The following is a 57,671-nucleotide window of genomic DNA, read 5'->3' as shown; positions in this document are numbered from 1 at the left end:
GCGGTGCGGCGCCGGCGCCCTTCTGCACCAGCGCAGAGCTGGCGATCCGATCCAGCCAGTCAGGCAGCGACAGACCGCCGAGCAACTCGCTGGGGCGGTCCGGCAGGGTTTCACCAAACGCCCCCTCCGGCGGCAGCGACAACGCCGCATCCGGGTCGGCCAGGGTGGCTTCCAGGTCCAGGCAGATATGCCCGCGCCCGAGCTGGTGGCTGGTCATCGCCACCGCCAGCAACAGCTCGGGCGCAGCAGCAGGATCCAGTTGCGCCAGCATCCGCACCAGCGCCAGGTCCAGCGCCCGTATCCAGCCCTGGCGCTGCCACTGCTCCAGTACCTGCCAGAGCCGATCTCCATGCAGGGTTTGCAGCTCAGGCGTGGCAAACAGATCCGGTTGTTCAGCCATGGGCGACCTCCTCACGCTGACCGGTGAACAGGCGGTCAAGCTCGACAATCAGCTCAACCGGCGGACGGTCGACGAAGGCACCGCGCCGTTCGGGCTCGTCTATGCCGCGCAGGAACAGGTAGAGCGCGCCACCGACGTACTGCTTGTATCCCTGCGCCGGATCTTCGGCGTATCCGGGCACGCGTGCCTTGAGCAAGCGATGCAGCGCCAGGGTATAGAGCACGTACTGCATGTCGTAACGTTTGTGCAGGATCGCCTCGCGCATCGCCTCCTGTGTATAACTCTGACTGTTCGGCCCCAGCCAGTTGGATTTGTAGTCCGCCACCCAGTAGCGTCCCTGATGCTCGAAGGTCAGGTCGATAAATCCTTTCAGCATGCCATTCAGCTGTCCGTCCTCCAGCTCCGGCCGCGCGTGGCCCGGCAGGATATGCTGACGCACCAGTGCATCGAGCTGCGCAATACGCAGCGGTGCACTGCTGAACCAGAACTCCATCTCTGCCTTGGCGCCGGACAAGTCGCGCAGGCGCAGGGCACCCCCGGAAACGGGTTGAGCCTCCAGCGGCAGTGGCGTTTGCAGCAGCCTGAGCAGCCAGTCATCGAGCAGTGACCGCCAGGGTTGCCAGTCGCGACGCTGACAGCGTGGCTCGAGAAACTCGGCACGCAACTCAGGGCTGTCGGCGACCGCGGCGAAGCCCTCCGCCGCCGCCCACTCCAGCATACCGTGCAGGAAGGTACCCGCGGCCGGCCCCTTCCAGAACCTGTGGATATCGGCATTGCCCTGAATCTGAGCGGCTGGGGTCGCCGGCTCATCCCGGCTTTCCAGCAGGGTGCTGTCGCGCGCAGTGTCAGCCTCCGCTACGGATTCCAGGGAGTTATCGCTCTGTTGGCCTTTGAGCCGACACAGCGCCGAATAACTGGCGATCCACCAGGGCTTGCTGTCGAACACCCGGCTAAAGCGGGCCGCCGGCCGCAACACCTGTAGCGTCGACGGTGCGGGCAGCAGTTCGTTGCTCGCCGCCGGCAGTGGTTCGAGACCGAGCTGGCCGTCACGGCATAGCGCGGCGAAGGCCGGGTGCAGCGCCTCGGCACCCGCATCGGCCACACCGAGCAGCTGGCCAAGGGCACTCTTGCCCACCTCCTTGAGCGGGGCCAGACCCAGCCAGCAGGCGTGTACCGGGCGGGTCAGTGCCACGTAAAGCAGACGCAGGTCCTCCTGCAACCGCTCACGATCGGCACGGGCACAAGCGTCCTTGTCGCCGGCATCCAGCTCGATCAGTGTTTCACCGTTGTCGCCGTGGTAGAGATAGCTGCCGGCGCGGGCGCTGACCTTGCGACAGTCGCTAATGAAGGGCAGAAATACCAGCGGATACTCCAGGCCCTTGGATTTGTGGATGGTGATCACCTGCACCCGGTCGGCGTCGCTCTCCAGGCGCAATACGCGCTCATCCGCATCGCTGCCGCTACCGGCCAACTGCTCGGCCAGGTAACGGATCAGCGCCAACTCGCCATCGAGCTGCACGCTGGCCGCCTGCAGCATCTCCGCCAGATGCAGAATGTTGGTCAGTACTCGCTCACCGCCACTCTGCTGCAGCAGGCGGGCGGGAAGCTCAAAAGCATCGAGCAGACGGCGCACCAGCGCCAGCACACCCTGGCGTCGCCAGGCATCGCGCAGGCCGCGAAACAGCTCCACCTGAGCCTCCCAGGCGCTCTCATCCCGATTGAGCAGGTCCAGTTCGGTCAAACCCAGCGCCAGCGTGGCGGTGGCCAGCGCGGCGTGCACCAGGCGCGGTTGCTCCGGCTCGGCACAGGCACGCAGCCAACGCCACAGGTCCTGCGCCTCCAGGGTATCGAACACCGACTCCCGGTCCGACAGGTAGACACTGCGGACCGCCCGTCGATCCAGTGCCTGCCGCACCCAGTGCGCCTCGGTGCCGGTACGCACCAGAATCGCGATATCACCCGGTTGCAGCGGTTTCAGGCTGCCATCGGCCTGGCGAAACCCGGCCCGTTGCTGCTGTCCCAGCGCCAGCAGGCGGCAGATCTCGCTGGCGGTGGACTCGGCGATCCCGGCACGGAATACCTCCTTGGTCTGCACCAGTTCCGGGTCCAGCCACCAGCCGGTCAGTGCACTCTGCGCTTTCCCGTCCAGCTCCAGGATTTCGCCTCGTCCTTTGGCCGCCACCGGATGAAAGGGCAGCGGATTATCGCCATCCTGGGCGAATTGGAAGGCGCCACCGGCCTCGCTCTGCTCCGCGCGCTGGAACAGGTGATTGACCGCGCCAACCATCGCGGCGCTGGAGCGGTAGTTGGTGCCCATGGAGTAGAGCGCACCGGCACTGTCCCGGCGCGCCCGCAGGTAGGTGTGGATATCGGCACCGCGGAAGGCGTAGATCGCCTGCTTCGGATCGCCGATCATCAACAGGGCGCTGCTCTGCGCTCTCTCGCCGCCATAGATGCGGCTGAAACTGCGGTACTGCACCGGGTCGGTATCCTGGAACTCGTCGATCAGCGCTACCGGGTATTGCAGCGCGATCTGCTGCGCCAGGCGCTCGCCGGCCTCACCGTGCAACGCTTCGTCGAGGCGGCTGAGCAGATCGTCGAAACCGAGGCGCGCCGCCCGGCGCTTGCCCTGTTCGAATCGCTGGCCGACCCACTCGGCGGCATGGCGACGCACCGGGTTCAGGTCCGGCGCGCTCGCCAGATAGTCGGTCAGCCGCTCCAGCGCCTCGAACGCCGGATGATCCGGGGTGCCGTCGAACTGGAACTTCTTGTTGGTGCGCGCACGCAGGTTGGCCCGGCTAAAGCGCAGCAACAGCTTGTCGTCGGCTGCGTCCCCTTCGGCCCAGTCCCGCATCTCGCTGAGCCATTGCGGCAGGTTGTCCGGCTTGAAACTGGCCTTGCTCAGCACGCCCTCGCTCACCGCCTGCTGCAGCAGTTGCTCCACCTCGTCCAACCCGTCGAGCCACAGCCTGCGGGCACTCAGCTCCAATGCATCGCGCTGCTGCTGCCACTGCATCAGTTCGCTGGCAAAGGTGGTCGGCGACAGCGCGTCTGGCACCGGCTCGCCGCGGATACAGAGCGCCGCCCCGTTGGCACCCAGCATCGGCCTGAGCACCACTTCCAGCTGCTGCGGATCCTTGGCCATTGCGCCAAGCGCTCTCGCGGCGGGCCTGGGCAGCGGATAGCAGAAGGTGCGCCAGTAATCCTGTACCGCCTCGCTGAGCAGTTCCGCATCCTCATTGTCGAGCTGCTGGTCGAACAGACTGCCGCTGTCGAAGGCGTGCTGGCTCAGCATGCGCTGGCTCCAGCCGTGAATGGTGTAGATCGCCGCCTCATCCATCCACTGGGCGGCGCGCTCAAGCTGGTAGGCGGCCGCAGCGCGGGCACTCTCGTCTGCATAGGCCGGCTCGGCCAGCAGCGCCTGCAGGAACTGATCAGCCGCGGCTTTCTGGCCCCGGAACACCTGGGCGGCCTCGGCCAGGCGATCGCGGATACGCTCACGCAGCTCGCGGGTGGCGGCATTGGTGAAGGTCACCACCAGGATCTCCGGCGGCAGCAACGCGCGGCCATGGGCATTGTCGCCACCGTGACCGAGCACCAGGCGCAGGTAGAGCGCGGCGATGGTGTAGGTCTTACCGGTACCGGCACTGGCCTCGATCAGGCGCCGGCCATGCAGCGGGAAGCGCAGGCTGTCGAGCGGTTGCACCTGTGCACTCATGACCCCACCTCCAGAGACTCGCCCCGCAGCAGATGCGCATGGTCCAGCAGCGGCCGGTACAACGCCTCGGCCCAGCCCTGCAGACCTGCATCATACAGGCTGTCGAACTCGGGCCAGGCCCGGGCCAGCGCCGGATCGGACTGGACTTCGCCGGTGAAGTTCATATTGCCGACAAAGGTCTCATGGGCCTTGCCTCTGGCGCGCTCGGGATCCTCCGTCAGCAGGGTCAAACCGGTGCGGCAAGCCAGCGGCGGCGGCGCCTGGAAGCCTTGGAGCCAATAGGTCGCCATGTCGCTCAGTATCTCGGTGGCGCGCTGTTTGGACAGCGGTTCCAGTTGCACGCTGGTATCGGGCCCCACCAGTGAGCTGGTCAACGCGTAACCCTGGGCGCAGCCGGCCAGATGTTCGACCCAGAGGCGCAGCAGCCGGTGCCAGCGCGGCCCCTTTTTGTCGGCCACGGCCTGGGGCGAGGTGCGGATCAGTCGATACGCATCCTCGTATACCCACACCCCGGCCAGCCAATCCTCCAGCGGCAGCGATTCGCTGTCGACCGGCAGCGCTAGCGCGATCTCCAACGCGCCCTGCAGCGGCTGGTAATCGGCCAGGGGTTGCAGGTGACGCAGGGTCGAGTAAACGCCGCTGAGCACGGGCTCAAGCGCCAACTGGCCATACTCGGCCAGTGGCAGGCGCCCGGCCCGCTGCCAACGCTGCAGGTTGTCGGTTATCCCCTGTTGCTGCGACGGTGCTTTCAACGCGGTATCGATCAGCTCCTGGCCCAGCTGGAACTGCTCCAGCCGGTCAAAGCCGAAGGGTTCATGCTCCTGCTGCCTCGCTTGCGGCAGATCGAGATGGACATTGAGCCGCTCGGCGAAGAAGCTGCTGACCGGGGCGCGGAGAAAGCGCGCCAAGCGGTTAAGGGTCAGCGCGCCCTCGGGCCGCGCCGGACTCAGGCTGTTGCCGCGTTCGGCCGGCAGCTGCGTATGCACCTGGCGCCACTCCTCGGCATAGGTAAACAACCTTGGGTCTGCCCCGGCGGCGGGGTCGAAGTAACGGGTACTGAACGGCTGCAGCGGGTGCTCCAGGGTCAGGTTCGGCAGCGGTGAACTCCGCGCCTCGGTTTCCCAACCCTGTTCGATCAGGTCACGCAACTGGGCCACCAACACCGACGGCGGCTGGGGCTGGTTATCGCGAATACTGCGCCCGACCCAGCTGATATAGAGTGCTTCGCGCGCCGACAGCAACGCCTCCAGAAACAGGTAACGGTCATCTTCACGGCGGGAGCGGTCGCCCGGCCGGTACTCCCGTGCCATCAGGTCGAAATCCTGCGCCGGCTTCTGCCGCGGGTAGTCGCCATCGTTCATGCCGAGCAGGAACACCTGGCGGAAGGGGATGGCGCGCATCGGCATCAGCGTAGAGAAGGTCAGTCGACCGGCCAGGAAGCGCGCCGACAACCCGCTCTGATCGACGTTGCCCAACCAGGCTTCACGGGCCACCGTCAACGGCAGCGGCGCCTCCAGCCCGGCGTCAATACAGCCCTGAGTCCACTGCTGCAGCTCATCGTTCAATCGCTCGAGCAGCACCAGGTCGGCATCGCTGGCCGGGGCGAGAAAGGTATCCAGTAGCCAGGTCAGGGTCTCACGCCAGGCGACGGCGGGTTGAGCGTCGCGGATACGCTGCAGCAGCGCACGCAGGTCGTCGAGCAGCAGTGCCAGGGTACCGGCCAGCGCCGCCTCCAGCCCTGCCACCTCGTCGTAGGGCTCGATATCGGCATAGGCCTCGCCATCACCGACCGCGTAGCCGAGCAGCATCCGGCGCAGGCCGAACAACCAGGCGTTCTGCTCCAAACCGGTGGGCAGCTCCAGGCCGGCCCGGTGCTCGCCATCCAGGCCCCAGCGAATGCCGGCACCTTCGATCCAGCGCTGCAGGGTGGGAATATCCTCCGCGCCGAGCTGATAACGCTCGAGTACCGCAGGTACCTCCAGCAGGTCCAGCAGTTCACTGACGCCCAGGCGGGACTCCGGTAGCCTCAGCAACTGCTCCAGCGCCACCAGCAGTGGCGCCTGACCACGGGCGGTCTGATCGGCCAGGCTGAACGGAATGTAGCGCGGATCGTCCGAGCCGAGCCGACCGAACACCGCCTCGATATGTGGCTGATAGATGGCGATATCCGGCACCATGACGATCATATCGCGCGGCTCAAGCGTCGGATCCTGCTGCAGCCGATGCAGCAGTTGGTCCTGCAGTATCTCCACCTCTCGCTGGGCGCTGTGGGCAATATGGAAAGCCAGCGAGTGGTCGTCGGCAGGCAGTTGACGCTTGGTCTCGGGCAGCGGGTTAAGCTCAAGGATATCCTGCTGCAGCTGCTGCAGCAGCGGCAACGACTCGAGGCTTTGCGTAGGCTCATCGAACAGGTCGATACGGCTGTCCTGGAACCAGTGGCGATAACGCTCGCTGTCGTCGAACTGATCGAGCAGGCGGATATAATCCCGTCCCTGCTTACCCCAGGCCGCCAGCAATGGCGGCGCATGCAGATGCAGTTGCGCGTCGCCGATCTGCTCCGGCATGCCTTGGCGGCGCTGCTGGCGGCGGCGCTGCGCCCGCAGCAGCTCCCGCCCCTCGACAATATCGGCCCAGTAGTAGCGGCAGGGGTTGAGCACCGCGATCATCACCTGCATCTGCCCGGACAGGGCCGACAGCGCCTCGATCATCTGTTGCGGCAGGGCGGAGATACCGAACACCATCACCCTGGGCGGCAATCCGGACGGTCGCTGTCGCAGCCGCTCACAGGCGGCGATAAAGCGCTGGTGCAGATCCGCCCGTGAGCTGTCCTGCTGCTCGGTCAGATCGTCACGGATTGCGCGCCAAAGGATCGCCTGCCAGCACTGGTCGGCACTCAGCGGTTTCGGTTCACCATCTGCGGCACGCAGCTGATCCAAACCTGCGGCCCAATCCTCGAGCCAATCGGCCCGGTAGACCTGGTACTGGTCGAGCAGGTCAGCCAAGTGTTCGGCCAGCTGAAACGCCTTGCGTTCGCCGGGATCGGCGCTCAGATACTGTGCCAAAGACGCGAACTCCGGCCGCTGCAACAAACCGGGCAGCAAGCGCATCAGGCGCCAGCGCAGCAGAGGTTTGTCGTAAGGGGAGTGCCGCGGCACCTGGTCGGCGCCCAGCACGGCGCGGTAGGCGCGCCAGAGAAAGGCCGAGGGCAGCTCCAGGCGCATACCGGCTGCGATGCCGCAGCCACCTTGGTCCGTTGGCGCAGCCAGCGCCAGGCGCAACCACTGCGCAATGCCGTTGCTCTGCACCAGCACCTGCTCCTCTTCAAGCGGCGCCAGGGGGTGTTCGCGCATCCAGTGCACCAGCAGATCACGCAGGGTTTCAAGGCGGTTGGCATGGATGATCGCCAGGCCGGTGTGCTGCTCTGACATACTCCCTCACGAAAAGCGGCTGGATAGCGGGTATCGGTTATCCGATTGGGAAGTCTGCATCAGCCCCTGCATCAGGGGCAAGTGGGATTCTCATATCTGACTTATTGGAGCAAGAGAAGAGATGTTATTGGTACAGCCCATCCCACCGGAATATCCTGGCGGGATGGGTGTTTACTGCTGTCCTGTTCAGTCGGGCGTACTTAAGCAGCTTGCCAACTGGCGGCAATGACCGACTGCACACTCTCCCTTCTGTCCCCGTATGCGTTGGTATCGATGGAACCGGCTTCTGGATCAAATCCTGCCATTGCATCGATGAGTTGCTGCACGTTGCCGGCAACCAGCCGCTCCCCCGATGCCAGTTCGATCATACCTACCCTATCGCCCTGAGCGGCGAACCAGTCCTCCAGTGATACGTGATCATCGGAGCCAATAATATCGATCTCCAGGTCCTGTCCGCTTCGCTCGAACCAGAGGTCTTCCTTGCCTATACCCTCTCCAAAACCGAGAGTATCTGCATCCTGCGGAGCGGTCTTCCTGCCTTTTGGCATCGCATCGTACCCTTCCGCGACTCCGATTCGGTCATGACCATCCCCTCGGTTAAAAATGAAGGTGTCCTGTCCGGCACCGCCATAGAGGCGATCGGATCCTGCACCGCCATGCAGTACATCGTTACCATCTCCCCCGTAGAGCCTGTCATCACCGCCGCCGCCAAGCAGCACGTCGTCGCCCGCTTCACCGTACAAGCGGTCCCTATCGGCACCACCGTCGAGCCGATCATCGCCCTCTCCGCCATAGAGACGATCATGACCCTGGCCACCAATCAGGCTGTCGTTACCCTTTCGCCCGTACAACCTGTCATCGCCGAGGTATCCATCCAGGACGTTGCTACCGTTGTCGCCGTAGATGAAATCGACTTTGGTCGTTCCCTTTATGTTTTCGATACTGATCAAGATATCCTTCCGAGCATCAGGACCTGCCAGAGAGCCGTTGGCAAGATCGACTTTGAAGCCTCCACGGGTGCTCCAGCTGTAATCGGCGGTATCCTGTCCTTCACCGCCATCGAGCACATCGGCGCCCGTACGGCCGATCAACCAATCATCGCCTGCACCGCCTTGGAGCAGGTCATCACCGACCCCGCCATCAAGGTAGTCATCGCCGTCATTGCCCAGCAAGACATCGTTACCACCGCGGCCCTCTATATGGTCATTGCCAAGATAGCCGTCGATCAGGTTGGCGCCATCGTCGCCAAACAGACGATCGTCATGCTCGGAGCCATGCATATTCTCTATCGAGATATAGGTATCGCCGGCAGCATCACCAGCTGAACCGACACCGGCGGACAGGTCGGCCTCCACTCCAGCGGTACTGCCTTCAAAGTCCGCGGTATCGATACCGGCACCACCATCGATGACATCGGCCCCTATTCCACCATTCAACCAATCATCTCCGGCCAATCCTTCGAGATGGTCAACTCCGTCATCACCAACCAGACGATTGGCCAGGTCGTCTCCGATCAGATGGTCGTCCCACTGTGAACCAACCAGATTCTCGATATTCGCCAACTGATCGCCTTCGGCATGACCACCAATTCCCAAGCCTGTCGTCAAATTTACCGTTACGGCCGAATCACTGCCGTAGTACGATGCGGTATCGATACCTTCACCGCCTTCGAGGCGATCCGCTCCACTGTCGCCACTCAGCCAGTCATCGCCGCCGTGCCCGTTCAGATCGTCGGTGCCTTCGCCACCCAAAAGGAAGTCTTCTCCATCACCTCCATGGATACGATCATTACCGGCGCCACCGTCTACCAGAATTGCGTCTGCCGTGCTGGTGCTGAAATAATCATCGCCAACGTTGCCAACGGCAATCTCGACATCCGCCGCTCCGAGGTCGAAGGTTACGCCGCGCTCGCCGGTAACGACGGCCATGTCTATACCCTCACCACCGTCGAGGTTGGATTGCAAATCATCGGCGTCGATACCCAGAATATCGTTGCCTGCACCACCAAGCAGGGTATCGGAGCCTGCACCACCAATCAGCAGGTCAGAACCGTCGTTACCGGCCAGCAGATCGTCGCCCAAGCTACCTAACAGGAGATCCTCTCCACTGCCGCCACTAATGCTGTCATTACCGGCACCACCATCGACCAGGATGGAGTCTGCAGTGCTGGTACTGAACTGGTCGTCGCCGGTGTTACCGATGGCGATCTCCACGTTGGCAGCGCCCAGGTCGAAGGTCACGCCGCGCTCGTCGGTCACCACGGCCATATCGACACCGGCACCACCGTCAAGGTTGGCCTGCTGATCGTCGGCGTCGATGCCCAGCAGGTCATCGCCGGCACCGCCCAGCAGAGTATCGGATCCCACATCACCAATCAGCAGATCGGCGCCATCGTTGCCAAACAGCAGATCGTTCCCGGCGTTACCGATTAGGATATCGTCACCGCTGCCGCCACTGATGCTGTCGTTACCGGCGCCGCCATCGATTAGCACCGTTTCGGCACTAATGGTACTGAATTGGTCGTCTCCCGTATTACCGATGGCGATCTCCACGTTGGCAGCGCCCAGGTCAAAGGTCACACCACGCTCGTCGGTCACCACTGCCATATCAACCCCCGCGCCACCGTCGAGGTTAGCTTGCTGATCATCGGCATCGATGCCCAGCAGGTCATCGCCGGCACCGCCCAGCAGGGTATCGGAGCCCTCACCACCGATCAGCAGATCGGCGCCATCATTGCCGGCCAACAGATCGTTCCCGGTATTACCGAAGAGGATGTCATCACCACTGCCACCACTGATGCTGTCGCTGCCGGCACCTCCATCAATGAGTACCGCGTCGGCACCACTGGTACTGAACTGGTCGTCGCCGGTATTACCGATGGCGATCTCCACATTGGCAGCGCCCAAATCGAAGGTCACGCTGCGCTCGTCGGTAACAACGGCCATATCGACCCCCGCTCCACCGTCGAGGTTGGCCTGAAGGTCGTCGGCATCAATCCCCAAAACATCATGCCCGGTACCACCAAGCAGAGTATCTGAACCGGCACCACCGATCAGAAGATCGTCACCAGCACCACCTGCCAGAGTATCTGCACCCGCTCCGCCAAACAGAGCGTCGTCACCGGCGTTACCGGTCAGGTTGTCGTCACCACTGCCGCCGTAAAGGCGATCCGAGAATTCGGATCCCGATATAGTGTCATTGCCATCGGCGCCGGCAATCGTGACAGACGATGAGCCGGTTGCCGTAAAGGTATCGTTGCCGGCACCACCAATCGCAAGTTCAATATTGCCGGTACCAAGATCAAGAGAGACACCCTGACTGTCTGCAACCAACACTTGATCGAAACCTGCACCACCATCAACGAGGGTATCGCTGCTGTCGATATACAGCACATCGTGCCCGTTACCACTGTTCAGGCGATCGGCTCCTGCCCCACCAATCAGCACGTCATCGCCATCTCCGCCCGACAGGGTATCCGCCCCGCTGCCACCCAGTATCAGATCATCCCCACGACCACCTGAAAGCGTATCCTGACCATCCATGCCATTCAGCGTAACGGCGGTCGTGGAGCTGGTGGAGAACGTGTCATTACCGCTACCGCCTACGGCCACTTCGATATTCGAGCTTCCGAGATCAAGAGAAACACCGTCATCGTCCAATACATAGGCCGCGTCGATACCGCTGCCGCCATCTACACCGGTGTCAGTACTGTCTATACCGAGTATGTCGTTACCGGCACCCGCACTGAGGCTGTCAGCCCCATTACCGCCAATCAGAACATCATGGCCGGCGCCACCGGTGAGCGTGTCATCACCATCGCCCCCGTGCATAAAGACTGATGTACTGCCGTCAGCACTAAGAGAATCGTTTGAATTAGTCCCCAGTATCCCGTCGGTTTCGACATCGATATCCAAAGCATGGTTGGTAGACGCGATGGATCCGGAACGGGGATCGGTAGTACCCGTCGGCAGGTCAGTTGATTGGGCATCGATATAGTTCAGTGAAACATCGCCCAAAAGTCCTACCGAGCCATCGTCTCCGATATAGCTGCCGGTACCGTTAACGACATTGCCAACCTGCTCATATGCGACATTGTCGGATTCGAGGGAGATCGAACTGATCCCCGCCTCATCCAGGCCGGTAAACTCTCCGTCGTCAACCTCGCCGTCCTGGTCCTTGTCCTGCCAAACGCCGAACTGGCTCCAGCTATTGTCCGCTGCGCTAAGCTGACCGTCACCATTCGAATCAAATGCGGTAAGTCCCTCCAGGTCCGTCGTCGCACCCTCTTTATAACCGGTAAATACGATCTCATCGGTCTGGTTGATCGTTCCATCGCTATACTTGTCGAAGGCTAATATCCCATCGTCCGGCCCGACCCAGCCGGTCGATTCTCGGTAGCCATCTCCATCGACATCGTAACTTGCCGAGGACTCGTCCGGTGACACTAGCTCAACTCCATCACCGTCCAGGTCGAGCGCTACAGGAGCATAACCACTAGCGTCAAACCCTCCCGTGCCAAAGTCACCTTCGAAACCATCCCAACCACTTCCGGAGGTGCCGCCATCATAGTTCCCACCATCCGAGCTACTTTCGTAGGAAGAGGCGGCTTCTTCTTCATCTATGGCATCTTCAGCCAGATCGGATGCTTCCTCAATTGATATGGCCGAATCAAAACCGAATAGGTTATCTAAGTTATAATTTAAATCTAAATTTAATTCGTCAGGAACACCATCGGCATCTGTATCAAGTTCATGCGATAAAGTGCCGCCAAACCCTTCATATCCTATGCCTAGAGTATTAGGATAGCCCTGACGGCTTATGCTGCTATATTCTGAATACGATTCCGCCGCCAACTCTCCAATACTTATACCTGGGTTAGCCTCCTTTACTCTTTCTATAGTTTCCGCATATATTTGCCTCTCTATATCTCCCATATGAACCCGAGATGCACTAGATGTTTCACCTTCATATATACGTGCAACCATTCCCAACGCCGGTATTGACACCTTATCGACCAGAGACTCGTCAATACCATATCGTTCAGCAGCAATCGTGCCATATACGACTATAGCATCATCCACAAACCCGAACTCATTTGAAAAAGAAAGCCCATTTTCTTCTGCAAAATCTTGAGCTTTCGTCAGGCTCTTAGTTGACACACTATATGCATCGTCTACCTTATCATTAAGGTCCTTAAGCGTAGACAAAAGTTGTTTTCCAAGTATTTTTCTCCCACCAAACTCAGCCATTTCAACCTCCGACATATTCCTTTATTACTTCGTCCTTACAGCTATTAAAACCTTTTGAATCCCTCCACTTATTTCTACCCCCTCCAGTAACAGAATTATCAATATCACTCCAAAATGATAATGCACAATTGTTATTAGAAGTTGGTGACAACATATGGCAAATCTTAAATTTTCTGTTCGACAAAGAATATCGATCACTACAGATATCGTTATCAAAATACTTATTCCAAATAACTGGATCCAACCTTTCCTTCCAATACTCATGCATCCGATCGATCTGACTATCCGATAATTTGACAATCTCCTTTGGATCAGAATCAATCGGTAGCGCTAATGAGAACAAGTCCACATCTTCTTGATTGAATCCACATTTCATTTCATTAATATAAAAGAACTTGTCAAAAATAAAAAATCGTGGAGACGCAGTATGAAAACCATCACAAATCATTTCATATCTTTTATAGTAAAACAGTATAAATCCCGAGTATATGTGACTAAACAAATAGTAAACAAGATTATCCCCTTCATGTGACAGAAAGTTCCTAGGAATAGCATTAGTAACCCTAACAAGGTCATCACCACCACCTACTTTAGAAAATTCACGAAGGTATTTTAACTTTTCAGCAAATTGGTTGTCTTTTGCGATATGATTTAAATCTTCAACCTCTTCTTTATTCAAATTAGGAAGATTAGTGAAATAGTAATTCAACTTGTACGAAGTAGATTTCTTATATACCTCATTACTCTTATAAAAATTCAATCTTGATGTATTAAATTTAAATTCACTAACAAGATATAAAGCCAAAAACACCTCATCACCACTTGGATTATCCAAATTGTCTATGGTATAAACCGCTTCTTGCATACCCTCAGAATACAAAGCATCTCGGACCTCTTCAGAAATCCCTCCGTTATCATCAGCTTGCTGTGAGAAAGCTGAAGGATTCCATATCAATAAACAAAGAATTATTAATGTACGCATATAGTCTCCACTAAAATAGTGCTATCCATCTGCACTTCATCGAAACTTTCACCCCTAATTTTAGCGTCACCACTATTTTCAACACATGATTTATATGCTTGCAAATAATGCATCATAAAAATCATCTTCAACACACCAAAGAACTCCTAAACTGAAATAGTAAATACCTATAATAACGGCCATCATAAAAGCCATAAAAAATATTTTTTAAGAACACAATCATCAAATACATCTCTAAATATTGAAACAAATTATATTTATCTTTCCCTTAAAGATTCACTCGTATACCGTAAAAACGGTGCCAAGAAAAATTCAATCAACTTCCTTCGCCCAGTTTTAATTTCCGCACTAACTGCCATCCCTGATTTAAGTGCAACATCATAGTCATCAACATGCATGCTCGATTTATCAATCGAAACCCGAACCGGATATATCAAGCCCTGCTTGTCAGCGACCTTCGCATCTGACGACAGTTTCAAGACCTCGCCATCGATCACCCCATATTTGGTAAAGGGAAAGCTATCCACCTTGACCTCGACCTTCTGTCCTTGGTGAACAAATCCGACATCCTTATTGAGTAGCATCGCCTCCACCTCAAGAGGCGCATCGTCGGGTACGATCTTCATGAGTTCATCGGCGGGTCTGACGACGCCACCGACGGTATGAACAGCCAACGCCTCGACTACGCCATCAACCGGAGACAGCAGCCTGTTTCTGCGCTCTCGCGTTTCCGCCGACTTCAGTTCCAGCTCTGCTTGAGCGATCTGTTCCAGCGCATTCAAACGCTCCCCGACGACGCTCTTGCGGAAGCTCTCCTGAAGCTGTCTGCTCCTGTCCTGAATCGCTTGAGACATGGCATTCAGTTCCTGCAACTGATGTTGCTGTACAGCCAGATCCTGCTGCTGCTCGATCAGGTCGCGCCTGGCGTCGAGCCAGCGAAGCCGAGCCCCTACCTTTTGCTCCATCAGGGTACGGAATGCCTGCTCCTGCTCCTCGACGATGGGCAACAGCGCTTGCAGCCTGGCTACCTCGGCCTGTCCGGCCCTGTATTGTGCTTCAACCTGACGTCGCTCGCTTTCCAGCGCCGCCAATCTGGCGCGATACTCGTTCAGGTCGGCTTGCAGCTTGTGCTGCTGCTCCCGGAAGCGTATCGGGTCGGTATCCGGCAACATAAGCAGTTCGGCCGGCTCGCCCTCCAAACGCCGTAATGTCACCTCAAGACGGCGTGCTTCGATACGGGCATCGTTCAATGCCTGGATGATCCTGTCCTTGCTCACTTCGCTTTCCGTTGGGTCCAGCTCGACCAGTAGTTGACCAGCGTTGACATGCTGCCCGTCGGTAACATGAATCGCCCGCACCACACCAAGCTCTATCGGTTGCACAACCTTCACCTGGCCGCCCGGCACCAGTTTCCCCCGCGCGACCGCGACGGTATCGATCTCTCCCCAGTAGGCCCAGACCAGCAGGAGTATCATCAGCAGCCCGATCATTAGCGCCACCGAACGGCCAAGGGGCGAAGCCGGTGTTTCAAGCACCTCCAATGCGGCCGGCAGAAACTCCAGTTCATCCCTACTACGCGCAAATCGCCCACTGCCGATATGCTCGTTTCTCAACAATGTTCTCAGATAGGACAATCGAGCAATCATCGCCTATGCCGCCTGTTGTCGATGCAAGTGTGCATACACACCTTGCTGCTGAATAAGTTCCTGATGATCACCGGCTTCGATCAATATTCCCTTGTCCATGACCAGGATGCAGTCGGCCTGACGGACCGCGGACAGCCGGTGCGCCACGACGATAACCGTGCGCCCCCGGCATATCTGCTTCATGTTTTCTTGAATGATGCGTTCGGATTCGTAATCCAGAGCGCTTGTCGCTTCATCAAATATCAGGATACGCGGGTCCGTCACCAGAGCACGGGCGATGGCTATACGCTGCCGCTGGCCGCCGGAAAGGTTGCTGCCGCGCTCTTCGAGTACCGTGTCGTACCCTTGGGGCAGTCCGAGGATAAAATCGTGGGCGCCGGCCATATGGGCCGCATGAACGATGCGCTCCATCGACAGGGACGGATCGGCGAGCGCGATGTTTTCGCGGACCGTTCGGTTGAACAACATGCTGTCTTGCAGGACTACCCCGACCTGACGTCGCAGCCAGGCAGGATCGACCAATGTAAGATCGACACCGTCTACCAACACACGCCCCGACTGGGGCATGTAGAGGCGCTGGACCAACTTGGTCAGCGTACTTTTACCCGACCCGGAGCGTCCGACCACGCCCACCACCTTTCCGGGCGGAATGCTGAACGACAGATTCCGCAGTATCTCCGGGCCATCGGCCTTGTAGCGAAAGGTCACATATTCGAATCTAACCTCCCCCTTGATCGGCGGCATCCGGGTACGGCTGACCTGCTCCGCCTCCCTGGGGCAGTCCAGTACATCGCCCAGTCTGTCGATGGCGATCCGCATCTGTTGGAACTGTTGCCAGAGCTGCGCCAAGCGCAGGATAGGCCCATTGACCTGCCCCGCCAGCATATTGAATGCGATCAGTTGCCCCACGCTGATATCACCATCGATCACCAGGCGGGCACCAACCCATAACGTAATCGTCGCGACAAGCTTGTTGATCAGTGCAACGCCTTGATTACCGATAAGTCCGATCTGCATCGCTCGGAACGACGATTTCACATAGGCCGCAAGCTGCTCCTCCCAGTGCCGGCGCATTTGGGGCTCTACCGCCATCGATTTCAGGGTTTCGATCCCTGCCACCGACTCCACCAGAAATGACTGATTGGTTGCCCCGCGCTGGAACTTTTCCTCGACCCGACGCCGCAGCACCGGAGTAATCAGAAGTGACAGGGCTATGTAGAAAGGTATGGCACCGAGCACGACCCAGGTCAGCGTGGGGCTGTAGTAGTGCATCACGCCGAGAAAGACGAAGGTGAACAGCAGATCGAGAACAACGGTCAACGCCGAGCCAGTCAGGAAGTCGCGAATTGTCTCCAGCTCTCGGACCCTGGCGACAGTTTGGCCTATTGGTCGCGACCCGAAATAGTTGAGCGGAAGGGAGAGCAGGTGGCGGAATAGACGTGTACCCAGTTCTACATCGACACGGCTCGTCGTGTGGGAAAAAATATAGGTTCTCAGTCCACCCAGCACCACCTCGAACAATGTAATACCGAGGAGCCCGATAACGAGGACATCAAGCGTGGTCAATCCACCATGCACCAAAACCTTGTCGACAACGACCTGGAAGAACAGCGGCGATACCAGCGCAAACAGCTGAAGAAAGAATGAAGCCGACAACACCTCAGCGAAGATGTGTCGATATTTGTAGAGAGCGGGGATAAACCACGTAAGGTCAAAGGCGCGGGCATTTTCCTCAATTCCGGCCCGCCGGGTCGCAAGCACGAGCGTTCCGGTCCACTCTTTCAGAAAACTGTCTCTGGATAATGTCTGAGGCGCCCGGCCCGGGCGTTGCAGCAGTACCTGATCATCCGTCACCTTGGCAAGAACGAAGAACTGCCCAGATTGATTTTGCCCAATTGCCGGAAGCGACACTTTGGATAGGCGATCAGGTTTCACAACCACTTCACGGGCTTTCAGGCCTTGTTGTTTAGCAGCTCGAACCAAAGACAGGGTATCGACCGGTTTGCCACCCAGATTAAATTGATGTTGCAGCTGGCCGAGATCGGAGGGGAGTTTGTGGAATTTGAGAACTATCGCCAAGCACAGGATTCCCGTATCGTTAACGGTACCCTGCTCGCACTGAGCTGTCTGATCTTTTGCCATTACGTCCATGCCGGCCTGTGAGCTATCCCTAGCCTGTCGATTGCCGTTATCTACGCTCTATCCGGAGCGCGTTCGAGATTTTGCATCCATTCAGTCTCCTGACGGAGACATGCGTTCAAATACTAACCAACCGTTTTTTGACTTTCAACCTGCTCCCCATCCAGCAAATGGCCATATCCCCATCAATTCTTCACCATACCGACATAGCGGACCCTTATTGATCGATATCAAACAACTGTCGGGTATCGGAGTCTTTTACACTGACCTACAGGTATTATCCCGCAGTTATCCTGGCTTTACGCAGGCGACAGTCAGCATGATCGCGGCCGCCAGAATGGAACCCTTACAAGCCCAGAGATTCCCGGAAGGAAGATGAGACACACACCGACAATTCGCCGCTACCTTGTCCAGCGCACACTATTGTTCTCGGCACTGGGCTTCGGTCTGATTCTGCTGATGGCCAGCCAGGCCTATCAGTCCAGTGTACGTCACAGCGGCAAGTTGGTGGCTCGAAGTGTCGCGGAAACCACGTTCAACGCCATGTACCTGATCATGAGCCAGGGCTGGACGCGTGATCAATTGAAACAGTTTGTCAGCCAACTGGAGAACAGCGGCTCGGACGAAGACCTCAAGGTGTCGGTGTTGCGCGGTCCGATGGTGATCGAGAAGTTCGGTACCATCGAGCAACCCGCTTTCGACCTGGCCATGAACAATGCTCTCGAAAGTGGCGAAATTATCGAACAGATGAGCAATGACCATCTGCGCACCCTGTACCCCTTGCAGGCGCGCACGGTCTGCACCGCTTGCCATACCAACGCCAAGGTGGGCGATACGCTCGGGCTGATCGAGGTACGGCAGAATCTGGCACCGCAGATCGCCGCTGCCAACAAGCAGTTGCTGCTCTACATGCTGGGACTCGCACCGCTGCCGCTGCTGCTGGCGTTCTGGTCGGTACGTACCATTTCCCGCAGCGTCAATCAGTCACTGGATCAGCTCACCGACAGTATTAGCCAAGTGGAGTCGCTGCAGGACCTCACTGGCTTGAACCGGCACGATCACCAGTTCCGTTTCCGTGAACTGAACAGCATCTTCGGCCAGGTATCCAACCTGGCCGGCAAGCTGCATTCCATTGCCGTGGACAAGGACCTGCTCGAGTTCGAGATCCGTCTGCTGGAGAAGTGTGTGATCACCTCCGAGGTCGTGCGCGACTGGCGCGAGTACGTCAACGCGCTGATGCTCGACATCAATCAGGTGATCCAGATCTACACCATGTTCTCGATCTTCAAGGTGGACGAGGAGCTGTTCGACCTGGAGATCTTCTGGCTCACGACACCGACCGATCAGAGCAGGACGATGATGGAACGCTCGGTGGTCCAGCGCCTGCGCGACCACTCGCACCTGTTTGGTCATGGCGAGTTCAAGATCCGCCACAATATCGCCAACTCCTCCGGCGGCAGCCTGAACCTGAGCGAGGAGGAGATCGACCTGCAGGTGAAATCCCTGCTGGTGGAGACGCCGAAGATCGGCGGTATCGTCGGCATCGGAGTACAGGCCGATACCATTCGCGATCAGACCAAACTGCTGGTGATCGAGAGCATCCTGTCGACCCTGCTCAACGTGGTCGGCTCGGTCAAGGCGATCTACAAATACACCCGGGATCTGGAGTACTACGCCACCCGTGATCCGCTAACCAACCTGTACAACCAGCGCATGTTCTGGGAGCTGCTCGATTACGAGCTCGACCGCAGCTCCCGGCATGGCTACAAAACCGCCATGCTGCTGATCGACCTGGACAACTTCAAGGCGATCAATGACGGCTACGGCCATGCCTGCGGCGACCGCTTGCTGTCCGGCCTGTCCGAGGTGATGCATCAGCAGCTCGAAACCGGCACGGTGCTGGCACGTTACGGCGGCGATGAGTTCGTCGTGGTACTGCCGGAAGCCACGCTGGAGGCCGCCAGTGAGTTGGCCGACCGACTGCTGCACACGGTGCAAAACTATCGCCTGCAACTGGAGAACAACGCGACCACCAGCGCCACCTGCTCCATCGGCGTCGGCATCTATCCCGACCATGCCGACAACCGCAAGGACCTGTTCATGTTCGTCGACAACCTGATGTATCGCGCCAAGTCGATGGGCAAGGACCGTATCGCCCTGCCCCACGACCAGGATCTGGCCGACATCTTCCGCGACATGAACGAAAAGAGCCTGCTGGTGAACAAGGCGATCGAGGAGCGCAGCATCCTGCCCGCGTTCCAGCCAATCAGCCCGCTAGCCGGCGGCCAGCGGGCGGTCGAGGTGCTCAGCCGTATCCAGTTGCCTGGCGATCAGTTGATGAGCGCCGCCGAATTCATCGAGATCGCCGAGTCGATGGGACGTATCCATATGATCGACTACATCGTCACCGAGAAGGCGTTCGAAACGGTACGCCGTACCGGCTACGATGGCCTGATCTTTATCAACCTGTCGCCGCGTTCGGTACTGGTGGCGGACTTCCTGCTCAAGATCCGCTCGCTGGTGAAGCAGTACGACATCGAGCCGAACCGTGTGGTGTTCGAGATCACCGAGCGCGACACGGTGAAGAACATGTCCCTGCTGGAGAAGTTCGTGCAGAGCCTGAAAGACCAGGGCTACCAGCTGGCGATCGACGATTTCGGTTCCGGCTTCTCCTCCTTCCACTACCTGAAGTACCTGCCGATCGACTTCGTCAAGATCGAGGGGGAGTTCATCGCCAACATGGCCAACGACCAGCGCGATATGGCATTTGTAACCAGCATCACCCAACTGGCCAAGGAGCTGAATGTGCAGACCGTGGCGGAGTTCGTGGAAACCGAAGAGGTACTGGCGCTGGTCAAAGAAGCGGGAATCGATTACGCCCAGGGCTACCTGATCGGCCGCCCCGGACTGGAACTGGAGGGGTTGTAACCCCTCCAGTCTGAGCTCAACCGATCAAGTGACGGCCGGCATCGACAAAGATACGGTTGCCGGTCTGGCCCCTCCCCATATCGCTGACCAGAAAGGCCGCCAGTGCACCCACCTCCTCCGGAGTGCTCAAACGACGTAGCGGCGATCTGCTGGTCGCATCCTCCATCAGCTCGTCGAAATGGTCGATACCGGAGGCCGCCCGCGTCGGCATCGGGCCGGGCGAGATCGAGTGCACCCGCACCTGCTGTTCACCCAGTTCCGCTGCCAGATAACGGGCACAACTGTCCAGCGCCGCCTTGATCGGTCCCATCAGGTTATAGTGCTCGACCACCTTCTCGGCGCCCTCGTAGCTCATGGTCAGCAGCGTACCGCCATCCGGCATCAGCCGCTGTGACTGGCGTGCCATGCGCACGAAAGAGTGGCAGGAGATATCCATCGCCTTGCAGAAGCCTTCGGCACTGCTGTCGACCAGACGTCCATGCAGCTCCTCCAGCGGCGACCAGGCGATGGAGTGAACGGCGAAGTCGATCGTCCCCCACCTTTTCTCCATCTCGTGAAACACCGCCTCCAGCTCCCCGTCAACGGACACATCACAGGGCAGCAGGAGTTCAGCGCCGAGTTCGTCCGCCAGCGGTTGTACGTAGGGCTTTGATTTCTCATTGAGATAGGTGATACAGAGCTGGGCCCCCAGCTCCGCCATGACCTCGGCACAGCCATAAGCGATACTGTGGCGGTTGGCTATGCCCAGTATTACCCCACGCTTGCCCTCCAGACTCATACTCAGGCTCATTCAGCTTCACTCCTTTCATACCAGTTCAATTACGCAGGGCAAATAGTGCATCCGACGCCATGCTGCATTGCAACATAGTTCATATCCATTGGGAATAAGCCCGACGCAGACTCTTTCCTAAGCTTTCAAAGACGAAGCCTGCCAGCCAGCGATGACAAACAGGTGTTGATTCGGAAGAAGGGGAATAAAAAACGCGCCATCGGGCGCGTCTTTCAGAACGATACGGGAGCGGGGAGGCTCAGCCCACCTTCTCCCCTTTTGCCTGCAGATCGGCGTGATAGGAGGAGCGTACCAGCGGACCACTGGCGACATGGGTAAAGCCCAGTTCGTGGGCGACCCGTTCAAACTCCTTGAACTCGTCAGGCGTCACGAAACGATCCACCGGCAGGTGGTTGCGGCTCGGCTGCAGGTACTGGCCGATGGTGACCATGTCGACGCTGTGCGCGCGCAGGTCCTTCAGCACCTCGACGATCTCCTCGTTGCTCTCACCGACACCGACCATCAGGCCGGACTTGGTGCGCACGTTGGGCTGCAGCGCCTTGTAGCGCTTAAGCAGCTCCAGCGACCAGGCGTAATCAGCGCCCGGACGCACCTGTTTGTACAGCCGGGGCACCGTCTCCAGGTTGTGGTTGAACACATCGGGAGGGGTCTGGTTCAGGATCTCCAGTGCGATATCCATGCGACCGCGGAAGTCCGGCACCAGGGTTTCGATCTGAATGCTGGAGCAACGCTCGCGGGTTTCGCGGATGCACTCGGCGAAGTGCTGGGCACCGCCGTCACGCAGATCGTCCCGGTCCACCGAGGTGATCACCACGTAGCGCAGCCCCATGTCGGCGATCGCTTCCGCCAGTTCACGCGGCTCGTCCTTGGCCAGTTCGTTGGGACGGCCGTGGGCCACGTCACAGAACGGGCAGCGGCGGGTGCAGATATCGCCCATGATCATGAAGGTGGCGGTACCGTGGCTGAAGCACTCGCCCAGGTTGGGGCAGCTGGCCTCTTCGCAGACCGACGCCAGCTTGTGTTCGCGCAGCTTGGACTTGATCCGCTTCACTTCGGCGTTGTTTCCCATGCGCACGCGCAGCCAGTCGGGTTTACGCGGCATCTCATCCTTCTCGGTCGGGATCACCTTGACCGGAATGCGTGCAACCTTGTCTGCGCCGCGCAGTTTGACACCCTGCTCGACACGCTGGGGGCTTTTTTCGCTGGAGTCTGCCATATACCTAATCGTTCCAACTGGTTGTTCGAGAGACAGAAGTATACCCGATCTGATCGATCAAGTAATTCAACAGCCGTTCAGGGACGCTGCCAATATCGGCATCGGGCCTGAGCAGACTCAGTTGCGTCATCTGCAATCCGGCGTAGCCGCAGGGGTTTATACGCAGAAAGGGACTCAGGTCCATGTCCAGATTCAGCGCCAGGCCATGAAAGGTGCAGCCGCGGCGCACACGCAAGCCCAGTGAACTGATCTTGGCGCCATCGACATAGACGCCGGGTGCATCGGGTTTCGGGTAGGCCTGGATATCGAAATCGGCCAGCACCCTGACCACTGCATTCTCCATCAGGCTGACGGTATCGCGCACGCCAAGCTTGCGCCGACGCAGGTCGATCATCAGGTAGGCCAGCAGCTGGCCGGGGCCATGATAGGTGACCTGACCGCCTCGGTCGGCCTGAATCACCGGGATCTCGCCGGGATCGAGCAGATGTTCGAGCTTGCCCGCCTGGCCCTGGGTGAATACTGGCTCATGCTCGAGCAGCCAGATCTCATCCACGGTCTGAGGGTCACGCTCGGCGGTCAGCGCCTGCATCCGCCGCCAGGTCGGCTCGTAGGGCTGGACGCCGAGTGTACGGACGATGAGTTGATCGGCTATCGACATCAAAGTACCGTCTGCACACGTCCGGAGGCCTTAAGGTCCTCGTGCAGGCGTTTCAACTGCTCCTCACCGGTCGCCGTAATCTTCAGTCGTACCGACAGGTATTTACCGGTGCGGCTCTCGTTCACCGTGACCTGGGTGATATCCAGGTCCGGAGCGTGGATCTGCACGGTTTCGATGACGAAACCGCGAAAGTCGTTTTCATTGTGGCCAACCACCTTGATCGGATAGTTCTCACAGGGGAACTCGATCTTGGGTGCTTCTGGCGTATCGCTCATTGCTTCTCTCCAGTCATCTCGCCGGTCATCAACTGATGGTGAAATTGGCGGAACAGCTCATACATCCTCAACCAGAGCGGGCCTTTGACGCCCCCTCCGATATGCTGCCCATCCACCTCCAGCACCGGCAGTACGGCACGCGTCGAACTGGATATCCACACCTCGTCCGCCGCAAGCAGTTGTGCGTAACCCAGATCCGTCTCCTGGTAGGGGATACCGGCCTCACGGGCCAGCTCCAGTACCAGCTCGCGGGTAGTGCCGCCGAGGATCTCGGAACTGAGTTTCGGGGTAAAAATCACCCCGTTCTTTACTATAAACAGGTTGGAGGATCCGCCCTCCGTCAGCACGCCATCCCTGATCATCAGCGCCTCGTCGGCACCGGATTCTCGCGCCTGCTGCAGCACCAGTATATTGGGCAGCAGGCCGTTGGCCTTGATATCGCAACGGTGCCAGCGCAGATCCGCGGTAACGATGACGCGGATACCGGCGATGTTGTCGGCCCCCGCCGCATAGATGTTACGGATCGGGTTGCAGCAGGCAAACACCGTCGGCTGCATCCACTCGTCGTACACCGGGGTACGTCGACCGGCATCGCCGCGGGTGATCTGCAGATAAACCGACAGATTTCCGCCGCCGTTGCGCTGCACCAGCTCTTCAAGCATCTCCTGCCACTCTTTTTCAAGCGGAATTCGCAGTGCCGACAGGCTGTGACGCAGGCGCTTTAGATGTTGATCGAGACGAAAGCCAACACCTCGGTAGAAGGGTATGACTTCATACACGCTGTCGCCGAACAGAAAGCCTCGGTCAAACACCGAGACTTTCGCTTCGCTCGCAGGGATGAACTCGCCGTTCAGATAGACGATATCACCAGCCATTATGCGCCGACTCCATTCCCAGAATTGTCTGAGAAATATTGTAGTGCGGCAGCCGCTCCGTTGAACAGTCAGTTGAACAGGCTGGTGAAGAACAGCAGGATCTCGTCCCAGATTTTCTTGAAGAAGCCACCCTCTGGAACATCATCCAGTGCGACCAGCGGAACCGATTTCACCTCTTTGCCATCAAGGGAGACCACCACACGGCCCACCTGCTGACCTCGGGCGACCGGCGCCTTGATCACGCCCTGGAGATCGAGGTTAGCTTCCAGCTGCTCAACCTGACCACGGGGGATAGTCACCGCCAAGTCCTGATCCAGCCCCAGACGCAGCTGGTCGCTTGCTCCACCCCAGATACGCGACTGATTCAGCACCTGATTGGCCTTGTACAGCTGGTGCGTACGGTAGAAACGGAAGGCATAGGCCAGCAGCTTCTGGGTTTCCTGTGCCCGCGCCTCTTCGCTGGTGGTACCCAGCACCACCGAGATCAGGCGCATGCCGTCGCGCTTGGCCGAGGCGACCAGGCAGTAGCCGGCCTCATCGGTGTGGCCGGTCTTGATGCCGTCGACGCTATCGTCACGCCAGAGCAGGCGGTTGCGGTTGGGCTGGCGAATCTTGTTGTAAGTGAAATACTTCTGCGAATAGATCGCATAGTGCTCGGGGAAGCGCTGAATCAGCGCCTGTCCGATCAGCGCCAGATCGTGCGGCGATGAGTAGTGGTTCTCATGCGGCAGACCGGTGGCGTTCTCGAAATGGGTATTCTTCAGCCCGAGTTTGGAGGCATGCTGGTTCATCAGGTCGGCAAAGGCGCGCTCACCACCGGCGATATACTCGGCCAGTGCCACCGAGGCATCGTTACCGGACTGGATCACCACCCCCTGCAGCAGATCGCCCAGCTTTACCTGGGTGCCCTCACGCACGAACATGCGCGAGCCTTGGGTACGCCAGGCCTTTTCACTGATCGGCACCATATCCTCCTCGGCAATATTGCCTTGGGAGATCTCGTACTCGACGATGTAACTGGTCATCATCTTGGTCAGGCTCGCCGGCGCAAAGCGCTGCTCGGCATCCTTGGCCAGAAGTATCTCGCCGCTATCGGCATCCATCACCAGGTAGGCCGTCGCCGCGATCTGCGGCGGTGCCGGGATCATCTCGGCGGCCTGAGCCTTCAGCGTCAGCAGCGAGAATGCCAAGAGTGACAAAAGAACGAATTGTACGCGGTAGAGTCTCTGCAACATGGTGGTCATCATCGGGTAGTTGAAAGCGTCGACAGGTGGACAGGCAGAAATCTCAAACGTTCCCTGTCCGCATTAGATCAGGGATAGTCTACCAAGATTGGCGCCGGATGGCCCGCGGCCTGCACCTTGGCAATCAGGTCAGCTGCGCTGCCCTGCAGCGGCCCGATCAGCACGCGATAAAGCTGACTCCCGCCCCGCTCCACCGCCCGCACCAGCACAGGCGCACCGTCGGTCGCCGTTTCCAGCTCAGTCTGTACGCGCTGCGCGGCACCGTTGCTGGAGTACGCGCCGACCTGAAGAAAGCGTCCGGTCGCATCGGCGATGGTCGCGGGCTCGGGCGTATTGCTAGCCTTGCTCGCTTGCGCCGATGCCAGGACGGTGCCGCTGCCCCAACCGCTTGGATCGATCGCTTCCACCTCCACTCGGGCGGTGCCCTTACCGAGCATATCCAGCCGCGCCGCCGCGGCATAGGAGAGATCGATCAGCCGATCATCGTGGAACGGGCCGCGGTCATTGACCCGGACAATCACCTGACGGCCGTTATCCAGATTGGTGACGCGGGCGAAGGTGGGCAGCGGCAGGCTCTTGTGTGCCGCTGACATCTTGTACATGTCGTAGGTTTCGCCGTTGGAGGTCAGGTGACCATGAAACTTTTCGCCATACCAGGATGCCGTACCACGCGCTCGGTAGCCACTGGCGGAATCCAGTACGTAATAGCTCTGGCCCAGCACCCGGTAGGGACTTTTGTTGCCGCCGCGACTCTTGGGCTCGACCCGTGGCACCGCATCCGGCACCGCGGACACGTCCACCGGTTGCGCCGGGTAGCGATCATGCTTCATCGAGTAGCGCCCGGCGTTCTCCTCCTGCTTGCCGGTCGACGAACAGCCGGCGAGCACGGTTATCCCGGCCAACAACAGAATCGATAACGGTCGCCTCATTCGCCCCTTTTCCCCTTCAGCCGTTTCCGCGCGCGTCGCGGATAGCCTGGCTCAGCTCGTATACTGCCATGGCGTAGAGCCGGCTGTGGTTATAACGGGTGATAACGTAGAAGTTGTGCAGCCCGAACCAGTAGTGGTCACCATCTTCCATCTCCAGTCGCATCAGTGTCGCGGGCTGGTTCAGGTCCAGTCCTCGCTGGGTATGGATATCGCGCTCGGCCCACTCTGTCAGTGTCACCTCAGGCTTCAGACCGGCATTGATCCACGCCTCATCCGCCGGCTGCCCCATCACCACGTTGGAGCGCACCGGCTCGCCCGCTTTCCAGCCATGCTCGCTGAAATAGTGGGCGACACTGCCGATGGCGTCCACCGGGTTGCTCCAGATATTGCGCTTGCCGTCAGCGTCGAAGTCCACCGCGAAGTTGCGGAAGCTTGACGGAATGAACTGGCCGAAGCCCATGGCGCCGGCGTATGAGCCCTTCAATGTACCCGGCGCTATCCCCTCCTCCCGGGTCATCAGCAGATACTGCTCCAACTGACCGAGGAAGAACTCGCTGCGTTTGGGGTAATCAAAGCCCAGGGTCGCCAGCGCATCGAGTACGCGGTAGCTGCCCATAATCCGGCCATAACGGGTTTCAACACCGATGATGGCGACGATGATCTCGGCGGGCACGCCGTATTCGGCTTCGGCGCGGGCCAGGGTATCGGCATGCTCCTGCCAGAACGCCAGTCCCTGCTCGATGCGCTTGGGTTCGACGAAGATCTGCCGATACTCGCCCCAGTTCAGGCGTTTTTCCGCCGGCCGCGACATCGCCTTCAGTATCGACTCCTGCTGAGTCGCATCGTCCAGCACCGCGCGCAGATAGTCATGCTCAAACCCCTGGCCCTCCAGCTTCTCATACAGCGCCAGTGCCTCGGGACGATCGGCATAGCTCGTGCCCGCCACCGCACTGCCCTGCCAAGCAGCCGCCATTGCACCGATCAGTGCAGCGCCGACGGCGATCCTTGCACCTGTTGGGTTTCGCATCTTGCAACTCCTGAGTTGTATCCCCGATGGGGAGAATTATGCCTGTCGCCCGAGGAACCTGTCACCGGGTCAGCATCTGACGATGGGTATGGATCGACATCAGAATGCCAAAGCCGCACATCAGCGTCACGATCGAGGTACCGCCGTAGCTGACCATCGGTAGCGGCACACCGACCACCGGCAACAGGCCACTGACCATGCCGATATTCACAAACACGTAAACGAAGAAAGTTAGCGTAATACTGCCGGCCAGCAGCCGGGAGAAGCTATCCTGCGCCTGTGCTGCGATGACCATGCCGCGACCGATGATCAACAGGTAGAGCGATAGGAGTACGATCACCCCGGTCATGCCAAGTTCCTCACCGATGACCGCAATGATGAAATCGGTGTGCGATTCGGGCAGGAAGTCGAGCTGCGACTGGGTGCCGTGCAACCAGCCCTTACCGGACAGGCCACCAGAGCCGATCGCCGTTTTCGACTGGATGATGTTCCAACCCGAGCCCAGCGGGTCACTCTCCGGATCGAGAAAAGTGAGTACTCGCTGACGCTGATAGTCCTTCATCACCATCCACAACCCCGGCAACGCCGCCGCACATACGGCCCCGGCAAGGAAGATCCAGCGCCAATAGACACCGGAGAGCAGGATCGCAAACACACCCGAAGCCGCGATCAACAGCGACGTACCCAGGTCCGGCTGTTTCATGATCAGCACCGTGGGCACAGCAATGATCACCAACGCCAGTCCAAGTCGGGTAAAGGTTGGCGGCAACGCCTTGCGCGCCAGAAAGCCCGCTACGGTGATCGGCAGCACCAGCTTCATGATCTCCGACGGCTGAAAACGAAAACCGCCCAGTTCAAGCCAGCGTTGCGCCCCCTTGGCGCCAACCCCGAACAGCAGAACGCCCACCAGCAGACCGGTACCGGCCACGTAGGCCCAGGGCCCTAGACGGTCGAAGGTGCGCGGGCGAAACTGCGCGAGCACGATCATGACGAAGAAGCCGGCACCCATGCGCACGGCCTGGCGCTCCACATACCCCACATCCTGTCCCGATGCGCTGTACAGCACGAACAGGCCGAACCCACACAACGCCATCAACATCAACAGCAGCCAGGCATCGAGATGGGTATAGCTCCAAAGGCCGGTGGGGCGACTCAGGTGGGCCGAACTGTCAGATAAGGTGCGCTGGAAATCGCGATAGCTCATTCCTTTTTCTCCAGGCCATTGTCGTAGTCACCGAGCAACCAGGCATCCAGCACTTCGCGGGCGACAGGTGCCGCCGTACTCGAGCCGCCCTCACCATTCTCGACCACGACGGCCACCGCGATCTGCGGATCCTCCACCGGAGCGAAGGTAACGAAGAGAGCATGGTCACGGTGACGCTCCTCTAGCGCTTCGGAGTCATAGCGTGCGTCCTGTGCAATCCCCACCACCTGCGCGGTGCCGGTCTTGCCCGCCATGGTGTAAGGCACGCCTTCGGCCGCCCGCCGCGCGGTGCCATAGCTGCTCTGCACCACGTGGACCATGCCCTGAATTATCGGTTCCCAGTAGTTGGGGTGGTTGAGCTGAACATCTCCCGGCAGCGGCTCGACACCCTCCAGCTCGGGCATCGACAGCTCGCCGTCCTCGCCCATGACGCCCTTAATCATGCGCGGACGCACCCACTTGCCCCGATTGGCCAGTACCGCCGTGGCGGTCGCCAGTTGCAGCGGCGTGGCCAACATGTAGCCTTGGCCGATCGACAGGTTGAGTGAGTCGCCGGGATACCAGGGCTGCTTGTAGCGCGCCTGCTTCCAGGCCTTGCTCGGCAGGTTGGCCCGGTCCGCCTCGGGCAGGTCCAGACTGGTAACCTGGCCGAAACCGAATCGCCCCAGGTAGTCCGACATGTTGTCGATACCGGTTTTATAGCCTGCATCGTAAAACCAGACGTCACAAGACTCCGCCAGCGCATGATCCAGATCCACCATGCCGTGCCCCCAGCGTTTCCAGTCGCGGTATTTACGTCCACCCTTGCTCAGCTGATAGAAGCCGGGGTCCCACACCTTATGCGACAGCGGTACCGAGCCGCTGTCGATGGCGGCCAATGCGGTAAACGGCTTCAGCGTCGAGCCCGGTGGGTAGCGGCCACGGATGGCACGGTTGTAGAGCGGCAGATCCAGCGAATCCCTCAGCTCCGCATAATCCTTGCTGGAGATACCGGTAACGAACATATTGGGGTCGTAGCCCGGGGTACTGACCAGGGCCAGTATGGCACCGGTTTTCGGCTCGATGGCGACGATCGCGGCGCGCCGACCCGTTATCAACGACTCAGAAAACTGCTGCAGCTGGATATCCAGATTGAGCTGAATATCGACACCCGGCACAGGATCCTGGCTTTCCAGCACTCTGAGTACTCGGCCACGGGCGTTGGTTTCCACCTTCTGGAAGCCGACCTGACCATGCAGCATCGGCTCGTAGAATTTCTCCACCCCGAGTTTGCCGACATAGTGGGTCGCGGCATAGTTTTCCGGATCCAACGTCTGCAGCTCGCGCTCATTGATGCGACCGACATAGCCGAGCGCATGGACCAGCGATGGCCCCTGCGGGTAGAAACGTACCAGATCGGCCTCGACCTGAACCCCGGGCAGACGGTGGTAATTGACGGAGATCTTGGCGATCTCCACCTCGGTCAGGCTGAACTTCAACGGCACCGAGGAGAAGGGTCGGCGGCGCTGGTTCAGACGACGATGAAAACGTTCTATGTCACTGGCGTCGAGATCGATCAGTTCGCCGATACGCGCGATAGTGGCATCAATATCGCGCACCTCCTCCTTCAGCAGCGTGAGGCTGAAGTTGGGCCGGTTATCGGCCAGCAGCACGCCATTGCGGTCGTAGATCAAGCCACGACGGGGGGCCACCGGTTGCAACTGGACACGGTTGTTCTCGGAGATCGCCGCATAGCGGTCGTGCTCGATCACCTGCAGGAAATAGATTCGCCCCACCAGCACGGCCATCATCAGCACGACCACCAGCATCGCAACGATGGCGCGACTGGTGAAGGTGATGCTCTCCTGGGAGTAATCTTTAAGGCGCTCGGGGCGTGTCATCGGATCGCGTTACTTGTGATAGGGGTGGCCCTGCAACAGGGTCCAGGCCCGGTAGAGCTGTTCGGCCAACAGGATACGCACCAGGGGATGGGGCAGGGTCAACGCCGACAGCGACCATTTCTGATCGGCCGCAGCTACGCAACGGGGGTCGAGACCATCGGGTCCCCCGACCAGCAGCGACAGGTTTTGCCCGGACATGCGCCAGACTTCCGCCTGCTCCGCCAACTGTTCGGTGGACCAAGGGCGGCCATCGACGGTCAGCGCGATGACGCGATCCCCTTTCGGGATCGCCGCCAGCATGGCATCGCCCTCGCTGCGGATCGCCCGCGCCGTATCGGCGCCCTTGCCGCGATGGCCCAGCGCCAGCTCGACCAGTTCGAGACGAAAATCGGCGGGCAAACGACGAGCGTACTCGTCATAGCCCTCGCTGACCCAACCCGGCATCTTGCCGCCAACGGCGATCAGGCGAATCCGCATCGTTTATTCGGCCGCCACTTCGCTGTCGCTTTCGAAAGACCAGAGGCGTTCGATATCGTAGAAGCTACGCGCATCCGGCATCATGACGTGTACGATTACATCGCCCAGGTCAACCAGCACCCAGTCACCGACATTTTCACCCTCGACGCCCACAGGGCGCATGCCGGCTTCCTTGGCCTTGTCGATCACCTCCTGTGCCACCGACATCACATGTCGTTTCGAGGTGCCGCTGGCCACCAGCATATAATCGGTGACGCTCGACTTGCCGGTGACATCCAGTTTCACCACGTCACGCGCTTTCATATCGTCGAGCGCCTTTTCTACCAGGTTGATCAACTGATCGGTCTGCATCGGGTTTTCAGTACCTTTGTTTGTCGTCATAAAGACTATTAGAAGCCATACAGCTTGTTCGTTTGTATATAGTCCCACACCGCATCCGGCATCAGATAGCGGGGTGAATCACCCTGGGCGATCAGCCTGCGGATCTGTGTCGCCGATATGCCCAGCGGGGTCAATTCATGCAGCAGTACCCGCCCGGCGGGCAGCTGCTTCAAAGTCTCCACCGATGGCGCCGCATGGCGATCGGAGAATCGGCGCATCTGCGAGTCGTCCGGAAAGCCGTAGCCCGGACGGGTCACGACGATGATGTGGCAGATATCGAGAAAGCTCTCCCAGCGGTGCCAACTGGGCAGCCCCAGGTAGGCGTCCATCCCCATCACCATACAGAGTGGTCTGCGCGGTCCAAGTTCCGCACGCAACGACTCCAATGTCAGCAACGAATAGGAGGGCTGGTCGGAGAGAATTTCGCGGGCATCGGCACAGAGGCAGGGCTCATCGGCCACCGCCAGCTGCACCATGGCCAAACGCTGTTCCGAACTGCAGCCCGGCTCGTCGCGATGCACCGGCATCTTCGACGGGATCAGACAGACCTCGGGGATATCCAGCCACTGCTGAATCTCCAACGCGGTACGCAGATGGCCGTTATGCACGGGGTCGAAGGTCCCGCCCATGAACACAAAGGGTGTGTTGTCAGGCATCACTCACTGCCGCACCTGGCCATCGCCGAGCACCACATACTTCTGCGAGGTCAGCCCCTCGAGCCCTACCGGCCCGCGAGCATGGATCTTGTCGGTGGAGATGCCGATCTCGGCACCCAGACCGTATTCAAAACCGTCGGCAAAACGGGTCGACGCGTTGACCATCACCGAGCTGGAATCCACTTCGCGCAGGAAGGCGCGGGCGCGGGTGTAGTTCTCGGTGACGATGGCGTCGGTATGGTGCGAGCCCCAGCGGTTGATATGTTCGATCGCCTCGGCCATATCCGTCACCAGCTTGATCGCCAGGATCGGCGCCAGGTATTCGGTGGCCCAATCCTCCTCGCTGGCTTCCAGCGCCTGAGGCAGCACCTCGCGGGTCGCCGCACAACCGCGCAACTCGACCCCGAGCTGGCCATAGTGATCGGCCAGCTCCGGCAGCACCTCTTGGGCGATGGCAGAGTGCACCAGCAGCGTTTCCATGGTGTTACAGGTGCCGTAGCGGTGGGTCTTGGCATTGATGGCGATATTCAGCGCCTTGGTCTTGTCCGCCTGATCGTCGATATAGACGTGACAGATACCGTCCAGATGCTTGATTACCGGTACCCGTGCGTCGCGTGAGATCCGCTCGATCAGACCCTTGCCGCCACGCGGTACGATCACATCCACATACTCGGGCATGGTGATCAGCGCGCCGACCGCCTCGCGGTCGGTGGTCTCCACCACCTGCACCGCGGTTTCCGGCAGCCCCGCCTCGGCCAGACCCTGAGCGATACAGGCGGCGATGGCGTGATTGGAGTGGATCGCCTCGGAACCGCCACGCAGAATGGTCGCGTTACCGGATTTCAGGCACAGACTGGCCGCTTCCACCGTCACGTTGGGACGGGATTCGTAGATGATACCGATAACACCCAGCGGCACCCGCATCTTGCCGATCTGGATGCCGGACGGCCGGTAGTTCATGTCGGTGATGCCGCCGATCGGGTCTGGCAGCGCCGCTACCTGGCGCAGCCCCTCGATCATGGTATCGATACGCGCCGGGGTCAGTTCCAGCCGATCCAGCATGGCGGCATCCAGGCCGTTGGCACGGCCGGCGTCCAGATCCTTGCGATTGGCCTCGGCAAGCGCATCGCGGCTGGCGTCGAGCACGCGCGCCATTGCGTCGAGCGCCGCGTTCTTGCGCCCCGTGTCGGCACGCGCCATCAGGCGGGAAGCAGCGCGCGCGCGCTGCCCCAATTCAGACATATACTCAGCTACATTCATCCCAAAGCATTCCGGGTTGGTGCGATTAGACCGGACATTATAGCGCTACCACGCGCGCCGGTCATTGCCGTACTGCATCAGGCTGTGACAGCCTTCGGCTACCTGCTATTATCGCCCGATTATCAAACATTTTCCGGCCGCGGAACGACCGAGCCCGAGTATAGATGGATCGCCCCAACGCAAGCGCCCAACAATCCGTTACCCTGCGCCAGCTGCTGCCCGTTGCCGCGGTACTCCTGCTCTGTCTCGCACTGAGCGCAGGGGTGCTGATCTATGGCGCCAAAGCCAGCGCCGAGCAGGATGCACGCCGTTACGGCCAATCGCTGGCGCGCAGCACCGCCATCGTGATCCAGCCGCTGCTGTTGGCGGACGATCGCATCAGCCTCAATTACCTGTTCAATGAACTCAATGCCCAGACCCAGGTAAACGGCCTGCATCTGACCGATGCCCGCAAACTGCCGGTTGCCGTCGCCGGTGAGCAGCGTGGTCTGGAGCAGAAGCTGGAGCTGATCCGTGGCGATGAGACCCTGGGCGAATTGACGCTCTGGGTGGACAGCGGGCACGGCTGGACATTACTCAAGGATCTGCTGCTTGAAGCAGGCGTGCTGGCGCTGCTCTCCATCGCGGCCGGCATGCTGACACTGTGGATCCGCCTGCGCCCCAAAGCCGAGAAGGCGCCGGATACGCCTACGGCGGATTTCGGTCAGTTAGTATCCAGCCTGACACCCAGCGCCGCTGTCCAGGCCCCGGCTCCGGCTCCGACTCCGGCAGAAGAAAGCGAGTGGGACGAGGATCCCGATGCGCTGCCGCTGCTGGATGAGGAGAACGACGAGGCGCGCGAGATTCAGGCCCGCGACATTCAGGTCCGTGAAGAGGAGTTTGAACTGCCGGTGCTCGACGAGGAGTTCGATAACCTTCCCTCCTCTGAGTTGGAAAGCGAGATCGAGGAGGGAACGCCCCCCTTCGCGGAGGAGGAGCAGGAGGAGCAGGAGGAGTACGATGAGTTCGCTGAGCCTGAACCGGAATCTGAGGACGAGGTTGGCCTGGCCCCGGAGGTCGATACCTGGCTCAAATCGCCCATGTCGCTGGACATTGATGAACAGGCTCCCGATAGCGGGTTAACCGCATCCCGCGACGATGAGCCGACGGAGCGAGAACCCAGCTGGCACAGCGAAGCGCCCGCTGAGCAGGATGACCAGGAGATCGAAATCCAGACCACCGAGACAGCCGCTGATCGCGATGACAATCGCGAGCTGGTCGAACTGCTGAGGCCGTCGCGCAACCAGGAGCGGATGCCACCCTTTACCCCCTCGGCCAGTCGGGACCCGGACAGCGACGAGGCGATCGCGCCAGAGATAGAGGATAGCGACCAGGTCGAGTTCGACGACAGTGACTCGACCACGGAGACAGAGCCTGCGCGACCACGTTTATCGATCGTGCCGCCACTGGGTGCGCGCGAGGAGCAGTTGGGCCTGTATACCCTGGAACATGAGCTGGAACTGATGCTCGGCGCCGACGAGGCGGGCTACCTGTTCCTGATCGATGCCAGCAGCGCCCACTCCGAAAACCTGGAGGAGGATGAGCGTCTACAACTGATGAAGCCCTACCGCACGCTGGCCAACTCGGTCGCCCATATCTATGGCGGCCGTGTCGAGCCAACCTCTGAGGGCGATCTGCGGCTGTTCTTCGACAGCCCAAAGGAGAACGACGGCCACGGCATCAACGCGCTTTGCGCCTCGATGCTGTTCACCTACCTCTACCGGCACTACAACCAGCAGCGCATCCGTCAGTTCAAACCGGTGATCAACCTACACCTGGCACTGGTACGCGGCCACTACGAAAAGCTCGAGCGCATGCTCGAAGAGGCCCGCTTCCTGACCCGCACCACCGAGAGCAACGAGCTGATCACCCACACCGCGCTGACCGAAGCACCCGATCTGAAAGGAACATTGCTGGAGGGGGCGGATATCCGCCGCGAGGATGAGGACAAGGTGTTGCTGATCCGCATCGCCAAGTCCTACCAGGAGCTGCTGGAGAAGCAGGCACGCCACCTGCTGGCCAAACTGCAGAGCCGGGAGGAGCAGGCGGGCGGCTGAGCCGCCCAGCTGATCTACTCCGGCCGCGTTACTCTTCCACCGCCTTGTCGTCCGCCTTGTCGCTCTTGTCAGCGGCGATCACATCCATGCCGTCGACACGCTGGAAACCACGCGGCAGTTTGTTGCCACGACGACCTCGCTCACCGCGATAGTGTTCGATATCGCTACCCTTGAGCTTCAGATGCTGACGCCCGGCGTGCACCACCAGCGTATCGCCCGGGGCGAAGGTCTGGATCGCGACCATCACCTCCTCGCGGGAGGCGGCGGCGGCTGACGGGATATTGATGATCTTGTTGCCCTTGCCGCGGCCGAGCTGGGGCAGCTCCGACACCGGGAACACCAGCAGTCGACCACTGGAGCTGATCGCCGCCAGCAGCTCGGTTGCAGGATCGGCAACCCGCACCGGCAGCAGCACCCGCGCCGCCTTGGGCAGGGTCAGTATCGCTTTGCCGTTCTTGGTCTTGGAGCTCAGATCCTCGATCTTGGTGATGAAACCGTAGCCGGCATCCGAGGCCATCAACACCTGATCGGCCTCACGACCGGAGGTCATCCCCTCGATCACCGCACCCTTGGGCAGGGTCAGCTTGCCGGTCACCGGTTCGCCCTGGCCGCGCGCTGAAGGCAGGGTGTGGGTATCCAGGGTGTAGCTGCGGCCGGTACTGTCGATCAGGATCGTGGGCTGGTTCATCCGCCCCTTGCAGGCCAGCTTGAAACCGTCGCCGGCCTTGTAGCTGAGCCCCTCGGCATCGATATCGTGGCCCTTGGCGGCACGAATCCAGTCCTGCTTGGAGATCACCACGGTGACCGGATCGGCACTGAGCAGATCCTTTTCACTGAACGCCTGTGCCTCTTCTCGCTGCACCAGCGGCGAGCGCCGCTCGTCACCGAACTCCTCGGCAGCGGCTTCGATCTCCTCACGGATCAGCTTGCGCATCAATGTGTCCGAGCCCAGGATCGCCTCCAGCTTCTTGCGCTCTTCGCTCAGTTCATCCTGTTCGCCGCGGATCTTCATCTCCTCCAGGCGCGCCAAATGGCGCAGCTTGAGGTCGAGGATCGCATCGGCCTGGATATCGCTGAGGCCGAAACGGCTCATCAGTTCCTGCTTCGGCTCCTCCTCGTGACGGATGATCGCGATCACCTCGTCGATATTGAGGTAGGCGACCATCAGGCCTTCGAGGATATGCAGGCGATCGATCACCTTCTGCAACCGGTGCTGCAGGCGGCGGCGCACCACCTCGGTACGCCAGCTCAGCCATTCGGTGAGGATCTGTCGCAGATCCTTCACCTGTGGCCGACCATCGATACCGATCATGTTCAGGTTGACGCGGTAGCTGCGCTCCAGGTCAGTACTGGCGAACAGATGCGCCATCAGCTGCTCGATATCGATGCGGTTGGAGCGCGGCACGATCACCAGACGGGTCGGATTCTCGTGATCGGACTCGTCGCGCAGGTCCGACACCATCGGCAGCTTTTTCTGCTGCATCTGCGCCGCAATCTGCTCCAACACCCGGGCGCCGGAAACCTGGTGCGGCAGCGCGGTGATGACAATATCGCCATCCTCGCGACTGTACACGGCACGCGCTTTTACCGAGCCGCGGCCGGTCAGATAAAGTTTCTGCAGCTCCTCACGCGAGGTGATGATCTCCGCCTCGGTGGGGAAATCGGGTCCCGGTACGAACTCAGCCAGTTGCGCCACATCGGCGCTGGGGTTTTCCAGCAGGTGGATACAGGCCGAAGCCACTTCGCGCAGGTTGTGCGGCGGAATATCGGTGGCCATACCGACCGCGATACCGGTACCGCCATTGAGCAGCACATTGGGCAGCCGCGCCGGCAGCACCTCGGGCTCGTCCAGGGTGCCGTCGAAGTTCGGCACCCAGCTCACCGTGCCCTGGCCCAACTCGCTGAGCAGCACCTCGGCGTAGCGCGACAGGCGCGACTCGGTGTAACGCATGGCGGCAAAGGATTTGGGGTCATCGGGCGAGCCCCAGTTGCCCTGGCCGTCGACCAGCGGATAGCGGTAGCTGAACGGCTGCGCCATCAGTACCATCGCCTCGTAACAGGCGGAGTCACCGTGGGGATGGAACTTACCCAGAACATCACCGACGGTGCGTGCCGACTTCTTGTACTTGGCCGTGGCCTTCAGGCCCAGCTCCGACATCGCATAAACGATACGTCGCTGTACCGGTTTCATGCCATCGCCGATGTGCGGCAGGGCACGGTCCAGAATCACGTACATCGAATAATCGAGGTAAGCTTTCTCGGTAAAATTCCGCAACGAAAGCTTCTCAATCCCGTTTTCCACAGTGGTATCTACACTCATTCAGGCTTCCTATGGGGCATCCTGTTTTTTCTGCATGCCGCGAGTATGCCATCTAGCCCTCAGGGCGTCATCCACAGCGGCCACAAGCTGCTGATTCACTACCGCTTTTCCTTGGTTTCAGGCTAATCTGGAGGTACCGGGTTACAGGTTGCAAGGAGAACCGCAATGCCGATCAGCAATAACCGTCTGCTGCTGGAGCTGGAGAAACACCGCCGCGAGATCAACCGCGAAATCATCAACCCGCAGTTCCCCGAACTCGCCCTGGGCGACCTCAAGCCACTGCTGACCATGGTCGCCCATGCCCGCGCCGCCTACGTGCGCGAACTGCTCGATATCGCCAATGTCAGCCCCAACTCGGTGCCGAGTCAGGATCAGATCAATCATCTGCGCCGCTGTCGTGAGACGTTCGAGGAACTGGTTACCGCCGCCAATGCTCTGGAGACCGTGATCCAGCGCGACTATCTGGACGTAAAATCCTCGACCCCGGGCCATTGAGGGTGAAGCTGAGGTTACTCACCGGCCTGATTCTGCTGTTGCCGCTCTTGGTTCAGGCTGCAGCGCCGTCGGCCAACCCGCTGGTGGGCAGGCTCTGGTCGCCGGCCCAGCAGCGCTATGTCGACTGGCCGGAGTTTTACCGCGACTGGCTGCCGCACGATGGCTGGCTGTTGCTCGGTGAGCAGCATGACGATGCGGCCCACCACGAACAAGAGGCTCAGCTGATCGCGCAGCTCGGTCAACGCGGTCTGCTGGGCGCGGTTGCCCTGGAGATGGCGACACCCGCGCAACAACCGGCACTGGACCGGGCGCTGCACGACCCGGCCGCCCGCAACCCGGAGCGGCTGGACTGGTCCAGGGGCTGGCCCTGGGCGCTGTACGAAGCGCCGTTGCAGGCGGCCTTTCGCTGGAGCTCCCGGGTGCTTGGAGCCGATCTGAGCCGGGCCGAGGTGCGCGCCCTCTACACCAGCACCACGGCCCTGGCCGAGCTGGAACCGGCGCACGCCGACTTTATGCTCGACCTGCTATACGAAAGCCACTGCGGACAGATGCCCCGAGACCAGTTGCAGCCGATGCGCCGCATTCAGTTGGCCAGGGATCAGCAGATCGCGTCGGTACTGCGCGCCAATGTACAACCCGGTCGCACCAGCGTGCTGCTGACCGGCGCTATCCACGCCCGTGCCGATCTGGGCGTACCACGCTGGCTCGACACCCTGCCGCAACGGACAGTGTTGATGGTTGCCGTTACCGAGAACAGGGATCCCGCCACCTACATACCGAACAGCTACGGTGATCTGGGCAGTGCCGATCTGCTGCTGTTCACACCACCGGTCGATGCGCCGGACTACTGCGCCGAGCTGCAGCTAAAATCCAATTGAGCCCTGCGTCCACACGCAGGTGCATCCGTAACGAGCAACCTTAACTCGCAACCTCAGCAGCGGCATCGTATAGTTTGTGCAACGCACAAAGCGCGTACGGCTACCTGTAGAGAGAGCAAGGACTTGCCATGCCACACAGCATCATGATCGCCCCGGCCGGTCTCGGCAGCGGCCTCACTACCACCGTTCTCGGCCTGGTTCATGCCCTCGAACAGCAGGGCATCCGAGTCGGCTTCTTCAAGCCGATCGCGCAGACCCGCAACGGCGACAGCAACGACCGTAGCGTCGCGATCCTGCGCAGCAGCTGCGCTGTCAGTATCGCCGAGCCGATCCCGATGCGGGAAGCGGAGCACCTGGTCAGTTCAGGCCGTCAGGATCAACTGCTGGAACAGATTATCGAACGCTTCGAAGACAGTTGCGCCGATGCGCCGGAGGTGGTGGTGATCGAGGGCCTGGTTCCGACCATGACCCAGCCCTATGCCAACACCATCAATAGCGCCATCGCCCGCGCTCTCGATGCCGAAGTGGTACTGGTCGCCGCGCCCGGACTCGACGGCATCGACGCCATCGAGGACCACCTGGATATTGTCGCGCGCTTCTATGGCGGTGCCAAGGAACCGCGCGTGCTCGGCTGCATCATGAATAAGCTGGATGCACCGCTGGACCGCGAGGGCAATCCGCGCCCGGAGATCGCCGGTGAGCAGGCACGCGCCCGCAGCCTGACACTCACACAGATCGAAGCACAGGCGACGCTGTTTGATCCCCGATTCCGCTTACTCGGCGGCATCCCCTGGGACAGTGAGATGGTCGCGCCACGCGTGCGTGACCTGACCGACTACCTCGAAGCCCGCATCCTCTACGCCGGTGATATCAACCATCGCCGCGTCAGCAGTATCGTCCTGTGCGGGCAGACCCTGCCCCATATGGTCCGCAGCCTCAAACCCGGTACGTTGATCGTCACGCCCGGCGATCGAGAGGATATCATCCTGGCCGCGTGCCTGGCCGCCAACAACGGTGTGGCGCTGGCGGGTTTGGTATTGACCGGGGGTTACACTCCCTCCCCCGAACTGATGACCCTGTGCGAGGGTGCCCTGCGCTCGGGACTGCCAATAGTCAGCGTCGTCAGCGACAGCTGGCAGACCGCGCAGAACATCCCTCGCGATACGCTGGAGATTCCGGTGGACGATCTGGAGCGCATTGCACACGTCAAGGAGTTTACGGCCGCCCATATCGACGCTGACTGGATCGCCTCGCTGCGCGGCCAGAGTGGCAAGGTACACCTGTCACCGGCGGCCTTCCGCTACCAGTTGGTGGCGCGTGCGCGCGCTGCCCAGCGCAATATTGTGCTGCCCGAAGGCAGCGAGCCGCGTACCGTACGTGCGGCGGCGCTCTGCGCCGAGCGCGGCATCGCCCGCTGCACCCTGCTGGGCGATCCGAGCGAGATCGAGCGTATCGCTGACAACCTGGGTATCGCGCTTGGCGACAAGATCTCGATTCTCGATCCGGAACAGATTCGCGAGCGCTATATCGCGCGTCTGCTGGAGCTGCGCGCGCACAAGGGGATCACCGAACTGCAGGCGCGGGATGAACTGCAGGACAACGTCGTGCTCGGTACTCTGATGCTGGAACTGGGCGAGGTCGACGGTCTGGTCAGCGGTGCGGTGCATACCACCGCCAACACCATTCGCCCGGCACTGCAGCTGATCCGCACAGCACCCGGCACCAGCCTGGTGTCATCGATCTTCTTCATGCTGTTGCCGGAGCAGGTACTGGTGTACGGCGACTGCGCCATCAATCCCGACCCCAGTGCCGAGGAGCTGGCCGATATCGCGATCCAGAGCGCGGACTCGGCGTCGGCCTTCGGTATCGAACCCCGGGTGGCGATGATCAGCTACAGCACCGGCGTCTCCGGCCAGGGCGCCGACGTGGACAAGGTGCGCAAGGCCACCGCGCTGGCACAGCGGAAGCGCCCGGACCTGCTGATCGACGGACCGCTGCAGTACGATGCCGCGATCATGGAGAGCGTGGCGCGCAGCAAGGCGCCGAACAGCCCGGTGGCCGGTCGGGCCACGGTGTTTATCTTCCCCGACCTGAACACCGGCAACACCACCTACAAGGCGGTGCAGCGCAGCGCTGAGGTGATCAGTATCGGACCGATGCTGCAGGGGATGCGCAAGCCGGTCAACGACCTGTCCCGCGGTGCCCTGGTCGAGGATATCCTGTTTACCATCGCCCTGACCGCGATCCAGGCGGCACAGAACCCGGCAGATAGGCACTAACTCAGCTGCTGCTCCAGCCAGGCGTGAAAGCGCTGCACGCCGACCGAGCGTGCACGATAGGGCGGCACCAGAAAGTAGAAGCCGTAACCGCTGCGATAGGCCATGTCCAACGGGTTGACCAGCTCACCGCCAGCCAGCGCATCGGCGGCCATGAAGTCCGGTACCAGCGCAACGCCCAGCTTGCAGCGCGCCGCTTCCAGCGACATGTAGAAATGTTCGAAGCCGTGGTTGAAGCGTGGCGGCTGAGGTTCGCCACCCAGCATCTGCTGCAGGAACTGGCGCCACAGCTGGGGTCGGGTGATATGGCGAATCAGCGGATGCGCCAGCAGATCTTCGGGTTGGTTTATCGGGTGTTCGCGCAGCAGTTCTGGGCTGATCAGCGGCAACAGCACCTCCTCCTTCAACAGCTGGGAGTGCTCATGACTCAGCGATAGGGGCAGGCAGCGGATCGCGATATCCGCCTGCGCGCCCTGAAACTGGAACGCGCCATCACCAGTCACCATGGTCAGCTTCAATTCGGGGATCGCCTGGCGCAGCTGGTCCAGGCGTGGAATCAACCAGAGGTTGCTGAACGAGGGTGTCAGGTTAAGTGTCAGCGCATCGCTGGCATGGGCGCCCTGCTGCAGGCTGGCGGTGGCACTCTGGATCATCTCCAGAGCGCGGGAGATGGCGGGTAGATATTGGCGCCCGGCTTCGGTAAGGCTCAGTCCTGCCGGACTGCGGTCGAATAGCGGCTGCTCCAGATACTGTTCCAGCACCTGAATCTGCTTGCTCACCGCGCCTTGGGTGACGCAGAGCTCCTGCGCGGCACGGGAGAAGCTGAGACGACGCGCCGCGACTTCGAAGCTGCGCAGCGCATTGAGTGGTGGCATAGATCCCGGCATGCACTCCCCCTATGAGTTTTTCTCATACCCTCTGAGAATATATCGTTTGTTGAGCGGGAAGTTGCAACCTTTAATGCAGTGCATATTCAAGCCGCAACTAAAAGGTACCGCGTGAGCCAGGTATTTCACCGCCACTGTCACACCCCGCTAAGGACCGCTGTACGCGGCGACGGGGTTTATCTCTACGATCAGGACGGCAAAGCCTATCTGGATGCCAGCGGCGGCGCCGCGGTCTCCTGCCTAGGACACAGCCACGCCGGCGTACGTGCAGCGCTGCACAAGCAGATCGACCAGCTGGCCTATGCCCACAGCAGCTTCTTCACCACCGAGGTGGCCGAAACTCTGGCGACACGGCTGACCGCACGGGCACCGGGCGATCTGAACCATGTCTACTTCCTCAGCGGTGGCTCGGAGGCAGTGGAAGCCGCCCTGAAGCTGGCCCGGCAGTATTTTGTCGAGCGCGGAGAGCCCCAGCGCAGTCGCTTCATCGCCCGCCGCCAGAGCTACCACGGCAACACCCTCGGCGCACTGGCAGTGGGCGGCAACGCCTGGCGCCGTGCGCCCTTCGCACCACTACTCACCCACGCCGAACATATCGCGCCCTGCTACGCCTACCGGGACTGCAAGCCGGGCGAGTCGCTATTCGACTACGGCCAGCGTGTGGCCAACGAGCTGGAGCAGTGCCTGCTGACCGTGGGCCCGGAAACGGTGATCGCCTTCGTCGCCGAGCCGGTGGTCGGCGCCACCGCCGGCGCACTGACTGCGGTCGAGGGTTACTTCAAGCGTATCCGCGAGATCTGCGACCGCTACGGAGTACTGCTGATCCTCGACGAGGTGATGTGCGGTATGGGCCGCACCGGCACCCTGTTCGCCCATGAGCAGGAGGGGATCCATACCGATATCGTCACCATCGCCAAGGGGCTGGGCGCCGGCTATCAGCCGATCGGCGCCATGCTGGCTTCCGACCGGATCTACGACACCATTGCCAACGGCTCCGGCTTCTTCCAGCATGGCCACACCTACATGGCCCACGCCACCACAATGGCGGGATCGCTCGCGGTGCTTGATGCTCTCGAGCAGGAGCAGATTCTGGCGCGGGTCAATCCGATGGGCGAGGCGCTGATGACCCGACTGCGCGAGCGTTTCGGTGAGCACCCCCACATTGGCGATATCCGGGGCCGCGGACTGTTCCAGGCACTGGAACTGGTGCATGACCGCGACAGCAAGCGTCCCTTCGATCCACGCTCAAAGCTGGACAGCCGGATCAAGAGTGCCGGCATGTCGCGCGGCCTGATGTGCTACCCCATGGCGGGCACCATCGACGGCCACCGCGGCCATCATATCCTGCTGGCGCCGCCATTCATCATCGAGGAGTCCCAGCTCGACGAGCTCACCGACAAACTCTACGACACGGTGCAGCAGGTTACTGCCGAGGCGTTCACTGAATACCCGGATGCGGTCTAGATCATAGGCGCCCGTCGCTCCCTGTTCGGGGACAGATGCAAGACGGGTGTCATGAACTAGACTGAGACCAATAATAAGAAGCCAAGGAGAGAAAGATGAAGATATTCAAAGAAGCCCTTGTAGGCGCCAGCTTTGCGGCGATGCTGAGCCTAGCCCCAAGCACTCAGGCGCAGGACTTCATCACCATCGGTACCGGTGGCGTTACCGGCGTTTACTATCCCACCGGTGGCGCGATCTGCCGTCTGGTCAATAAAGACCGTAAAGACCACGGCATCCGCTGCTCGGTGGAAAGTACCGGCGGGTCGGTCTACAACCTCAACACCATCCGCTCGGGTGAACTGGATATGGGCGTCGCCCAGTCCGACTGGCAATATCACGCCTATCACGGCAGCAGCCAGTTCGAGGACGCCGGAGCGTTCGAGGATCTGCGCGCGGTATTTTCGATCCACCCCGAGCCGTTTACCGTGGTGGCGCGAGCCGACTCCGGCATCAAGACCTTCGACGATCTCAAGGGCAAGCGTGTCAACGTGGGCAACCCGGGCTCCGGCCAGCGCGGCACCATGGAGGTGCTGATGGCCGCCAAGGGCTGGACCATGGACGACTTCTCGCTTGCGTCTGAGCTGAAAGCGGCCGAGCAGTCCAAGGCACTGTGCGACAACAACATCGACGCCATGATCTACACCGTCGGTCATCCGAGCGGCTCGATCAAGGAGGCCACCACCTCCTGCGACAGCGTCATCGTCGAGGTATCCGGTCCGGAAGTGGATAAGCTGGTCAACGACAACCCTTACTACCGCGTAGCCGTCATCCCCGGGGGGATGTACCGGGGTACCGACAAGGATGTGTATACCTTCGGTGTCGGTGCCACTTTCGTCACCTCGTCCAAGGTTGACCCCAACCTGATCTACCATGTGGTTAAGGCGGTGTTCGAGAACTTCGATACCTTCACCAAGCTGCACCCGGCCTTCGCCAACCTGAAGAAGGAGGAGATGATCAAGGAGGGTCTGTCCGCGCCGCTGCATGAAGGTGCGATCAAGTACTACAAGGAAGCCGGCCTGATGTAAGCCCCTGCGCAGGATAACGCTGGGCGTAAGCCCAGCGTTATCCCCCATTCAGCTTAGGAGATGCCTATGGCTACGGACAGTACCCAGGATTCAGCATCCGACAGCAAAGTGGTAGAGGAGCTGCTGAGTTCGGAAACCGGCAGCCGCGAACTCTCAGGTGTCATGGGCAAACTGGTGATCGGACTGCTGATCGCCTGGTCCGTGTTTCAGCTCTGGTATGCCTCTCCACTACCGTTCATTCTGCACTTTGGCAATCTGAACGCGGACCAGGCCAAGTTTATCCACCTGGCCTTCGCCAGCTTCCTTGCGTTCTGCCTGTTCCCGGCAACCAAGCGCTCAAGCCATACCTCAATCACCCCTTTCGATGCACTGTTTGCGCTCGGCGCGTCTATCTCCTGTCTCTACCTGCTGGTCTTCAGGGACGAACTGACCCAGCGCATCGGTGCCCCGAGCACACTTGATGTGGCGATTGCCATCGTCGGTATGCTGACGTTACTGGAAGCAACCCGTCGCGCACTGGGCCCACCGCTGACGGTAGTGGCGATCGTATTCCTGACCTTCACCTTCGGCGGCCAATACATGCCCGACGTGATTGCGCACAAGGGTGCCAGCCTGAACAAGGTCGCCTCGCACCAGTGGCTGACCACCGAAGGTGTTTTTGGCGTCGCGCTGGGCGTATCCACCGCGTTCGTGTTCCTGTTCGTGCTGCTCGGTGCCATGCTCGACAAGGCGGGGGCCGGTAACTACCTGATCAAGGTCTCCTTCTCTCTGCTGGGCCATATGCGCGGCGGACCGGCCAAGGCCGCCGTGGTCGCCTCCGGTTTGAGCGGGATCATCTCCGGCTCGTCTATCGCCAACGTGGTCACCACCGGCACCTTCACCATCCCGCTGATGAAACGGGTCGGCTTTCCCGCCACCAAGGCCTGCGCCGTGGAGGTGGCCGCCTCCACCAACGGCCAGTTGACGCCGCCGATCATGGGCGCCGCGGCGTTCCTGATGGTGGAGTATGTCGGCATCCCCTATATCGACGTGATTAAGCACGCGATCCTGCCGTCGATGATCTCCTATATCGCGCTGGTCTACATCGTCCACCTGGAAGCGGTAAAACTCGGTATGCAGGGCATTACGCGGCTACATAAGCCCACCCTTCCCCAGCGCATGCTGTCATGGATGACCACCACGCTGATCACCCTGTTGCTCGCCGCCATCGTCTATTACGGCTCCACCTTCCTGGAGTCATCCCTGGGCGACTGGAGCTACCTTGTGATGCTCCTGGTGCTCGTGGCGAGCTATTTCGCGCTGGTGAAACTCTCGGCCAGCTACCCCGATCTGGTGACGGATGACGCCAGCATCGAGCTGGAGCATCTACCGGAGGCGCGGCCAACCGTTTTCTCCGGGCTCTACTTCGGTTTGCCGATCGTGGTCCTGCTCTGGGCACTAGCGGTGAAACAGTACTCACCGCAACAATCGGCGTTCTATGCGGTCGCCGCGCTGATCGCCGTGGTGTTGACTCATCGCCCGTTGAAGTCCTGGTTCCGCGGTGAGCATGACTGGGTATCCCAATTCAACGTGTGCTGGCACGATTTTGTCGAGGGCCTGATCTCCGGCGCCCGCAATATGGTCGGAATCGGCATCGCCACCGCTGCGGCGGGGATTATCGTCGGCACCGTGACCCTGACCGGCCTTGGCCAGATGATGACCGAGTTCGTCGAGTTCATCTCCGGCGGCAGCCTGATCCTGATCCTGATCTTCACCGCGGTGATCTGCATCATCCTCGGCATGGGCCTGCCCACCACCGCGAACTACATCGTGGTGTCGACTCTGATGGCACCGGTGATCGTGTCACTGGGCGCCGCCAACGGCCTGATCGTACCGCTGATTGCCGTGCACCTGTTCGTGTTCTACTTCGGCATACTCGCCGACGATACGCCACCGGTGGGCCTGGCCGCCTTTGCCGCGGCGGCGATCGGACGTACCGACCCGATCAAGACCGGTATCCAGGGCTTCACCTACGATATCCGCACCGCGATCCTGCCGTTCATGTTCATCTTCAATACCCAGTTGCTGCTGATCGGTCTGACCGGGGTGTTCGACCTGATAGTCACCGTGGTCAGCGCCATCATTGCGATTCTGGTGTTCTCGGCCGCGACCCAAGGCTACTGGTTCGTCAAAAGCCGGCTGTGGGAGTCAGTGGTGCTGGTGGTGATCGCGTTTAGCCTGTTCCGGCCAGGTTTCTGGTGGGACATGGTCTACCCGCCGTCGGTCACCCTGCCGCCGGCACAGATCGAGACGCAGATGGAGAAACTGAAGGCAGGCGATTATATCCAGATCAACTTCGAGGGGATGACCATCGAGGGCGACGAAGTCAGTAAGACGGTACAGCTGCAACTGGACGATGACAGCGGTGATGCCACGGCACGGCTTGAGTCCCTGGGCCTGATGCTAAGCCAGGATGACGAGCGCCGCATCGTCGACCTGGTCGTGTTCGGCAGCGCAGCCGAACGGTCCGGGGTCGATTTCGGCTGGGAACTCACCGGCATCCAGGTGAAGTCAGACCGACCACCGAAGGAACTGGTATTCATCCCGGTCCTGCTGCTACTGGTGTTTATCGGCTGGCTGCAGAGACGACGACTGGCCGCCACGGCGACAACCGTCTAGCCGACTGGCAAAGGAGAGAGAGCGATGTACAAGACGATTCTTGTGCCGGTAGACCTGGCCGAAGAGGGCTACTCCGATGAGGTGGTCAGGCACGCGCTCGAGGTGCTGGCGCCCAAGGGCAAGCTGATTCTGCTCACCGTGGTCGCCGGTTACCAGATGCCGCTAGTGGCGTCCTACTTTCCGCCCGGCAACTTCGACAAGGCGGTCAAGGAGGTACAGAAGCAGCTCAGGGAGTTTGTCGAACAGAAGCTGCCAATCGATCCAGAGGATTGCACGCTTGAGGTCAAGGAGGGCAAGCCGGCCGACATGATCCTGTCCGAGGCAAAGCGAGTTAAGGCTGACTTGATCGTCATGGCCAGTCACAAACACTCTCGTCTGGAGAGGACGGTATTAGGTTCGGTCGCCAACAAGGTGGTGGGACGCTCGACCATCCCGGTACTTGTAATCAAAGGTTAAGACGTAAACGGAGCCGTAGCGAGCGGCGTATGGGCGAGACGCACGGCGCACCGGCACCGCGCGACGCAGCCCTTGAGTCAGTCGCGCAGTAGGATCAGCCTTCGATCCAGATCAGGCTGGCCATGCGGCCGGTCTGACCGTCACGCCGGTAGGAGTAAAAATACTCGGCCTCGGTGAAGGTACAGTAATCGCCGCCGCTGATCGACCCCACACCGGCCGCCTGCAGCCTCAGCCGCGCCAGCTGGTACAGGTCGCCCAGCCATTTGTCCGTCGACGTGGGGCTGGGGACAAACGCAGTCTCGCTATCCTCCTGCGCCTGCATAAACTGTTCGCGCACCTCGCCACCGACCTCGAACGCCAGCGGCCCGATCGCCGGACCCAACCAGGCCATTACCTGCGCCGGATCGTCAAATTGATTCAGCGTCGCCTCCAGCACACCGGAGACGAGTCCACGCCAGCCGGCATGCGCGGCTGCGACGCGCGTGCCTTCGCGGTCTGTGAACAGCACCGGCAAACAGTCCGCCGTCATCACGACGCAGGCCTGCCCCGCACCACGACTCCAGCAGGCATCGGCCTCGCGCACCTGGCCGTCGTCCTGAGCTTCGACCACCACCACCCCGTGTACCTGTGACAGCCACTGCGGCGGCCGTTTGAGGCCGAGGGCGTGGGTCAACATGGCCCGGTTTTCCTCTACGGCAGCCGGATCATCGCCCACGTGCAGCCCCAGATTGAGTCCGTTAAAGGGTGCCTGGCTGACACCGTCGAGGCGGGTCGTGGTCAGTGCATGAATATGGCCGGGGGCCTGCCAGTCGGCACGGATCAGCTTCATAGTTCGTAGTCGTAGGTTTCCGCATCTTTTCTGAGTACGGCGAGCAACCGCTGCAGATCCTCGGGCAGATCGATCTCCCAGGCCATCGCCTCACCGGTGTCAGGATGCCAGAGTTCCAGGCGTTTGGCATGCAGTGCCTGACGATTGAAATTTTTCAACACCTCCTGCATGGCGTGGCTGCAGCCCTTGGGCAGACGAAAACGGCCGCCATACTGAGGATCGCCCACCAGCGGATAGTTGATATGCGCCATATGCACGCGGATCTGGTGGGTACGGCCGGTTTCCAGCTTCAGCCGAATATGGGTATGGGCGCGGAACTTCTCCAGCAGGCGGTAGTGGGTCACCGCCTCTTTGCCCACCCCGACCACGGCCATCTTTTGTCGGTGCCGCGGATGACGCCCCATCGGCTCGTCAACCATGCCACCACCGGTCATCACACCGTGCACCACCGCTTCATACTCCCTCCCCATGCTGCGCTCCTGCAGCTGGGCGACCAGATCGGTCTGTGCGGGAATGGTCTTGGCCACCACCATCAGTCCGGTGGTATCACGATCGAGACGGTGCACGATACCGGCGCGGGGCACCTGACCAATCTCCGGGCAGTGATGCAGCAGCGCGTTGAGCAGGGTGCCGTCGGCGTGTCCCGCTGCAGGATGGACCACCAGCCCGGCAGGCTTGTTCAGCACCAGGATATGTTCATCTTCATAGATGATGTCGAGCGGGATCTCCTGGGCGCTGTGTTCCTCGATTGACTCCAGCTCCGCTGCCACTCGAATCACCTCACCACCGGCCAGCTTATCCCGCGGGCGGCGAGACTCACCATCGACGGTCAGCGCACCGTCCTTGATCCAGCCCTGCAAGCGCGAACGCGAATATTCGGGGAACAGCTGCGCAACAGCCTGGTCCAGCCTGAGCCCATACATTTCACGCGGCACTTCGGCCTGTAATTCCACCTGATCTGACATCTAATCACTACTCATCCTGACGGATGTTTTGGTTGTGTGCGGGTTGTGTTTAAATAAGGCGCGATTTTACCACACCCGAATCCGGCCCGCTCAGCCATGCAGGCCCTTTGTATCAGGATTGATCGACATGCGATTCGTAAAAGTCAGCGCTGCCCTGGTGCTCGCCACCCTGCTCTCCGCCTGTTCCTGGTGGGGAGGCGATAAACTGGCCCCCGATGTGCCCGAGCAGCAACTCTACGAAGAAGCACTCAGCGCCATGGATGACGACAACTACGCGCTGGCTGTGGAGAAACTGCAGCTGCTGGAAGCCCGTTACCCGTTCGGCCAGTATTCCGAGCAGGCCCAGCTCGAGCTTATCTACGCCTATTTCAAGACCTATGAACCGGAATCGGCCTCGGCGGCCGCAGACCGTTTCGTCCGTCTTCACCCGAACCATGCCAATATCGATTACGCCTACTACATGAAGGGACTGACCGCATTCGAGCAGGATCGTTCTTTCCTGACCCGCTACCTGCCACTGGATGAAACCCAGCGCGATCCGGGTGCTGCACGCGACTCCTTCGACAGTTTCGCCACCCTGGTTAGCCGCTATCCGGAGAGCGAGTATGCACCGGATGCGCAAAAGCGTATGCAGTACCTGAAAAACCGCCTCGCCACCCACGAGATCCATGTCGCTGCCTACTACATGAAGCGCCAGGCCTGGGTGGCGGCTGCCAACCGCGGCCGTTATGTGGTGGAGAACTTCCAGGAGACGCCGGCGGTCCCCGATGCGCTGGCGGTGATGGGCGAAGCCTATACTGAGCTCGGCATGACCGAGCTGGCCAACAACGCCTACAAGGTACTGGAGCTGAACTTCCCGGACTACGAGGTCCGCTCCTTCAAGGAACCGCGCTCGACGCTGCTTAACACTGCCACCTTTGGTCTGTTGGGCGAAGCGGAAACACCGGCGGTACCGGCACGGCCAACTGGTTCATCCGGCGCCAGCAAAGCCAAGGCTGCAGAGACAGATGAGGCCAAAGAGGAGCGCTCCTGGTTCGACCGAATCACCTTCGGCATCTTCGACTGAGCGTCGTCCCGCGATAGTGCTCACGCCAGCGGCAACCGACCAGGTTGCCGCTTCTGTTTTCAGCCCGTCCCCCTTATTTTTCGCCCGTCTATAATTACTAATAGCTATTAAAGATCTAGTCATAATCAATTTTTAATATCGATCGCTGCCACTTAATCTAACTCCTGTCGAAACACACAAGCTCACAGGAGAGACAACATGGCCCAGGCTATCAACACCCCGATCAAACCCTTTAAAGCAAGCGCCTTCAAAAACGGCGAATTCATCGAAGTTTCCGATGCGGACCTGAAAGGCAAGTGGTCTGTATTCTTCTTCTACCCGGCTGACTTCACCTTCGTCTGCCCCACCGAACTCGGCGACGTTGCTGATCACTACGAAGAGCTGCAGAAACTGGGCGTGGAAGTCTACTCCGTATCGACCGACACCCATTTCGTGCACAAGGCCTGGCACGATGCGTCCGACACCATCGGCAAGATCAAGTACACCATGATTGGCGACCCGAGCTGGACCATCACCAGCAACTTCGACGTACTGCGTGAAGGCCAGGGCCTGGCAGACCGCGCGACCTTCATCGTCGATCCGGAAGGTATCATCCAAGCGGCTGAAGTGACCGCTGAAGGCATCGGCCGTGAAGCTGAGAGCCTGGTGCGTAAGATCAAGGCAGCCCAGTACGTGGCCAGCCACCCGGGTGAAGTCTGCCCGGCTAAGTGGAAAGAGGGTGAAGCGACTCTGGCACCGTCACTGGATCTGGTCGGCAAGATCTAAGCCCGGATTACAGAACACCCTGTACACAGGCCGCGCCCAAGCACCTGGGTGCGGCCCCTTCTGAAACACAGCTTAATATGCAGGACAGGCTCATGTTGGATACAAACCTCAAACAGCAACTGAACACCTATCTGCAGGCGCTCGTTACTCCGATTGAGATAACCCTGTCTGCAGACGACTCGGATAAAGGACGTGAGCTGCGCACCTTGGCGCAGGAGATCACCGACCTCTCCGACAAGATTTCACTGATCGACAATGCTGACCTGGCGCGCACGCCGAGCATGTCGGTCGGACCTGCCGGCGTTGCACCGCGCGTGCATTTTGCCGGGATCCCGATGGGGCACGAATTCACCTCATTGGTACTCGCCCTGCTGCAGAATGGCGGTTATCCGCCGAAGGTAGCGATTGATCAGATCGAGCAGATCAAAACGCTGGACAGGGAACTCAGGTTTGAGACGTACATCTCCCTGTCGTGCCAGAACTGCCCAGATGTGGTCCAGGCGCTGAACCTTATGGCAACGCTGAATCCGAACATCAGCCACAGCATGATCGACGGTGCACTGTTCCAGGCCGAGGTTCGCGAGCGCAACGTGATGGCGGTGCCCAGCGTCTACCTCAATGGCGAGCCGTTCGGTCAGGGGCGCATGACACTGGCCGAAATTCTCAACAAGGTGGATTCCGGCGCGGCCATACGCAAGGCGGCCGAGCTGAGCGAAAAAGAGCCCTATGACCTGCTGGTCGTAGGTGGCGGTCCGGCGGGCGCCGCGGCGGCGATCTACGCGGCACGCAAAGGGATTCGCACCGGTATTGTCGCCGAGCGCTTTGGCGGTCAGGTGATGGACACCGTCGGTATTGAGAACTTCATCTCCGTCAAAGCCACCGAAGGCCCGAAACTGGTGGCCGGGCTCGAGGAGCACGTACGCGACTACGAGGTGGATATTGTCACCGAACAGAAAGCGGCGAAGCTGCGACGCAGTGAGCTGGTCGAGATCGATCTGGAGAGCGGCGCCACGCTGAGGAGCCGCTCCGTGGTCATCGCCACCGGTGCCCGCTGGCGCGAGATGAACGTGCCGGGCGAGAGGGAGTATCGCGGCAAGGGCGTGGCCTACTGTCCACACTGCGACGGCCCGCTGTTCAAGGGCAAGAGCGTAGCCGTGATCGGCGGTGGTAACTCCGGTATCGAGGCCGCCATCGACCTGGCCGGTATCGTCAAGGATGTCACCGTACTCGAGTTCGGCGACACCCTGCGCGCCGACGAGGTACTGGTACGCAAGGCGCAGTCGATGCCGAACATCCGCATCATCAAGCAGGCGGCCACCACCGAGGTGAACGGCGACGGCCAGCGGGTGACCGGACTGACCTACACCGACCGCGCCGCTGGTGAGTCACACCGGCTGGAACTGGCGGGCATCTTCGTCCAGATCGGGCTGGTACCCAACAGCGAATGGCTCAAGGACGATCTGGCACTGACCCGCTTCGGTGAGATCGAGATCGGTGCCAGGGGTGAAACCTCGATCCCCGGCGTGTTTGCCGCCGGTGATGTGACCACGGTGCCGTTCAAGCAGATTATCATCGCCATGGGCGCCGGTGCGACCGCATCTTTGGGAGCCTTCGATTACCTGATCAGGGAGTCGGCACCGAACGCAAGCGACGAGGCGGCATGATGTCGTCCGCAACTTAAGCACTTTGCAACTCTGTCGCTCCACTCCTCTGGGTGGGGCGGCAGTATACTGAACGTGGCTGCAGCGTGGTACGTACGCGGTGAAAGGCAGAAGGAACTGAACTCGTACAGGCACTGGATAATTGTCGCCTGCATGCGCTGGTTGCGTTTACGAAGATGATAACCGACAGGCGCTTCGAACCTTTACAGGAAACGCATTAGCGCTAACCCAAACAGGCGCGTGGCAGGTGGATGGAAGTGATCGAGTGTGCCATTACCGCAAGATAAAACAGCCTCGGGCGTCGAGTCCGGGGTTGCTTAGAGATAGGTTGTATCGACGAGTATGGAGCGATGGGAGGAGGGCTTTTTTATCATTATCCCCAGCCCGGGGGGAGACTCTCGCGTCTCGATTACTGGCCGATGCTCAGTGAGCGTGGCGGTGGAACAGTGAACTGACATCATGTGCCAGGTGGGATACTGAGCGGCTAATCCAGCTGCAGAGATCGTGGATCAGACCGGAGATGTATTCAGCACGTTCGATTTTCGCCAGCAGGACCGGATCTTCACAGCCATTGCGACGGGCGATTTCAGCGATAGTCAGATTTTCTTCATTCATGATATTCACCTATGTGTCCTGAGTTGAGTCTTGAGCTCGTTGTATAGCTACAGAATAGTGGGGCAGCACTGCTGCATCAAACGATCCTTTCTCTCCACATAGTTGAGTTTAACTCATCATTTTATCCGAGCCTGCGTTTCCACCACGCATAAAAAAGCCGGAGTAGTACTCCGGCTCTTCCGACTTGAGGGTCTTGTCTGGCCCGCTTTTACGTCGAACCCAGCCCCCTTTAATGCGCTCCTGTTCCTGGAGCTATCCCATCTCGCCGTCGGGTCTCGAGATTGTCATGCCACTTGTGTCTCTGGCGGTGGGCCAAACAGCAACCGTGCACGCTGATGGCTCAGATCCTGCTCGCTCAGCAACTGCTGGAAGTACCAGGGCCCGAAACGGGTATCACCATAGAGTACGGCCCCCACGATGCGGCCATCGCGCAGCCAGAGTTTGCGATATTCGGCGTGGATACTATCCAGGTATTCGATCGGCTGCGCATTGCAGGCGTCGATCTCCCCGCAGGAGAACAGCGAGATGCCGCTGACCTTCAGTTGTGTCGCCACTGGCTGCTCGCTGTAGGCGTGCTCTTCACCGCACAGCACGCGGGCCAACACCTCCGCCTGCCGCCAGATCGGCGCCACCAGACCATAGGTATTCTGCTCGAATTCACAACACTCGCCCAGGGCGAACACATTCTGATGGCTGGTATGCAGCGTGGCATCCACCTCGATGGCACGGTTGCAGCGCAGCCCCGCCGCGCGCGCCAGCGATATTTCCGGCCGTACACCGATCGCCAGCACCAGCAGATCCGCCTTGAGCAGCTGTCCATCCTTCAGCCGTACGCCGGTAACCCTGCCCTGCTCTCCGACAATCTCGTCGATTTCAGAGTCGAGCCGAACATTGAGCCCGCGTCCGGTTAATTCATCGCGCAATAGACCTGCCGCCGTCGCATCCAGCTGCAGGTTCAGCAACCGGTCGCCACGCTGCAGCACGGTCGTCTGCATACCCAGCTTGCGCAGCCCCTCCGCCGCCTCCAGACCCAGCAGACCGCCACCGACCACCACAGCATGAGCGCCGTCGCTGGCCGACTGTTGCATCCGCTCCACATCGTCCCAGGTACGGAATCCCATCACGCCATCAAGCTCGATGCCAGGCAGTCGCGGCATGTTGGCGCGTGACCCGGTGGCGAACACGATGCGGTGAAACTCGACCTGAGCCCCGGACTGAGTAACCAAAGTCCGCGCGGCCAGGTCCACACTGGCCACCGGATCGCCGGAGATCAGCTCGATCCCCTGCTCGCGATACCAGCGCGCATCCTGCAGCGCCACCTGTTCCGCGTTCATTTCGCCGGCCAATAGCGGCGACAGTAACACGCGGTTGTAGGCGTGGCGCGGCTCCTCGCCGATCACCAGGACCGATTCAGGCTTATGCGGCTGCTTGGCCAACTCCTGCACCAGGCGGTTGCCCGCCATACCATTGCCCACGATGACCAGATCGACATGGTTAATCATGGCTTCACCCGTGGGCTCGCTTCTTTGGGAGCTCAACTGCCGCCTCCTCGACCTTTTTTACTGTGCGATGCTGGTCGATATCCTCGACCTTGCGCTGCTTCTCATACAGGAAGCTGAGTACTTCGTGACGGTAGTGGTTGTACTGCGGGTCATCCGCCAGCGCGATACGGTCTCGCGGACGTGGCAGTTCAACCTTGAGGATCTCACCGACAGTGGCGGCCGGACCGTTGGTCATCATCACGATGCGGTCGGAAAGCAGCACCGCTTCATCCACATCATGGGTAATCATGATCACGGTGTTGTTCAGATCCTTCTGGATCTCCATCAACGAGTCCTGCAGATGGGCACGGGTCAGCGCATCGAGCGCACCGAACGGTTCATCCATCAGCAGTACCTGCGGCTCCATCGCCAGCGCGCGGGCGATACCGACACGCTGCTTCATCCCGCCGGAGATCTCATCCGGGCGTTTGTGCATGGCGTGGGTCATGTGCACCAGCTCGAGGTTGTGCTCGATCCAGCTTTTCATCTCAGCCCTGCTCTTCTGCCCCTTGAACACCTGCTTCACCGCCAGCTCGACGTTCTCATAAGCACTGAGCCAGGGCAGCAGGGAGTGATTCTGAAACACCACGGCACGCTCGGGGCCGGGCTCATCCACCTCTTTACCCTCCAGCACCACACCACCGGTGGTGGCCTTGTGCAGGCCGGCAACGATGTTGAGTACGGTGGACTTACCGCAGCCGGAGTGACCGATCAGGGAGACAAACTCGCCCTTCTCGATTTTCAGGTTGACGTTATCCAGCGCCTTGAAAGGTCCCTTCGGGGTCGGAAACTCGATGGAGACACCCGTCAGTTCAAGATGTTTAGACAGAGACATATCTCGCCCTCCTTAACGGGTAATTGCTTTCTTGTCCCACGAGAACGCACGCTGCAACAGCAGCATGATGCGATCCAGCAGGAAACCGATCAGACCGATCACCAGTACGGCGACCATGATGCGCCCCAGCGAGTCAGAACTGCCGTTCTGGAACTCGTCCCAGACGAACTTGCCCAGTCCCGGGTTCTGCGCCAGCATCTCGGCGGCGATTAACACCATCCAGGCGATACCGAGCGACAGTCGCAGACCGGTGAAGATCATCGGCACCGATGAGGGCAGCACGATCTTGACCACATGAGTGCCCCAGCTCAGACGCAACACCTTGCTCACGTTCTGCAGGTCCGGGCTAACGGCTGAAACGCCTACCGCCGTATTGATCAGTGTCGGCCACAAACAGCACAGCGACACGGTAAACAGCGAGGTCAGAAAGGACTTCGCAAACAGCGGGTCGGGGGTCACGTACACGGCACTGACCACCATGGTCACCAGTGGCAACCAGGCCAACGGCGAGACCGGTTTGAACAGCTGGATGATCGGGTTCAGCGCCGAGTAGAGCGCACCGTTGAGACCGATACAGATCCCCAGCGGTATCGCGATCAGTCCGGCAATAAAGAAGCCGGCCAGCACGGTGACCAGGCTGGTGCCGATCTGGTCGAAGAAGGTCGGCTTGCCGGTGTACTCGCGGATCTTCGCCTCATAACTCGGATCCTTGGCGATACGCTCAGCGTTACGTTTCTCCTGACGATCATAGAAATCCGACTCACGAGCGCGCTCGGCATTGTGGTCAGCAATCAGTGAGAGCGTCTGCTGATACACCTGGCTAGGCCCCGGAAACTCACCCAGAGAAGTATGGATCTGCTTGGCGCCAGCCTGCCAGATCATCAGGAACACCACTAATCCGAGCAGCGGCAGACCCAGGGCGCGGGCGCTCCGTTTGAGCCAGCTGCTCATCGTGTCGTTACTCTTTACGCCGGCGATGCTGGAAACTCCGGCCAGGGTCATGCGAATGCTACTCATCTTTCAATTCTCCCTCCTCCATCAGGCGCGGCCCCCCCCCCTTACAGGAAGGGGCCGCCGGAGGATCAGATCTTGTCGGCGCCTTTCAGGCCGATGTTGAACTTCTCAAGATACTCGTTGGGTTTCTTGCCATCGTAGGTAATACCGTCGATAAACTGAGTCTGCGGTGCTTTGAAGCCATCTTCGGAATCAAAGTCGGGGAAGTCCGCAGCATCCATCACCCCATCAGCGATCAGCTCCTTGGCAGCGACGGCATAGATATCCGGGCGGTACACCTTCTTGGCGATATCCATGTACCAGCTGTCCGGCTTCTGCTCGGAAATCTGGCCCCAACGGCGCATCTGGGTCAGGTACCAGATCGCATCGGAGTAGTAGGGGTAGGTGGCGTTGTAGCGGAAGAACACGTTGAAGTCCGGTACCT

General features: G+C 60.1%; 42 protein-coding genes (2 of these 42 running past the window's edge). 12 read left to right on the top strand and 30 right to left on the bottom strand.

Features of this window, described 5'->3' with window-relative positions; translation table 11 throughout:
• The 7 genes from recD to IEX40_RS16605 form a co-directional block, all read right to left on the bottom strand.
• Positions 1 to 400 carry the 5' portion of an exodeoxyribonuclease V subunit alpha gene (recD, locus tag IEX40_RS16635; RefSeq protein WP_188750323.1) on the bottom strand. It extends 1,664 nt beyond the left edge of the window, so only the first 400 of its 2,064 coding nucleotides appear in the window; its start codon is at positions 398 to 400; its stop codon lies beyond the left edge, outside the window.
• Positions 393 to 4,118 (bottom strand): exodeoxyribonuclease V subunit beta, encoded by a 3,726-nt coding sequence (gene recB, locus IEX40_RS16630; protein WP_188750321.1) that lies wholly within the window; start codon positions 4,116 to 4,118, stop codon positions 393 to 395. Before recB ends, recD begins: the two co-directional genes overlap by 8 nt.
• Complete coding sequence (gene recC / locus IEX40_RS16625) at positions 4,115 to 7,546, bottom strand: exodeoxyribonuclease V subunit gamma (RefSeq protein WP_188750320.1); 3,432 nt, start codon at positions 7,544 to 7,546, stop codon at positions 4,115 to 4,117. Before recC ends, recB begins: the two co-directional genes overlap by 4 nt.
• A gap of 200 nt (positions 7,547 to 7,746) precedes the next feature.
• The gene (locus IEX40_RS16620) at positions 7,747 to 12,480 is read right to left on the bottom strand and encodes an SPM autocatalytic domain-containing protein (protein ID WP_505712067.1); all 4,734 of its coding nucleotides are present in this window, start codon (positions 12,478 to 12,480) and stop codon (positions 7,747 to 7,749) included.
• A gap of 316 nt (positions 12,481 to 12,796) precedes the next feature.
• On the bottom strand, positions 12,797 to 13,777 hold the full coding sequence (locus IEX40_RS16615; protein WP_188750315.1) for a hypothetical protein: 981 nt from the start codon (positions 13,775 to 13,777) through the stop codon (positions 12,797 to 12,799).
• Positions 13,778 to 14,034: 257 nt separating this feature from the next.
• The gene (locus tag IEX40_RS16610) at positions 14,035 to 15,423 is read right to left on the bottom strand and encodes an HlyD family type I secretion periplasmic adaptor subunit (RefSeq protein ID WP_268235810.1); all 1,389 of its coding nucleotides are present in this window, start codon (positions 15,421 to 15,423) and stop codon (positions 14,035 to 14,037) included.
• Between the two features lie 3 nt (positions 15,424 to 15,426).
• The gene (locus IEX40_RS16605) at positions 15,427 to 17,565 is read right to left on the bottom strand and encodes a type I secretion system permease/ATPase (protein ID WP_188750311.1); all 2,139 of its coding nucleotides are present in this window, start codon (positions 17,563 to 17,565) and stop codon (positions 15,427 to 15,429) included.
• A gap of 372 nt (positions 17,566 to 17,937) precedes the next feature.
• On the opposite strand from IEX40_RS16605, the gene IEX40_RS16600 reads away from it, so the two are divergent.
• Positions 17,938 to 20,490, top strand: a complete 2,553-nt coding sequence (locus tag IEX40_RS16600) for a putative bifunctional diguanylate cyclase/phosphodiesterase (RefSeq protein ID WP_188750309.1) — start codon at positions 17,938 to 17,940, stop codon at positions 20,488 to 20,490.
• 16 nt (positions 20,491 to 20,506) lie between these two features.
• Here the strand turns inward: IEX40_RS16600 and fabI are convergent, their stop codons facing one another.
• The 14 genes from fabI to IEX40_RS16530 all read right to left on the bottom strand — a co-directional run bounded on the left by fabI (position 20,507) and on the right by IEX40_RS16530 (position 33,362).
• Positions 20,507 to 21,280 (bottom strand): enoyl-ACP reductase FabI, encoded by a 774-nt coding sequence (gene fabI, locus IEX40_RS16595; protein ID WP_188750308.1) that lies wholly within the window; start codon positions 21,278 to 21,280, stop codon positions 20,507 to 20,509.
• Positions 21,281 to 21,518: 238 nt separating this feature from the next.
• A complete protein-coding gene (lipA, locus tag IEX40_RS16590) occupies positions 21,519 to 22,496 on the bottom strand; it encodes a lipoyl synthase (protein ID WP_188750306.1) in 978 nt (325 codons plus the stop codon).
• 4 nt (positions 22,497 to 22,500) lie between these two features.
• Complete coding sequence (gene lipB, locus IEX40_RS16585) at positions 22,501 to 23,154, bottom strand: lipoyl(octanoyl) transferase LipB (protein ID WP_188750304.1); 654 nt, start codon at positions 23,152 to 23,154, stop codon at positions 22,501 to 22,503.
• A complete protein-coding gene (locus IEX40_RS16580; RefSeq protein WP_188750302.1) occupies positions 23,154 to 23,429 on the bottom strand; it encodes an HP0495 family protein in 276 nt (91 codons plus the stop codon). Before IEX40_RS16580 ends, lipB begins: the two co-directional genes overlap by 1 nt.
• The gene (locus IEX40_RS16575) at positions 23,426 to 24,304 is read right to left on the bottom strand and encodes a D-amino acid aminotransferase (RefSeq protein ID WP_188750300.1); all 879 of its coding nucleotides are present in this window, start codon (positions 24,302 to 24,304) and stop codon (positions 23,426 to 23,428) included. Before IEX40_RS16575 ends, IEX40_RS16580 begins: the two co-directional genes overlap by 4 nt.
• 68 nt (positions 24,305 to 24,372) lie before the next feature.
• Entirely contained in the window at positions 24,373 to 25,539 is a 1,167-nt protein-coding gene (locus IEX40_RS16570; protein WP_188750297.1) for a D-alanyl-D-alanine carboxypeptidase family protein, read from the bottom strand.
• 77 nt (positions 25,540 to 25,616) lie between these two features.
• Positions 25,617 to 26,477 carry a septal ring lytic transglycosylase RlpA family protein gene (locus tag IEX40_RS16565; RefSeq protein ID WP_188750295.1) on the bottom strand — a complete coding sequence of 287 codons (861 nt, stop codon included), beginning with the start codon at positions 26,475 to 26,477 and terminating at the stop codon, positions 25,617 to 25,619.
• A gap of 16 nt (positions 26,478 to 26,493) precedes the next feature.
• Positions 26,494 to 27,504: a lytic murein transglycosylase B gene (gene mltB, locus IEX40_RS16560; protein WP_188750293.1), complete on the bottom strand. Its 1,011-nt coding sequence runs from the start codon at positions 27,502 to 27,504 to the stop codon at positions 26,494 to 26,496.
• A gap of 61 nt (positions 27,505 to 27,565) precedes the next feature.
• Positions 27,566 to 28,708: a rod shape-determining protein RodA gene (gene rodA / locus IEX40_RS16555; protein WP_188750291.1), complete on the bottom strand. Its 1,143-nt coding sequence runs from the start codon at positions 28,706 to 28,708 to the stop codon at positions 27,566 to 27,568.
• Positions 28,705 to 30,588, bottom strand: coding sequence for a penicillin-binding protein 2 (gene mrdA / locus IEX40_RS16550; RefSeq protein WP_188750289.1), 1,884 nt, complete (start codon positions 30,586 to 30,588; stop codon positions 28,705 to 28,707). The genes rodA and mrdA overlap by 4 nt, the downstream gene beginning before the upstream one ends.
• Positions 30,589 to 30,597: 9 nt before the next feature.
• Positions 30,598 to 31,065, bottom strand: coding sequence for a 23S rRNA (pseudouridine(1915)-N(3))-methyltransferase RlmH (gene rlmH / locus IEX40_RS16545; protein WP_188750287.1), 468 nt, complete (start codon positions 31,063 to 31,065; stop codon positions 30,598 to 30,600).
• Between the two features lie 3 nt (positions 31,066 to 31,068).
• Positions 31,069 to 31,446 (bottom strand): ribosome silencing factor, encoded by a 378-nt coding sequence (gene rsfS / locus IEX40_RS16540; RefSeq protein ID WP_373286487.1) that lies wholly within the window; start codon positions 31,444 to 31,446, stop codon positions 31,069 to 31,071.
• 8 nt (positions 31,447 to 31,454) lie between these two features.
• A complete protein-coding gene (gene nadD, locus IEX40_RS16535; RefSeq protein ID WP_229680804.1) occupies positions 31,455 to 32,102 on the bottom strand; it encodes a nicotinate-nucleotide adenylyltransferase in 648 nt (215 codons plus the stop codon).
• A 3-nt stretch (positions 32,103 to 32,105) separates the two neighbouring features.
• On the bottom strand, positions 32,106 to 33,362 hold the full coding sequence (locus IEX40_RS16530; RefSeq protein WP_188750285.1) for a glutamate-5-semialdehyde dehydrogenase: 1,257 nt from the start codon (positions 33,360 to 33,362) through the stop codon (positions 32,106 to 32,108).
• A 164-nt stretch (positions 33,363 to 33,526) separates the two neighbouring features.
• Here IEX40_RS16530 and IEX40_RS16525 point away from each other — a divergent pair, with 164 nt between their 5' ends.
• Complete coding sequence (locus IEX40_RS16525) at positions 33,527 to 35,458, top strand: hypothetical protein (protein ID WP_188750283.1); 1,932 nt, start codon at positions 33,527 to 33,529, stop codon at positions 35,456 to 35,458.
• Between the two features lie 28 nt (positions 35,459 to 35,486).
• Here the strand turns inward: IEX40_RS16525 and parC are convergent, their stop codons facing one another.
• The gene (parC, locus tag IEX40_RS16520; RefSeq protein ID WP_188750280.1) at positions 35,487 to 37,778 is read right to left on the bottom strand and encodes a DNA topoisomerase IV subunit A; all 2,292 of its coding nucleotides are present in this window, start codon (positions 37,776 to 37,778) and stop codon (positions 35,487 to 35,489) included.
• Between the two features lie 165 nt (positions 37,779 to 37,943).
• On the opposite strand from parC, the gene IEX40_RS16515 reads away from it, so the two are divergent.
• The 3 genes from IEX40_RS16515 (at position 37,944) to pta (ending at position 41,430) form a co-directional block, all read left to right on the top strand.
• On the top strand, positions 37,944 to 38,273 hold the full coding sequence (locus IEX40_RS16515) for a hypothetical protein (RefSeq protein WP_188750278.1): 330 nt from the start codon (positions 37,944 to 37,946) through the stop codon (positions 38,271 to 38,273).
• 2 nt (positions 38,274 to 38,275) lie between these two features.
• Complete coding sequence (locus tag IEX40_RS16510; protein WP_188750276.1) at positions 38,276 to 39,151, top strand: ChaN family lipoprotein; 876 nt, start codon at positions 38,276 to 38,278, stop codon at positions 39,149 to 39,151.
• A gap of 128 nt (positions 39,152 to 39,279) precedes the next feature.
• Positions 39,280 to 41,430, top strand: coding sequence for a phosphate acetyltransferase (pta, locus tag IEX40_RS16505; protein WP_188750274.1), 2,151 nt, complete (start codon positions 39,280 to 39,282; stop codon positions 41,428 to 41,430).
• On the opposite strand, the gene IEX40_RS16500 is transcribed toward pta, so the two are convergent.
• Positions 41,427 to 42,314, bottom strand: coding sequence for a LysR substrate-binding domain-containing protein (locus IEX40_RS16500; protein ID WP_188750272.1), 888 nt, complete (start codon positions 42,312 to 42,314; stop codon positions 41,427 to 41,429). The two genes, pta and IEX40_RS16500, sit on opposite strands and share 4 nt — an antisense overlap.
• A gap of 111 nt (positions 42,315 to 42,425) precedes the next feature.
• Here IEX40_RS16500 and IEX40_RS16495 point away from each other — a divergent pair, with 111 nt between their 5' ends.
• The 4 genes from IEX40_RS16495 to IEX40_RS16480 all read left to right on the top strand — a co-directional run bounded on the left by IEX40_RS16495 (position 42,426) and on the right by IEX40_RS16480 (position 47,956).
• The gene (locus IEX40_RS16495) at positions 42,426 to 43,778 is read left to right on the top strand and encodes an aspartate aminotransferase family protein (protein ID WP_188750270.1); all 1,353 of its coding nucleotides are present in this window, start codon (positions 42,426 to 42,428) and stop codon (positions 43,776 to 43,778) included.
• A gap of 95 nt (positions 43,779 to 43,873) precedes the next feature.
• Positions 43,874 to 44,842, top strand: coding sequence for a TAXI family TRAP transporter solute-binding subunit (locus tag IEX40_RS16490; RefSeq protein ID WP_188750268.1), 969 nt, complete (start codon positions 43,874 to 43,876; stop codon positions 44,840 to 44,842).
• 66 nt (positions 44,843 to 44,908) lie between these two features.
• A complete protein-coding gene (locus IEX40_RS16485) occupies positions 44,909 to 47,500 on the top strand; it encodes a TRAP transporter permease (RefSeq protein WP_188750266.1) in 2,592 nt (863 codons plus the stop codon).
• 24 nt (positions 47,501 to 47,524) lie between these two features.
• On the top strand, positions 47,525 to 47,956 hold the full coding sequence (locus tag IEX40_RS16480) for a universal stress protein (protein ID WP_188750264.1): 432 nt from the start codon (positions 47,525 to 47,527) through the stop codon (positions 47,954 to 47,956).
• Between the two features lie 94 nt (positions 47,957 to 48,050).
• Here IEX40_RS16480 and pgeF read toward each other — a convergent pair whose 3' ends face one another.
• On the bottom strand, positions 48,051 to 48,785 hold the full coding sequence (pgeF, locus tag IEX40_RS16475; protein ID WP_188750262.1) for a peptidoglycan editing factor PgeF: 735 nt from the start codon (positions 48,783 to 48,785) through the stop codon (positions 48,051 to 48,053).
• Complete coding sequence (gene rluD / locus IEX40_RS16470; protein ID WP_188750260.1) at positions 48,782 to 49,750, bottom strand: 23S rRNA pseudouridine(1911/1915/1917) synthase RluD; 969 nt, start codon at positions 49,748 to 49,750, stop codon at positions 48,782 to 48,784. The genes pgeF and rluD overlap by 4 nt, the downstream gene beginning before the upstream one ends.
• Before the next feature lie 127 nt (positions 49,751 to 49,877).
• Here rluD and IEX40_RS16465 point away from each other — a divergent pair, with 127 nt between their 5' ends.
• From IEX40_RS16465 to ahpF, 3 genes are all read left to right on the top strand, one after another.
• Positions 49,878 to 50,816, top strand: coding sequence for an outer membrane protein assembly factor BamD (locus IEX40_RS16465; RefSeq protein ID WP_188750257.1), 939 nt, complete (start codon positions 49,878 to 49,880; stop codon positions 50,814 to 50,816).
• Between the two features lie 198 nt (positions 50,817 to 51,014).
• Positions 51,015 to 51,581, top strand: a complete 567-nt coding sequence (ahpC, locus tag IEX40_RS16460; protein WP_188750255.1) for an alkyl hydroperoxide reductase subunit C — start codon at positions 51,015 to 51,017, stop codon at positions 51,579 to 51,581.
• Positions 51,582 to 51,673: 92 nt separating this feature from the next.
• Positions 51,674 to 53,245, top strand: a complete 1,572-nt coding sequence (gene ahpF, locus IEX40_RS16455; protein ID WP_188750253.1) for an alkyl hydroperoxide reductase subunit F — start codon at positions 51,674 to 51,676, stop codon at positions 53,243 to 53,245.
• Between the two features lie 420 nt (positions 53,246 to 53,665).
• Here ahpF and IEX40_RS16450 read toward each other — a convergent pair whose 3' ends face one another.
• The 5 genes from IEX40_RS16450 to IEX40_RS16430 form a co-directional block, all read right to left on the bottom strand.
• The gene (locus tag IEX40_RS16450; protein WP_188750251.1) at positions 53,666 to 53,857 is read right to left on the bottom strand and encodes a hypothetical protein; all 192 of its coding nucleotides are present in this window, start codon (positions 53,855 to 53,857) and stop codon (positions 53,666 to 53,668) included.
• Between the two features lie 284 nt (positions 53,858 to 54,141).
• Positions 54,142 to 55,359, bottom strand: coding sequence for an NAD(P)/FAD-dependent oxidoreductase (locus IEX40_RS16445; RefSeq protein ID WP_188750249.1), 1,218 nt, complete (start codon positions 55,357 to 55,359; stop codon positions 54,142 to 54,144).
• Positions 55,360 to 55,363: 4 nt separating this feature from the next.
• Positions 55,364 to 56,233: an ABC transporter ATP-binding protein gene (locus IEX40_RS16440; RefSeq protein WP_188750247.1), complete on the bottom strand. Its 870-nt coding sequence runs from the start codon at positions 56,231 to 56,233 to the stop codon at positions 55,364 to 55,366.
• A gap of 12 nt (positions 56,234 to 56,245) precedes the next feature.
• On the bottom strand, positions 56,246 to 57,184 hold the full coding sequence (locus IEX40_RS16435) for an ABC transporter permease (protein WP_229680825.1): 939 nt from the start codon (positions 57,182 to 57,184) through the stop codon (positions 56,246 to 56,248).
• A gap of 131 nt (positions 57,185 to 57,315) precedes the next feature.
• Positions 57,316 to 57,671: the 3' end of a CmpA/NrtA family ABC transporter substrate-binding protein gene (locus tag IEX40_RS16430; RefSeq protein WP_188750245.1), read on the bottom strand. It continues 1,036 nt past the right edge of the window; the window shows 356 of its 1,392 coding nt (coding positions 1,037–1,392); the start codon falls outside the window, past its right edge; it ends in the stop codon at positions 57,316 to 57,318.

This window comes from Marinobacterium zhoushanense, from assembly GCF_014641945.1.
GTDB lineage: Bacteria > Pseudomonadota > Gammaproteobacteria > Pseudomonadales > Balneatricaceae > Marinobacterium_D > Marinobacterium_D zhoushanense.
Note: the sequence above shows the minus strand (reverse complement) of the source record. Positions and strands in the feature narration are given on the sequence as shown.

What these genes read in the sequence shown, in the direction of transcription:
- recB (WP_188750321.1), bottom strand. Translation starts at nt 4,118, where the DNA reads ATGAGTGCACAGGTGCAACCGCTCGACAGCCTGCGCTTCCCGCTGCAT.
- recC (WP_188750320.1), bottom strand. Translation starts at nt 7,546, where the DNA reads ATGTCAGAGCAGCACACCGGCCTGGCGATCATCCATGCCAACCGCCTT.
- IEX40_RS16620 (WP_505712067.1), bottom strand. Translation starts at nt 12,480, where the DNA reads ATGGGAGATATAGAGAGGCAAATATATGCGGAAACTATAGAAAGAGTA.
- IEX40_RS16615 (WP_188750315.1), bottom strand. Translation starts at nt 13,777, where the DNA reads ATGCGTACATTAATAATTCTTTGTTTATTGATATGGAATCCTTCAGCT.
- IEX40_RS16610 (WP_268235810.1), bottom strand. Translation starts at nt 15,423, where the DNA reads ATGATTGCTCGATTGTCCTATCTGAGAACATTGTTGAGAAACGAGCAT.
- IEX40_RS16605 (WP_188750311.1), bottom strand. Translation starts at nt 17,565, where the DNA reads ATGGCAAAAGATCAGACAGCTCAGTGCGAGCAGGGTACCGTTAACGAT.
- IEX40_RS16600 (WP_188750309.1), top strand. Translation starts at nt 17,938, where the DNA reads ATGAGACACACACCGACAATTCGCCGCTACCTTGTCCAGCGCACACTA.
- fabI (WP_188750308.1), bottom strand. Translation starts at nt 21,280, where the DNA reads ATGAGCCTGAGTATGAGTCTGGAGGGCAAGCGTGGGGTAATACTGGGC.
- lipA (WP_188750306.1), bottom strand. Translation starts at nt 22,496, where the DNA reads ATGGCAGACTCCAGCGAAAAAAGCCCCCAGCGTGTCGAGCAGGGTGTC.
- lipB (WP_188750304.1), bottom strand. Translation starts at nt 23,154, where the DNA reads ATGTCGATAGCCGATCAACTCATCGTCCGTACACTCGGCGTCCAGCCC.
- IEX40_RS16580 (WP_188750302.1), bottom strand. Translation starts at nt 23,429, where the DNA reads ATGAGCGATACGCCAGAAGCACCCAAGATCGAGTTCCCCTGTGAGAAC.
- IEX40_RS16575 (WP_188750300.1), bottom strand. Translation starts at nt 24,304, where the DNA reads ATGGCTGGTGATATCGTCTATCTGAACGGCGAGTTCATCCCTGCGAGC.
- IEX40_RS16570 (WP_188750297.1), bottom strand. Translation starts at nt 25,539, where the DNA reads ATGTTGCAGAGACTCTACCGCGTACAATTCGTTCTTTTGTCACTCTTG.
- IEX40_RS16565 (WP_188750295.1), bottom strand. Translation starts at nt 26,477, where the DNA reads ATGAGGCGACCGTTATCGATTCTGTTGTTGGCCGGGATAACCGTGCTC.
- mltB (WP_188750293.1), bottom strand. Translation starts at nt 27,504, where the DNA reads ATGCGAAACCCAACAGGTGCAAGGATCGCCGTCGGCGCTGCACTGATC.
- rodA (WP_188750291.1), bottom strand. Translation starts at nt 28,708, where the DNA reads ATGAGCTATCGCGATTTCCAGCGCACCTTATCTGACAGTTCGGCCCAC.
- mrdA (WP_188750289.1), bottom strand. Translation starts at nt 30,588, where the DNA reads ATGACACGCCCCGAGCGCCTTAAAGATTACTCCCAGGAGAGCATCACC.
- rlmH (WP_188750287.1), bottom strand. Translation starts at nt 31,065, where the DNA reads ATGCGGATTCGCCTGATCGCCGTTGGCGGCAAGATGCCGGGTTGGGTC.
- rsfS (WP_373286487.1), bottom strand. Translation starts at nt 31,446, where the DNA reads ATGACGACAAACAAAGGTACTGAAAACCCGATGCAGACCGATCAGTTG.
- nadD (WP_229680804.1), bottom strand. Translation starts at nt 32,102, where the DNA reads ATGCCTGACAACACACCCTTTGTGTTCATGGGCGGGACCTTCGACCCC.
- IEX40_RS16530 (WP_188750285.1), bottom strand. Translation starts at nt 33,362, where the DNA reads ATGAATGTAGCTGAGTATATGTCTGAATTGGGGCAGCGCGCGCGCGCT.
- IEX40_RS16525 (WP_188750283.1), top strand. Translation starts at nt 33,527, where the DNA reads ATGGATCGCCCCAACGCAAGCGCCCAACAATCCGTTACCCTGCGCCAG.
- parC (WP_188750280.1), bottom strand. Translation starts at nt 37,778, where the DNA reads ATGAGTGTAGATACCACTGTGGAAAACGGGATTGAGAAGCTTTCGTTG.
- IEX40_RS16515 (WP_188750278.1), top strand. Translation starts at nt 37,944, where the DNA reads ATGCCGATCAGCAATAACCGTCTGCTGCTGGAGCTGGAGAAACACCGC.
- pta (WP_188750274.1), top strand. Translation starts at nt 39,280, where the DNA reads ATGCCACACAGCATCATGATCGCCCCGGCCGGTCTCGGCAGCGGCCTC.
- IEX40_RS16500 (WP_188750272.1), bottom strand. Translation starts at nt 42,314, where the DNA reads ATGCCGGGATCTATGCCACCACTCAATGCGCTGCGCAGCTTCGAAGTC.
- IEX40_RS16490 (WP_188750268.1), top strand. Translation starts at nt 43,874, where the DNA reads ATGAAGATATTCAAAGAAGCCCTTGTAGGCGCCAGCTTTGCGGCGATG.
- IEX40_RS16485 (WP_188750266.1), top strand. Translation starts at nt 44,909, where the DNA reads ATGGCTACGGACAGTACCCAGGATTCAGCATCCGACAGCAAAGTGGTA.
- IEX40_RS16480 (WP_188750264.1), top strand. Translation starts at nt 47,525, where the DNA reads ATGTACAAGACGATTCTTGTGCCGGTAGACCTGGCCGAAGAGGGCTAC.
- pgeF (WP_188750262.1), bottom strand. Translation starts at nt 48,785, where the DNA reads ATGAAGCTGATCCGTGCCGACTGGCAGGCCCCCGGCCATATTCATGCA.
- rluD (WP_188750260.1), bottom strand. Translation starts at nt 49,750, where the DNA reads ATGTCAGATCAGGTGGAATTACAGGCCGAAGTGCCGCGTGAAATGTAT.
- IEX40_RS16465 (WP_188750257.1), top strand. Translation starts at nt 49,878, where the DNA reads ATGCGATTCGTAAAAGTCAGCGCTGCCCTGGTGCTCGCCACCCTGCTC.
- ahpC (WP_188750255.1), top strand. Translation starts at nt 51,015, where the DNA reads ATGGCCCAGGCTATCAACACCCCGATCAAACCCTTTAAAGCAAGCGCC.
- ahpF (WP_188750253.1), top strand. Translation starts at nt 51,674, where the DNA reads ATGTTGGATACAAACCTCAAACAGCAACTGAACACCTATCTGCAGGCG.
- IEX40_RS16450 (WP_188750251.1), bottom strand. Translation starts at nt 53,857, where the DNA reads ATGAATGAAGAAAATCTGACTATCGCTGAAATCGCCCGTCGCAATGGC.
- IEX40_RS16445 (WP_188750249.1), bottom strand. Translation starts at nt 55,359, where the DNA reads ATGATTAACCATGTCGATCTGGTCATCGTGGGCAATGGTATGGCGGGC.
- IEX40_RS16440 (WP_188750247.1), bottom strand. Translation starts at nt 56,233, where the DNA reads ATGTCTCTGTCTAAACATCTTGAACTGACGGGTGTCTCCATCGAGTTT.
- IEX40_RS16435 (WP_229680825.1), bottom strand. Translation starts at nt 57,184, where the DNA reads ATGAGCAGCTGGCTCAAACGGAGCGCCCGCGCCCTGGGTCTGCCGCTG.